Source organism: Pseudomonas cichorii (genome assembly GCF_015471405.1).
In the GTDB taxonomy this organism is placed as follows: Bacteria; Pseudomonadota; Gammaproteobacteria; order Pseudomonadales; family Pseudomonadaceae; genus Aquipseudomonas; species Aquipseudomonas serbiensis.
Genome location: NZ_BLVZ01000017.1, coordinates 57,672 through 115,342 on the forward strand (window position 1 = coordinate 57,672; position 57,671 = coordinate 115,342).

General features: G+C 55.7%; 48 protein-coding genes and 2 pseudogenes (2 of these 50 cut by a window edge). 25 read left to right on the forward strand and 25 right to left on the reverse strand.

Features of this window, described 5'->3' with window-relative positions; all coding sequences use genetic code 11:
• The 5 genes from JL015_RS23380 to garD form a co-directional block, all read left to right on the forward strand.
• Positions 1 to 524: the end of an ABC transporter ATP-binding protein/permease gene (locus JL015_RS23380; protein WP_201020124.1), read on the forward strand. 1,204 nt of this gene lie to the left of the window's left edge; only the last 524 of its 1,728 coding nucleotides appear in the window; its start codon lies beyond the left edge, outside the window; it ends in the stop codon at positions 522 to 524.
• A gap of 98 nt (positions 525 to 622) precedes the next feature.
• The gene (locus tag JL015_RS23385; RefSeq protein ID WP_201005606.1) at positions 623 to 1,372 is read left to right on the forward strand and encodes a FadR/GntR family transcriptional regulator; all 750 of its coding nucleotides are present in this window, start codon (positions 623 to 625) and stop codon (positions 1,370 to 1,372) included.
• A gap of 284 nt (positions 1,373 to 1,656) precedes the next feature.
• Positions 1,657 to 2,568: a 5-dehydro-4-deoxyglucarate dehydratase gene (gene kdgD, locus JL015_RS23390; protein ID WP_201005605.1), complete on the forward strand. Its 912-nt coding sequence runs from the start codon at positions 1,657 to 1,659 to the stop codon at positions 2,566 to 2,568.
• Positions 2,569 to 2,735: 167 nt separating this feature from the next.
• Entirely contained in the window at positions 2,736 to 4,115 is a 1,380-nt protein-coding gene (locus JL015_RS23395; protein ID WP_201005604.1) for an MFS transporter, read from the forward strand.
• Positions 4,116 to 4,125: 10 nt separating this feature from the next.
• A complete protein-coding gene (gene garD, locus JL015_RS23400; RefSeq protein WP_201020125.1) occupies positions 4,126 to 5,679 on the forward strand; it encodes a galactarate dehydratase in 1,554 nt (517 codons plus the stop codon).
• A 147-nt stretch (positions 5,680 to 5,826) separates the two neighbouring features.
• Here the strand turns inward: garD and JL015_RS23405 are convergent, their stop codons facing one another.
• Positions 5,827 to 6,453 carry a Yip1 family protein gene (locus JL015_RS23405; protein WP_201020126.1) on the reverse strand — a complete coding sequence of 209 codons (627 nt, stop codon included), beginning with the start codon at positions 6,451 to 6,453 and terminating at the stop codon, positions 5,827 to 5,829.
• A 222-nt stretch (positions 6,454 to 6,675) separates the two neighbouring features.
• Here JL015_RS23405 and JL015_RS23410 point away from each other — a divergent pair, with 222 nt between their 5' ends.
• Together JL015_RS23410 and JL015_RS23415 are read left to right on the forward strand one after the other, a co-directional pair.
• Positions 6,676 to 6,915: a PLDc N-terminal domain-containing protein gene (locus JL015_RS23410; RefSeq protein WP_201020127.1), complete on the forward strand. Its 240-nt coding sequence runs from the start codon at positions 6,676 to 6,678 to the stop codon at positions 6,913 to 6,915.
• A gap of 127 nt (positions 6,916 to 7,042) precedes the next feature.
• Positions 7,043 to 7,243 (forward strand): hypothetical protein, encoded by a 201-nt coding sequence (locus JL015_RS23415; RefSeq protein ID WP_201020191.1) that lies wholly within the window; start codon positions 7,043 to 7,045, stop codon positions 7,241 to 7,243.
• Between the two features lie 247 nt (positions 7,244 to 7,490).
• On the opposite strand, the gene JL015_RS27790 is transcribed toward JL015_RS23415, so the two are convergent.
• A complete protein-coding gene (locus JL015_RS27790; RefSeq protein ID WP_236124259.1) occupies positions 7,491 to 7,682 on the reverse strand; it encodes a hypothetical protein in 192 nt (63 codons plus the stop codon).
• Positions 7,683 to 7,925: 243 nt separating this feature from the next.
• Here JL015_RS27790 and cysC point away from each other — a divergent pair, with 243 nt between their 5' ends.
• Positions 7,926 to 8,534 carry an adenylyl-sulfate kinase gene (cysC, locus tag JL015_RS23420; protein ID WP_201020128.1) on the forward strand — a complete coding sequence of 203 codons (609 nt, stop codon included), beginning with the start codon at positions 7,926 to 7,928 and terminating at the stop codon, positions 8,532 to 8,534.
• Here cysC and JL015_RS23425 read toward each other — a convergent pair.
• From JL015_RS23425 to JL015_RS23445, 5 genes are all read right to left on the reverse strand, one after another.
• Complete coding sequence (locus tag JL015_RS23425; RefSeq protein WP_201020129.1) at positions 8,518 to 9,303, reverse strand: sulfite exporter TauE/SafE family protein; 786 nt, start codon at positions 9,301 to 9,303, stop codon at positions 8,518 to 8,520. The two genes, cysC and JL015_RS23425, sit on opposite strands and share 17 nt — an antisense overlap.
• 101 nt (positions 9,304 to 9,404) lie before the next feature.
• Positions 9,405 to 11,213 carry a putative bifunctional diguanylate cyclase/phosphodiesterase gene (locus JL015_RS23430; RefSeq protein ID WP_201020130.1) on the reverse strand — a complete coding sequence of 603 codons (1,809 nt, stop codon included), beginning with the start codon at positions 11,211 to 11,213 and terminating at the stop codon, positions 9,405 to 9,407.
• Positions 11,214 to 11,432: 219 nt separating this feature from the next.
• Complete coding sequence (locus JL015_RS23435) at positions 11,433 to 12,107, reverse strand: hypothetical protein (protein WP_201020131.1); 675 nt, start codon at positions 12,105 to 12,107, stop codon at positions 11,433 to 11,435.
• A 78-nt stretch (positions 12,108 to 12,185) separates the two neighbouring features.
• Complete coding sequence (locus tag JL015_RS23440) at positions 12,186 to 12,689, reverse strand: GAF domain-containing protein (RefSeq protein WP_201005589.1); 504 nt, start codon at positions 12,687 to 12,689, stop codon at positions 12,186 to 12,188.
• A gap of 190 nt (positions 12,690 to 12,879) precedes the next feature.
• A complete protein-coding gene (locus tag JL015_RS23445; RefSeq protein WP_201005588.1) occupies positions 12,880 to 13,524 on the reverse strand; it encodes a hydrolase in 645 nt (214 codons plus the stop codon).
• A 159-nt stretch (positions 13,525 to 13,683) separates the two neighbouring features.
• On the opposite strand from JL015_RS23445, the gene JL015_RS23450 reads away from it, so the two are divergent.
• From JL015_RS23450 to JL015_RS23460, 3 genes are all read left to right on the forward strand, one after another.
• Entirely contained in the window at positions 13,684 to 14,568 is an 885-nt protein-coding gene (locus JL015_RS23450; RefSeq protein WP_201020132.1) for a LysR family transcriptional regulator, read from the forward strand.
• A gap of 156 nt (positions 14,569 to 14,724) precedes the next feature.
• Positions 14,725 to 15,522 (forward strand): hypothetical protein, encoded by a 798-nt coding sequence (locus JL015_RS23455; protein WP_201020133.1) that lies wholly within the window; start codon positions 14,725 to 14,727, stop codon positions 15,520 to 15,522.
• A gap of 177 nt (positions 15,523 to 15,699) precedes the next feature.
• Complete coding sequence (locus JL015_RS23460) at positions 15,700 to 16,059, forward strand: I78 family peptidase inhibitor (RefSeq protein WP_201020134.1); 360 nt, start codon at positions 15,700 to 15,702, stop codon at positions 16,057 to 16,059.
• Positions 16,060 to 16,077: 18 nt separating this feature from the next.
• Here JL015_RS23460 and JL015_RS23465 read toward each other — a convergent pair whose 3' ends face one another.
• The 3 genes from JL015_RS23465 to JL015_RS23475 all read right to left on the reverse strand — a co-directional run bounded on the left by JL015_RS23465 (position 16,078) and on the right by JL015_RS23475 (position 18,551).
• Positions 16,078 to 16,824 (reverse strand): NADPH-dependent F420 reductase, encoded by a 747-nt coding sequence (locus JL015_RS23465; RefSeq protein WP_201020135.1) that lies wholly within the window; start codon positions 16,822 to 16,824, stop codon positions 16,078 to 16,080.
• Between the two features lie 39 nt (positions 16,825 to 16,863).
• Positions 16,864 to 17,307: a MarR family winged helix-turn-helix transcriptional regulator gene (locus JL015_RS23470; protein WP_201020136.1), complete on the reverse strand. Its 444-nt coding sequence runs from the start codon at positions 17,305 to 17,307 to the stop codon at positions 16,864 to 16,866.
• A gap of 152 nt (positions 17,308 to 17,459) precedes the next feature.
• Positions 17,460 to 18,551: a tartrate dehydrogenase gene (locus JL015_RS23475; RefSeq protein ID WP_201005584.1), complete on the reverse strand. Its 1,092-nt coding sequence runs from the start codon at positions 18,549 to 18,551 to the stop codon at positions 17,460 to 17,462.
• Between the two features lie 87 nt (positions 18,552 to 18,638).
• On the opposite strand from JL015_RS23475, the gene JL015_RS23480 reads away from it, so the two are divergent.
• Both JL015_RS23480 and JL015_RS27795 read left to right on the forward strand, forming a co-directional pair.
• Positions 18,639 to 19,556: a LysR family transcriptional regulator gene (locus tag JL015_RS23480; protein ID WP_201020137.1), complete on the forward strand. Its 918-nt coding sequence runs from the start codon at positions 18,639 to 18,641 to the stop codon at positions 19,554 to 19,556.
• A 182-nt stretch (positions 19,557 to 19,738) separates the two neighbouring features.
• Positions 19,739 to 19,843, forward strand: a pseudogene (locus JL015_RS27795) (PDDEXK nuclease domain-containing protein); the annotation flags it as partial.
• Here JL015_RS27795 and JL015_RS23490 read toward each other — a convergent pair.
• The 3 genes from JL015_RS23490 to JL015_RS23500 form a co-directional block, all read right to left on the reverse strand.
• Positions 19,844 to 20,419: a hypothetical protein gene (locus tag JL015_RS23490; protein ID WP_201020192.1), complete on the reverse strand. Its 576-nt coding sequence runs from the start codon at positions 20,417 to 20,419 to the stop codon at positions 19,844 to 19,846.
• Positions 20,400 to 21,668 carry a PAAR domain-containing protein gene (locus tag JL015_RS23495; RefSeq protein WP_201020138.1) on the reverse strand — a complete coding sequence of 423 codons (1,269 nt, stop codon included), beginning with the start codon at positions 21,666 to 21,668 and terminating at the stop codon, positions 20,400 to 20,402. Before JL015_RS23495 ends, JL015_RS23490 begins: the two co-directional genes overlap by 20 nt.
• A gap of 184 nt (positions 21,669 to 21,852) precedes the next feature.
• The gene (locus tag JL015_RS23500) at positions 21,853 to 22,080 is read right to left on the reverse strand and encodes a DUF6124 family protein (protein WP_371874974.1); all 228 of its coding nucleotides are present in this window, start codon (positions 22,078 to 22,080) and stop codon (positions 21,853 to 21,855) included.
• Between the two features lie 329 nt (positions 22,081 to 22,409).
• On the opposite strand from JL015_RS23500, the pseudogene JL015_RS27800 reads away from it, so the two are divergent.
• A pseudogene (locus tag JL015_RS27800) lies at positions 22,410 to 22,658 on the forward strand (DUF1016 N-terminal domain-containing protein); the annotation flags it as partial.
• Here JL015_RS27800 and JL015_RS23505 read toward each other — a convergent pair.
• Positions 22,639 to 23,430, reverse strand: coding sequence for a nuclease-related domain-containing protein (locus JL015_RS23505; RefSeq protein WP_201020139.1), 792 nt, complete (start codon positions 23,428 to 23,430; stop codon positions 22,639 to 22,641). The pseudogene JL015_RS27800 and the gene JL015_RS23505 sit on opposite strands and share 20 nt — an antisense overlap.
• A 1,081-nt stretch (positions 23,431 to 24,511) precedes the next feature.
• Here JL015_RS23505 and JL015_RS23510 point away from each other — a divergent pair.
• The 5 genes from JL015_RS23510 (at position 24,512) to JL015_RS23530 (ending at position 42,630) form a co-directional block, all read left to right on the forward strand.
• Positions 24,512 to 27,376: a DEAD/DEAH box helicase gene (locus JL015_RS23510; RefSeq protein ID WP_201020140.1), complete on the forward strand. Its 2,865-nt coding sequence runs from the start codon at positions 24,512 to 24,514 to the stop codon at positions 27,374 to 27,376.
• Positions 27,377 to 27,390: 14 nt separating this feature from the next.
• Complete coding sequence (locus tag JL015_RS23515; RefSeq protein ID WP_201020141.1) at positions 27,391 to 32,340, forward strand: class I SAM-dependent DNA methyltransferase; 4,950 nt, start codon at positions 27,391 to 27,393, stop codon at positions 32,338 to 32,340.
• 185 nt (positions 32,341 to 32,525) lie between these two features.
• Positions 32,526 to 34,199, forward strand: a complete 1,674-nt coding sequence (locus tag JL015_RS23520) for a DUF262 domain-containing protein (RefSeq protein WP_201020142.1) — start codon at positions 32,526 to 32,528, stop codon at positions 34,197 to 34,199.
• A 2-nt stretch (positions 34,200 to 34,201) separates the two neighbouring features.
• Positions 34,202 to 40,534: a DEAD/DEAH box helicase gene (locus tag JL015_RS23525; RefSeq protein WP_201020143.1), complete on the forward strand. Its 6,333-nt coding sequence runs from the start codon at positions 34,202 to 34,204 to the stop codon at positions 40,532 to 40,534.
• Positions 40,531 to 42,630, forward strand: a complete 2,100-nt coding sequence (locus tag JL015_RS23530) for a UvrD-helicase domain-containing protein (RefSeq protein ID WP_201020144.1) — start codon at positions 40,531 to 40,533, stop codon at positions 42,628 to 42,630. The genes JL015_RS23525 and JL015_RS23530 overlap by 4 nt, the downstream gene beginning before the upstream one ends.
• Before the next feature lie 49 nt (positions 42,631 to 42,679).
• Here the strand turns inward: JL015_RS23530 and JL015_RS23535 are convergent, their stop codons facing one another.
• Genes JL015_RS23535 through JL015_RS23550 form a run of 4 tightly spaced genes read right to left on the reverse strand, consistent with a single transcriptional unit; the run spans position 42,680 to position 46,401 of the window.
• Positions 42,680 to 43,318 carry a hypothetical protein gene (locus tag JL015_RS23535; protein ID WP_057711086.1) on the reverse strand — a complete coding sequence of 213 codons (639 nt, stop codon included), beginning with the start codon at positions 43,316 to 43,318 and terminating at the stop codon, positions 42,680 to 42,682.
• Positions 43,293 to 44,462, reverse strand: coding sequence for an XRE family transcriptional regulator (locus JL015_RS23540; RefSeq protein WP_169850665.1), 1,170 nt, complete (start codon positions 44,460 to 44,462; stop codon positions 43,293 to 43,295). Before JL015_RS23540 ends, JL015_RS23535 begins: the two co-directional genes overlap by 26 nt.
• Positions 44,459 to 45,832, reverse strand: coding sequence for a 7-cyano-7-deazaguanine synthase (locus JL015_RS23545; RefSeq protein WP_169850664.1), 1,374 nt, complete (start codon positions 45,830 to 45,832; stop codon positions 44,459 to 44,461). The genes JL015_RS23540 and JL015_RS23545 overlap by 4 nt, the downstream gene beginning before the upstream one ends.
• Positions 45,832 to 46,401, reverse strand: a complete 570-nt coding sequence (locus tag JL015_RS23550) for a hypothetical protein (RefSeq protein WP_169850663.1) — start codon at positions 46,399 to 46,401, stop codon at positions 45,832 to 45,834. Before JL015_RS23550 ends, JL015_RS23545 begins: the two co-directional genes overlap by 1 nt.
• Positions 46,402 to 47,461: 1,060 nt before the next feature.
• Between JL015_RS23550 and JL015_RS23555 the strand changes: the two genes are divergently transcribed.
• The 6 genes from JL015_RS23555 (at position 47,462) to JL015_RS27805 (ending at position 52,044) form a co-directional block, all read left to right on the forward strand.
• Positions 47,462 to 47,998: a LasR-specific antiactivator QslA gene (locus JL015_RS23555; protein ID WP_057711090.1), complete on the forward strand. Its 537-nt coding sequence runs from the start codon at positions 47,462 to 47,464 to the stop codon at positions 47,996 to 47,998.
• A 238-nt stretch (positions 47,999 to 48,236) separates the two neighbouring features.
• On the forward strand, positions 48,237 to 48,362 hold the full coding sequence (locus JL015_RS27925; RefSeq protein ID WP_268939681.1) for a hypothetical protein: 126 nt from the start codon (positions 48,237 to 48,239) through the stop codon (positions 48,360 to 48,362).
• 702 nt (positions 48,363 to 49,064) lie between these two features.
• Positions 49,065 to 50,471 carry a YfjI family protein gene (locus tag JL015_RS23560; protein WP_201020145.1) on the forward strand — a complete coding sequence of 469 codons (1,407 nt, stop codon included), beginning with the start codon at positions 49,065 to 49,067 and terminating at the stop codon, positions 50,469 to 50,471.
• Positions 50,458 to 50,811: a hypothetical protein gene (locus JL015_RS23565; protein WP_201020146.1), complete on the forward strand. Its 354-nt coding sequence runs from the start codon at positions 50,458 to 50,460 to the stop codon at positions 50,809 to 50,811. The genes JL015_RS23560 and JL015_RS23565 overlap by 14 nt, the downstream gene beginning before the upstream one ends.
• A complete protein-coding gene (locus JL015_RS23570; RefSeq protein WP_201020147.1) occupies positions 50,795 to 51,778 on the forward strand; it encodes an integrase domain-containing protein in 984 nt (327 codons plus the stop codon). Before JL015_RS23565 ends, JL015_RS23570 begins: the two co-directional genes overlap by 17 nt.
• A complete protein-coding gene (locus tag JL015_RS27805) occupies positions 51,775 to 52,044 on the forward strand; it encodes a hypothetical protein (protein WP_236250265.1) in 270 nt (89 codons plus the stop codon). The genes JL015_RS23570 and JL015_RS27805 overlap by 4 nt, the downstream gene beginning before the upstream one ends.
• Positions 52,045 to 52,163: 119 nt before the next feature.
• Here JL015_RS27805 and JL015_RS23575 read toward each other — a convergent pair whose 3' ends face one another.
• The 7 genes from JL015_RS23575 to JL015_RS23605 form a co-directional block, all read right to left on the reverse strand.
• Complete coding sequence (locus JL015_RS23575; RefSeq protein ID WP_201020148.1) at positions 52,164 to 53,420, reverse strand: integrase domain-containing protein; 1,257 nt, start codon at positions 53,418 to 53,420, stop codon at positions 52,164 to 52,166.
• Between the two features lie 266 nt (positions 53,421 to 53,686).
• The gene (locus JL015_RS23580) at positions 53,687 to 54,505 is read right to left on the reverse strand and encodes a DUF6602 domain-containing protein (protein ID WP_201020149.1); all 819 of its coding nucleotides are present in this window, start codon (positions 54,503 to 54,505) and stop codon (positions 53,687 to 53,689) included.
• Complete coding sequence (locus tag JL015_RS23585; protein WP_201020150.1) at positions 54,456 to 55,673, reverse strand: tyrosine-type recombinase/integrase; 1,218 nt, start codon at positions 55,671 to 55,673, stop codon at positions 54,456 to 54,458. Before JL015_RS23585 ends, JL015_RS23580 begins: the two co-directional genes overlap by 50 nt.
• 212 nt (positions 55,674 to 55,885) lie before the next feature.
• Positions 55,886 to 56,578, reverse strand: a complete 693-nt coding sequence (locus tag JL015_RS23590; protein WP_201020151.1) for a hypothetical protein — start codon at positions 56,576 to 56,578, stop codon at positions 55,886 to 55,888.
• Complete coding sequence (locus JL015_RS23595) at positions 56,575 to 56,964, reverse strand: hypothetical protein (RefSeq protein ID WP_201020152.1); 390 nt, start codon at positions 56,962 to 56,964, stop codon at positions 56,575 to 56,577. Before JL015_RS23595 ends, JL015_RS23590 begins: the two co-directional genes overlap by 4 nt.
• Positions 56,961 to 57,125 (reverse strand): hypothetical protein, encoded by a 165-nt coding sequence (locus JL015_RS23600; protein ID WP_201020153.1) that lies wholly within the window; start codon positions 57,123 to 57,125, stop codon positions 56,961 to 56,963. Before JL015_RS23600 ends, JL015_RS23595 begins: the two co-directional genes overlap by 4 nt.
• Positions 57,122 to 57,671, reverse strand: partial view of a hypothetical protein gene (locus JL015_RS23605; RefSeq protein WP_201020154.1) — the 3' portion only. It continues 191 nt past the right edge of the window; 550 of the gene's 741 nt are visible here — the last part of the coding sequence; the start codon falls outside the window, past its right edge — the gene reads right to left on this strand; the stop codon is at positions 57,122 to 57,124. Before JL015_RS23605 ends, JL015_RS23600 begins: the two co-directional genes overlap by 4 nt.

Below are 57,671 nucleotides of genomic sequence, written 5' to 3' on the forward strand. Positions count from 1 at the left end.
GCTCGGGGAGTGGTAAAAGCACATTGCTGCGGGCGTTGGGCGGTTTATGGCATCACGGGCAGGGGCAAATCCGCTTGCCGGACGAGCGTTATATGTTCCTGCCACAAAAGCCTTACCTGCCCATTGGTTCGTTGCGTGAGGCCTTGAGTTATCCACAGGTCCCCGAACAGTATCCGTCCCAGCGATTTGTCGAGGTATTGCGCACCTGCCGTCTGGAGCATCTGGTCGCAAGGCTGGATGAAAACAATCATTGGCAGCGCCTGTTGTCGCCCGGCGAGCAACAGCGTGTCGCCTTTGCCCGTGCTCTGCTGTTTGCGCCCAAGTGGCTGTATCTGGATGAAGCCACGTCGGCCATGGACGAAGAGGACGAAGCGACGTTGTATCAGGCGCTTATCGATGAGCAGCCTGACATGACCCTTCTCAGCATCGGGCACCGCAGCAGTCTCAAGCGTTTCCATGAACGATATTTACGGGTTGAAGGGGGAAAGTTGCTTGAGCAGCCGGCGCGGCAATACCTTGTCTAAATTCTGTCTGTCCCCGACCATTAGTTTTCAGGGTGTTATCGTATAACCGCTGAGCTATGATTGGTCTTTGTTTAACAGTGCCGAGATCGATGTTGGATATGGAAAAGCAAACCGCTGCGCCTCGCGCACGCAGAAAGCACCGCAGCCTTGCGCAGGAACTGGTGACTGAGCTGTCCGAGCGCATCAGCAGCGGGCAGCTCAAGCGCGGCGATAAATTACCGACCGAATCCGCCATCATGGAAGAGCAGGGCGTGAGTCGGACTGTGGTTCGCGAGGCCATTTCCCGCTTGCAGGCTTCCGGCCTGGTCGAGACGCGGCACGGTATCGGCACTTTTGTACTGGATATCCCGAGCCCCAGCGGTTTCCGGATCGATCCGGCCACCATCGTCACTCTGCGTGATGTGCTGGCGGTGCTGGAGTTGCGAATCAGCCTGGAAGTCGAGTCCGCCGGCCTGGCTGCGCAGCGTCGCAGCGATGAGCAACTGGCCGCCATGCGTGCAGCCCTCGATGCCCTGAACGAAAGTGCAGCCCATGCCAGCGATGCCGTGGCTTCGGACTTCCAGTTCCACCTGCAGATCGCGCTTTCCACCGGCAACCGTTACTTCACTGACATCATGACCCATCTGGGCACTAGCATCATTCCGCGCACACGCCTGAACTCGGCACGCCTGGCCCATGATGATCAGCAGCATTACATGAGTCGCCTGAGCCGCGAACACGAAGAAATCTACGAAGCCATCGCCCGCCAGGACTCCGACGCCGCCCGCGCCGCCATGCGCCTGCACCTCACCAACAGCCGCGAACGTCTGCGTCATGCGCATGAAGAGGCTGAGTCGCAGAGGGCGTAAAGGCAGGTTGCAAGCTGCATGCTTTAAGCTTCAAGTCAAAAGCTTGTAGCTTGTAGCTTGTAGCTTGTAGCTTGTAGCGTTCAGTGATCACATAACGCATCACTTCCCTCCAAAACTCCCCCAGCCCCGTCTTTAAAGGCCTGAAAGCCCTTTCATCGCTTTAGTTCCGAAAAACCTGCAAATCCCTGTTGAGACATTTTATTTTCAGTTGTACGATGACTTACGACATCGGATCTGCCCCCCGGTGATCCTCTAATAATTTTGTCCCACAGGGTGTTCGAATAATGAATCCACAAGAACTGAAGTCCATCCTCTCTTCCGGTCTGCTGTCTTTCCCGGTTACCGATTTCAATGCTCAGGGCGATTTCAACCGCGCTGGCTATATCAAACGCCTTGAGTGGCTGGCTCCTTACGGCGCAAGCGCGCTGTTCGCCGCCGGTGGTACTGGTGAGTTCTTCTCCCTGGCTGCCAGCGAATACTCGGAAATCATCAAGACTGCCGTCGACACCTGCGAAACCAGCGTGCCAATCCTGGCCGGTGTCGGTGGCCCGACTCGTCAAGCCATCGAATACGCTCAAGAAGCCGAGCGTCTGGGTGCCAAAGGTCTGTTGCTGCTGCCGCACTACCTGACTGAAGCCAGCCAGGACGGCGTTGCCGCTCACGTTGAAGCGGTCTGCAAATCGGTCAAGATCGGCGTTGTCGTCTACAACCGCAACGTATGCCGCCTGACCGCTCCGTTGCTGGAAAAACTGGCCGAGCGCAACCCGAACCTGATCGGCTACAAGGATGGCCTGGGTGATATCGAGCTGATGGTTTCGATCCGCCGTCGTCTGGGCGACCGCTTCTCGTACCTGGGTGGTCTGCCGACCGCTGAAGTCTATGCCGCTGCCTACAAGGCGCTGGGCGTGCCGGTTTATTCCTCGGCCGTATTCAACTTCGTGCCGAAACTGGCGATGGACTTCTACCACGCTATCGCTCGTGACGATCACGCAGCTGTCGGCAAGTACATCGACGATTTCTTCCTGCCATACCTGGATATCCGTAACCGTAAAGCCGGTTATGCCGTGAGCATCGTCAAGGCGGGCGCAAAAATCGCTGGCTACGATGCAGGTCCGGTCCGCGCACCGCTGACTGACCTGACTGGCGAAGAAGTCGAACTGCTGGCTGCGCTGATGGATAAACAAGGCAAGCAGTAACACCGCTACAGGCAAAGCCGCTGAGTGATCAGCGGTTTTGTCGTTAGACCGCAAGACCATGCAGGTAAAAGTTGTCGTCGCCGCTGACACTTTTAAGGGGCCTGCAGAGCTGGACCCAAAAAAATGTATTACCCGCGTAAAAAAATAATGAGTGGGAGTTCAAAAACATGCAAAAGTCCAAGCCGACTCACGTCCGCTATTTGATCCTGTTGATGCTGTTCCTTGTCACCACGATCAACTATGCCGACCGAGCCACCATCGCGATTGCCGGTTCAAGCATTCAGAAAGACCTCGGCATCAGTGCCGTAACCCTTGGCTACATCTTCTCTGCATTCGGCTGGGCCTATGTGGCCGGTCAGATTCCTGGCGGCTGGCTACTCGACCGTTTCGGCTCGAAGAAAGTCTATGCCCTGAGCATTTTCACCTGGTCCCTGTTCACCCTGCTGCAAGGCTATGTGGGTGAGTTCGGTGTCTCCACTGCCATCGTCGCGCTGTTCATGCTGCGCTTCCTGGTGGGCCTGGCTGAAGCGCCATCCTTTCCGGGTAACGCACGTATCGTGGCCTCCTGGTTCCCGACTGCCGAACGCGGCACTGCCTCGGCGATCTTCAACTCCGCGCAATACTTCGCCACGGTACTGTTCGCTCCGCTCATGGGCTGGATCGTCTACACCTTTGGCTGGGAGCATGTGTTCATCGTCATGGGTGCCGGTGGCATCGTGTTCTCGCTGCTGTGGATGAAAGTCATCTATAGCCCGCGTAACCACCCTCTGATCAATGAAGCCGAGATCGAGCATATCGCCAGCAACGGTGGCATGGTCGACCTGGATACTCAGGACAAGAGCAAGGACAAGAAAGGCGGCGGACCGCGCTGGGATTACATTCGCCAGTTGCTGACCAACCGCATGATGCTCGGTATCTATCTGAGCCAGTACTGCATCAACGGTATCACTTACTTCTTCCTGACCTGGTTCCCGGTGTATCTGGTTCAGGAACGCGGCATGACCATCCTCAAGGCGGGTTTCATTGCGTCCTTGCCGGCCATTTGCGGCTTCATCGGCGGCGTGCTTGGTGGTGTCATTTCCGACTACCTGCTGCGCAAAGGCCACTCGCTGACCTTCGCCCGCAAGGCACCGATCATCTGTGGCCTGCTGCTGTCGACGTCCATCGTCACCTGTAACTATGTCGATGTTGAATGGGTCGTCGTAGGCTTCATGGCGCTGGCGTTCTTCGGTAAGGGTGTGGGGGCGCTGGGCTGGGCTGTCATGTCCGATGTCTCGCCTAAACAGATCGCCGGTTTGAGCGGTGGCCTGTTCAACACTTTCGGTAATATTGCTTCGATCACTACCCCGATCGTGATTGGTTACATCATCAGCTCTACAGGTTCCTTCAAGTGGGCACTGGTGTTCGTCGGCGCGAATGCGCTGTTGGCAGTAATCAGCTACATCTTCATCGTGGGTGAGATCAAGCGCGTGGAATTGAAAGAGCCGCCAGCCAAGGGGCCTTTGCTGAACGACCAAGTCAGCGACCTTTCCCAAGTCAAACCTTGAGGTAACCGTGATGAACCTGATTCAACATGCCGATTCTCCACGGTATATCCGGCTGCATCCGCTGGATAACGTGGTGGTAGTGGTCAACGACCAGGGCGTTCCAGCCGGAACCGAGTTCGACAATGGGCTGGTGACTGTCGATAACGTACCGCAGAGCCACAAGGTCAGTACTGTGGATCTGGCCGAAGGGGAGACCGTGATTCGTTACGGCCACACCATTGGCTATGCATTGCAGCCTATCCCTCGTGGCAGTTGGGTCAGGGAAGACCAGTTGCGCATGCCTTCTGCGCCTGCGCTGGACAGTCTGCCGATGTCCGATGCGGTGCCGGAAAAAGAGGCTCCGCTGGAGGGGTACACGTTCGAGGGCTACCGTAACGCCGACGGCACCGTGGGCACACGCAACATCCTGGGCATCACCACCACCGTCCAGTGTGTAACGGGTGTCCTCGACTTTGCGGTCAAGCGTATCCGTGAGGAACTCTTGCCTCGTTATCCCAACGTCGATGACGTGGTGGCCCTGACCCATAGCTACGGCTGTGGCGTGGCCATCACGGCGACTGACGCTTACATTCCGATCCGCACCGTTCGTAACCTGGCCCGTAACCCGAACCTGGGTGGCGAGGCGCTGGTCATCAGCCTGGGCTGCGAGAAGTTGCAGGCCGGGCAGGTCATGCATGAAGACGACAGCTCCGTGGATCTCAGTGAGCCATGGCTGTACCGGCTTCAGGATTCCAGCCATGGCTTCAATGAAATGGTCGAACAGATCATGGAACTGGCTGAAGTCCGCTTGAAAAAACTGGACCAGCGTCGTCGCGAAACCGTACCGGCTTCGGAGCTGATCCTCGGCATGCAGTGCGGCGGCAGTGATGCGTTTTCCGGCATCACGGCCAACCCGGCGCTGGGTTACGCCTCGGACCTGCTGTTGCGTGCAGGCGCGACGGTGATGTTCTCCGAAGTGACTGAGGTACGCGATGCCATCTATCTGCTGACTTCCCGCGCACAAGACGAGACCGTCGCGAAGGAACTGGTGCGTGAGATGGACTGGTACGACCGTTATCTGGCCAAGGGCGAAGCGGATCGCAGCGCCAACACCACGCCGGGCAACAAGAAGGGCGGGTTGTCGAACATTGTCGAGAAATCCCTGGGATCGATCGTCAAATCCGGCAACAGCGCCATCAACGGCGTGCTTGGCCCTGGCGAGCGGTTCAAGAGCAAAGGGCTGATTTTCTGCGCTACACCAGCCAGTGATTTCGTGTGCGGTACCTTGCAGCTGGCTGCCGGGATGAACCTGCATGTGTTCACGACGGGTCGTGGTACGCCGTATGGCCTGGCCATGAGCCCGGTGGTCAAGGTTTCGACCCGTACGGAACTGGCCCAGCGCTGGCCCGACCTGATCGATATCGACGCCGGACGCATTGCAACCGGTCGCGCGACCATCGAAGACCTGGGTTGGGAGCTGTTCCACTTCTATCTGGATGTGGCCAGCGGCAAGAAAAAGACCTGGACCGAGCATTACCGTCTGCACAACGACATCACGCTGTTCAACCCGGCACCGATTACCTGATATCGGTGCTGTGCCCTGTTGCAGCCAAGGACCCTCTGGAGGGGCCTTGGCCGCGATAGCGGTATTTCAGGAAAACCTGCCTCGTTGCTTGCAAGCTCCTATGGAGTCATGCCGATCAGTCAAGGCATGAATCACTTTGGAGGCTGCTCAATCCTCCACTTCGCCCAGCGCACTCCGCACATACTCCGGCGTCAGGCCGTTGTACCAAAGCAGGATCGTCGACACCAGAATCGTGACCAGCACCAGAAGCCCTATCGCCCAGATCGCTGCGGCATAGAGCGGTGCCTTGCCTTCGGGCAGGCGCATGAAGGTGGCTATGCCCATAAACAGCAGCATGGTCGAATATACCGAAGCAAGCCCCAGCACCAGAAGCGCCAGCCAGCGGCCTGGATACAGCCCTGCAAGGCCCGCAAGGAAAAAGGGTGTGGCGGTGTAGGTGGCGAAGCCAATGCACTGATTGAGCGTCGCTCGGGCTTCAAAGGTGCGAGACATCCAGCGGATAAAGCCTCCCATCAGTATCGTCCCGAGCAGAAATGCCACATACAGCAAGGCACACAGCTGCAATGCGCTCCTGGTGCCGAGTTTCACGTTTTCACCTTCCGCCAGACTCCAGCCGACCTGAGTGGTGCCTATGTACAGGCAAATGACCGGTATCAGCGCCAGCAGTATCAAATGGGGCAGGTAGTGCCGTGGCTCCTGCTCCTCCTCATCCCGAATGTTTCGCCAGGCGTCTCTGGGTTGGGTGAAAAGTTTGACGATCAATGGCGTGTTCATGGCGTATCCCTCGGCTCAGTGTCTGCCCGCAACTCTCCCTGTCTACTGCGGGCTCCCATCGGGTTTGATGGCGGCTGACTGAATGGTTTCACCCACCAGGACCGTCGGTTCCATGAACCCATTGAGTTTTCCTACTTCTCTGAACTTTCCGGCTTCTCGTGACCTCTTCTATTCAAGGGCGCCTGCTCGGCGGCCTCAGCTCAAACAGGTGGGAGGTTTCAAATGCCTTGGATATCTGAAAGTGGTTTGTGGTTTTTTACGGCTCTGGTCGCACTCATTGTGCTGGCCGATATATGGGCAGTCCTGCGGGTGCGTAAAAGCGAAACGACATCCAGCAACAAATTGTTGTGGATTATCGTGATTGTCGCTGTGCCGGTGATTGGTGTGCTGTTGTGGGTGCTTACAGGCCCAAGGCATATCTCAAAGCCCGCAAACCCGGCTCAAGAGGCCAGCAAGTACTGATGCCAGACTTCAGGAGCACTTCGTCGGGTACGTGATGCGGGTGGATAAAACGTGATTTTCTGCAATTCTTCTGCAATGCAGGGATGCTTATATCCTCGCCATCACGAACCCGTTATGGAGAAAACACATGTCGATAATTGCAAAGTGGGCGTTGCAGGTTGTTGCTTTGTTTCTGTTTGGCTGGATGGCGACCGTGGCAGCGCAATGGAGCAGCACGATAGTCAGCGGCACCGGGAGTGATCGTCTGGCGCAACTGAACGTGAACGGCTCGGTCAGCGGCAAGCCTGCTGTCGCGCAGGAAACAGTATTTGCCAGTCAGGGCCAATAAGGGTTTTCAAAGGTCGTGCGCTTTTCGACAGGCAAAAAAATGGCCCACAACGCGGTGGGCCAAATGGGATTCATCAAAGGAGTGATGTGAATGTACACAGCCAGAAGTGAAGAGGATGTGAAATGAATGTTGGCAAATCGAGAACGGGTCTCAGGGGCTCAATACCCGGAAAATAACTGGCTCAATGCAGTAAAAGCATGCCCCCCGGAGTTTATCCGTCAAGCACCGGAGGGCGGGTGATGGGGTGTCAGGTTGCAGTGGCTCGTTCCGTTGCCGCTCGTCGGGCAGAGCGTGGCAGGGGATGAGGCGCATCTATTCGGGATTTCATTCGCTCTGCGAACTCTTTGGCTTCCTGCCAACTCCGGCAGGTCACTGGGTAATCGTCCAGCTTCACAACCCAGTTGGCCCCGTAATTACCTTCTTCAATTCGGATAAGCATGGTACGCATCTCCATTTTGTAAGGTGAGCAGATGCCGAGTCACCGGCACGGAAAGTTGACGCACGAAATCCTGCACCCAAAATCCCGATTGGGCTACAACAAATTACGTATCCCGATGAGCGTGTTTCATCTCCCTTGATCGGGATCAACGAGCCGTTCGTTTGTTGATAACATCCAGCGACCCGCACGCCAGAATCGGATTCTGTACGGGCAGTATTAAAACCAAAGGGACAAGGTCCGATAATGGCCGATCAAAGCCAGCCGCATTTGCAGAATATCCATCGCCAGGCACTCAGCATCACCCGCCCGGACAGGGAGCGCCTCAATGGCCACGCTGGGCAGGTCATCTGGTTTACCGGCTTGTCGGGCTCCGGCAAGTCAACGATTGCCAATGCGCTGGAGCAGGCGCTGCATGCCGAAGGCAAGCGCACTTATGTGCTTGATGGCGACAATGTTCGCCAAGGGTTGAGCAAGGATCTGGGATTCAGCGACGCAGACCGGGTGGAAAACATACGCCGCGTTGCGGAAGTGGCACGCTTGATGATGGATGCTGGCGTCATCGTGATCACGGCATTTATCTCGCCCTTTCGCCGGGAGCGAGAAGTGGCCCGCCATGTGATCGGTGAGAGTGACTTCACAGAGATTTACATGAGCACACCCATCCAGGTGTGCGAAGAGCGAGACCCCAAGGGGCTGTATGAAAAGGCCCGGCGTGGCCTGATTCCGAATATGACGGGCATCGATAGTGTTTACGAAGCACCCGAAAGTGCCGCAGTCATTCTCGATACCTCTGAACTCTCCGTGCCAGAAGCCGTCAGCCGGGTTCTGGCTTCGATCAGAACGCCAGCTTGAAGCCGATCATCCCCAGCATGATGGCCAGAAAGGGCCGTAGCAGCTCATCGGATATACGCCCGGCCATGTGGCTGCCCAGATAAATGCCGGGCAACGAGCCCATCAGCAGCCAGCCCAGCAATTCCCAGTTCATATTGCCCATGCTTGCATGCCCAAGGCCTGCGACCAGCGTGAGCGGCACGGCATGGGCTATTTCCGTACCGACCAGGCGCCGGGTGGCCAGCAGTGGGTAAAGAATGAACAGAGCCACCGTACCCAGTGCGCCAGCGCCGATGGAGGTCAGGGCCACCATGGTGCCCAGGATCAGGCCCGTCACTACCGTCAGAGCGTTCAGGCTTGAGCCATTGAAGAACGAAAGCCCGTCGCCGCGACGGTGAGCAAAGGCCAGCAGTTTTTTCTTGAACAGCACCGCCAGCGCCGTCAATAGAAGGACGATGCCCAGTGCCTGCTTGATGATGGCGTTCAGCGCATCGGGGGCTGAGTCCAGCGTGCTCAGAAACCACAGGGTCAGCAACACCGCTGGCACGCTGCCCAGCGTCAACCAGCCTGTAATCTTCCAGTCGATGTTGTCGTTCTTTTTATGGACCAGTACGCCACCGGACTTGGTGATTGCGGCGTAAAGCAGATCGGTACCCACGGCGGTCGCCGGATTGATACCAAACCAGAGCAGGATAGGGGTCATCAATGAGCCGCCCCCAACACCCGTCATACCCACGATAAAACCAACCACCAGCCCTGCTACTACGAAACCCAGACCGCCGACATCCATATATGACCCTGTAAGACCTGTTGTCAGGTAAAAACTGGCGGGCAGCATAACGATTTATGTTCTGAGCGGTTATGAATATGTAATCTAAGGTTATAACCGTTTTACAGGTTTTGCGCTTCGGGTGTCGTTTCTGTTGCGTTTAGCATGGTTTGATTGGGTTGCAGCCAACTCAACAAGGTATCGGCCTCCATGGGCCGGGCAATCAGATAGCCTTGCCCTTCATCACAACCCCACTGCCTGACCAGCTTGCGGATGGCATCGGTTTCGATGCCTTCGGCCACTACGCAATACCCCAGTTTCTTGGCCAGCCCGATCAAGGCCTTGACCAGGCGCTGGTCCGCTTCTTCAACCGTCAGGTTGCGCACCAGTGACTGGTCCAGTTTGACGGTGGTCGCGGGCAACTGTCGCAGGTAGTTCCAGTTGCTGTAACCCGTGCCGAAGTCATCGATCGCAATGTGCATACCCAGTTCGCGCAAGCGTTCAAGCTGGCTGCGGACCTCTGTCGGGTTCTGCATCAATGCGCTTTCGGTGAATTCAAGCTCGAAGTGCGCAGGTGAGATGTCATGTTTTTTCAGCAGCCAGATCACCCGATCAGTGAACACCGGCCCTGTCAGGTCGTCGGGCGTCACGTTGATGGCGACCCGGATATCGAAACCTTTTTGCTGCCAGCTTGCGGCCTGCTCAATGGCTGTCTGCAATACCCAAAGGCTCAAGGGCCGCATGAGGGCGGTCTTTTCTGCCAGTGGAATGAATTCGGCAGGGCCGATTGGCCCCAGCGTCGGATGGACCCAGCGCAGTAACGCCTCGACGGATGTACAGGTGCCCGAAGCCAGATCGATGCGAGGCTGATAAACCAGCCTCAGTTGATCGTGAGCATGCACGGCGCTGGTCAGTGAGCCGAGCAACTGGAATGACCGCTGCTGAGTCGCATCCATGTGAGGCTCGTACAAGGCCCAGCCCGTACGGCGGGCGCGAGCATCGTCAGCGGCGCTGATGACCAGGCGCACCCAGTCCTGCTCCGTAGCCTGGCTATCCAGAGGCACAATGCCCAGGCCGACCTGCATCTGCACCGGAATGCCGTGGCATATCACGGGAGATTGAAGGTCTTCGATGATGGCGCGATAGATCGACTCATCCGGCATGTCGCCAGGTAATTGAAAGCCGAAGCGTGTCGGGCTGATCTTATACAGAGGGCAGCTTGACGGCAGCATGGCTTGCAGACGATTTCTCATCGCCACGACAAGATCCTGAGCAAAGCTGTAGCCCAGCGCCTTGACGATATCGTTGAGGAATTCGGGGGTAATCATGTCGACGGCCACCAGGCGCATCTCTTTACCGGTTTTCAGCGCCAGAAGAATGTCTTCTTCAAGGCGCAGACGGTTGTAGAGCCCGGTGGTCTGGTCGACGAAGCAACTCAAGCGCAAGTCGACGATACGCTTCATGACCAGCGCGGCCAGACGCTTGAGCATCCGCGCCTCGCGCTCGCTCATGGGCGCACGGGGAACCGTGTCGATGACGCAGAGTGTGCCCAGCGCGATACCGTCCTCGGTAATCAGAGGCGAGCCCGCGTAGTAGCGAATGCCCGGTTCCCCCGTGACGAGGCCGTTATCCTTGAAACGATCATCAAGTGTTGCGTCGACAACCTCCAGCGAGCCATCGCTGAGAATCGCGTAGGCGCAGAACGAGACGTCCCGTGGCGTTTCCTGAGCTTGCAGGCCAAACCGGGCGCGGAACCACTGTCGATGTTCGTCGACGATGGAAATCAACACGATGGGAGCCTGAAAGAACTCGGCGGTCATCGCCACGATTTCTTCAAAGACATCATCCACCGTGTTTTCGAGCACGCACAGTTCGGTAATACGTAGCAAACGTTGCGTTTCGTTCAGCGGAATAGGGGCGCCGGTGCTCATAGAACTCAAGAATCCACAGGTAGTGACTATTTGCCACTATGCGTGGCACTTTATCAGACAACCGCAGATGTTGTTTTGATCGCACGGCAAGAAGGTTTTCCGGCAAAAAAATATTTTTACCTCCAGAAGCCCTCCAGGACTTGCGGGCCGTGGCCTGCACCAGGAGGAAGGCCGTCGGCGTGAGCCTTACCGTTCGTCGACGAAATCGGGTGCTGGTCTTCAGTCCTTGAAAGGCTGATTCTTGTCCTGCGTAGCGACGTGAACCTCCTCCAGGACCAGTACCACTCCGGGGAAGTGGTTGATGTCATTACTCCATGACTCCTTGCCTGTTCCTGAAAAGGTGCAGGCATAGGAGATATTTTGCTGCTTATCGCCGTTGAACTCATTCTGACTGTGCAGCCATTGCTTGAGTTGTCCCAGCAAATCATCGCCCGTCATACCTTGAACCTGTGCTTTCGGCAAGAACGGCACGATAAAGGTCGCCGCGAAATGACGGCTGGCTTCTCCCTTGAGTGCCAGCGCATCCCTTCTCGCCAATACCATTGCCGCCTTCACTACATCCGGCCCGCCGACCAATTGCCAGGCATGTTTGGCCTCGAATGCAAAATCCTCGTGCTTGTTGCTGATGTAAAGATCGCAACGCCCGCGTCCATCTGTTTCGGGTTTATCTATGTCCGAGTTCGCAGGGCGATGTTTGCGCGTAGGATATTCTTCAAGCGCCACCCAACCGAGCGACCAGGCCGCACCGGCCAGCGTACTGACATTGGCGCGCTCGTTATGCCACCAGCAGTTATCGTTATCGAGCATGTCGACATAGCGTTTGACTGCCTTCAGCCATGCGTCCAGTAATTCCTGAATGAAAGGGCAGTTGCTCTTGCGTGAAGTCCACTCCATGGATTTTCTCATCAGTTGAAGGGCAGGTTTATCGCCCCGAGAGCCGCGACCGCATAAGCGCAAAACGAAAGCAGCGGATTAACAACTCATCTCGCTCTGGCTTTCCAGCAACTGTTCATGCGCATACAGCGTGCTGCCCAGCAACGTGCAGAAAACCTTCAAGGTATCGACAGTCTCTGGATTGCCAAGCTTGGCCGGCAATGGATCAAGCCCGCATAACGTGCCGAAGAACACGCCATTCGGAAAAATGATCGGCATGGAGAAATAACTCTGGAAACCGTAAAGCTTCGGCACGGGATGGTTGGCATACAGAGGGTCTGTAGCCACCTCGTCGATCAATACGGTATGGCGGCTGGCGCGTATTTCATTGCAGATGGTGGTTTCAATCTCAAGCTCGTGACCGGGCTCGACACCGAACTGGATTTCATCGCAGACCGCGCAGGCGGTCCAGTTGGTTTCCGTCACTTTGGCGATGGCAGCAAATCTTAAACCGGTCAGCCGCGTCACCAGCTTCAAAAGGCTGGATGTCGCTTCTATTTCACTGATTACGGCCAGTTCTGCAGCCGTCAATTTGCTGTTCAAAATGCTGTACTCCAAGGCAACGATGTGGTCGAGCCTGATGATCTTTAGTGTGCCGTTTCGGCTGGGATTGATCGTGACATATTTACTCAAAGGCTTCATGGCTTATTGAGGCCATGCGACAGACTGCCATGGCAAAAACGGCAAATGCCGGCGGGTCATCAAGACGCGCCGGCAGGGTTGCAATCGAGTATCAGGAAACGGTCCGTTGCGGTGCCTTGTGAACCATGGTGTAGGCATAGTCGACGCCCATGCCGTAAGCACCGCTGTGCTCCAGAACCAGCGCCATGACGGCGTCGTAAGTTTCCTTGTGTGCCCAGTCACGCTGGTACTCAAGCAGCACTTGTTGCCAGGTCACCGGAATCGCGCCAGCCTGAATCATGCGCTGTACCGACATGTCATGAGCTTCCTTGGTCGTGCCGCCCGAGGCATCGGTGACGATGTACACCTCGTAGCCTTCAGCCATGGCTTCCAGAGCCGGGAAGGTCAGGCAGACCTCGGTCCACAGTGCCGCGATGATCAGTTTCTTGCGACCGGTCGCCTTGACCGCTTCCACCAGTTTCTTGTCTTCCCAGGAGTTCATCGAAGTGCGCTCGATGGGCTGCTGATCGGGGAACACACCCAGCAACTCTGGCCAGATGTAACCGCTGAAGCTTTCGGTTTCTACCGACGTCAGGATGGTTGGCACGTTGAACAGCTTGGCGGCCTTGGCCAGGCCTACGGTGTTGTTCTTCAGTGTCTGGCGGTCGATCGATTGTACGCCGAAAGCCATTTGTGGCTGGTGGTCGATCAGGATCAGAGCAGAGTTGGTCGGGTTCAGCAGTTCGAGTTTAGACATGATGATTTCCTTTCAAGTTGATTAGTGCGAATCGTTAATGAGTTAGCCGCTTTGCCTGTCTAGCGTTTGCTTGCTGGCTTGGGAGTAAATTTACGGGCTAGCGGTTATCGAGACAATTCCCTAAAATCGAGACTCATTGTTTCCAAATAAGGGACGTTCATGGATCGTATCGACTGCATGCGTACATTCGTTGCCACAGTGAACGCCAATGGCTTTGCAGCAGCGGCTCGTGTGCTGGATGTACCTCGCTCGAAAGTCAGCAAGCAGATCCAGGCTCTGGAAGAAAACCTGGGCGTGCAATTGCTGTTGCGGACGACGCGCAGCCTGCACCTGACCGAGGCGGGGGCCGAGTACTACGATGCCTGTCGTGAAGTGCTGGCGTCGCTGGATGAAGCCGAGCAGCGGGCGCGCAGTGGGCTGGGGGAAGTGCAGGGTGTACTGCGGGTCAACGCGCCCATGTCATTCGGGCTGTGCCGGCTGGGCCCATTGATTCCCAAATTCCATGAGCAACATCCCAAGGTGGAGTTGCAACTGGTGTTCAGCGACCAGCAGGTTGACCCGGTCAAGGGCGGCTTCGATGTGACCATCCGCATCGCCAGCCTCGCGGACTCTTCCATGGTCGCCCGCCATCTCGCCCCGGCGCCCCGCATGCTGGTGGCTTCACCCGCTTATCTGGCTCGTGAAGGAACCCCGCAAGTCCCCCGCGATCTGGCGGCGCATCAATGCCTGAACTATGGCTACCTGCAAAGCGGCGTCAGCCTGCAACTGAGCAATGGCAAGGAAACCCAGAAAGTCCATGTCACCGGCCCGCTGCATGCCAACAACGGCGACCTGTTGGCACAAGCGGCAGAAGCCGGCATGGGCATTGCCCTGCTTCCGACCTTCATTGTCGAAAAAGCCGTGGAGCAAGGACGACTGATCCCCGTGATGTGCGACTGGCAGGCCCCGCCGATCTCAATCAATGCGGTGTATCCGTCCGCCCGACGTGTGCCATTGAAGACACGGGCGTTCCTGGATTTTCTGGTGCATGAGTTGAGCGATTGAGTTCGCCCAGAGCAGATGCAAGAGACGGTGCAACACGTCGTTTTATTGAATCGACTTATCCCTGCATAAACAGCAACTAAAAACTTGCTTCTTCAAGGCTTGGAACTGAACATGGCGCGCCGGCATTAAGCCATTACTTAGAGAAGGGAGTTGTAAATGCGCACCGTTTCGCTGTTTCTGGGGTGGATATTTGGCGTACTGTTGATTTTTATTGGCCTCGTTTCGTTTGGCGGAAATGCGTTCGCAGCTTTGCTGATTCTGATCTCTGGCGTGATTTGCCTTCCTGTTGTCAGAGGGAAAGTCCAGGCCAAAACAGGAAAGGTAATAAATGGTTGGGCGGTGGTCAGCGTCGTTTTTGTTTTGGCGACCACAGGCGTGATATTGGCCTCGAAAACACTGGAAAAAAGCATTGCTGAGAAAGGCTTTGTTTCTGCGCAAGAGTACCGTGAGGCTAAGGAAAATGGAGCGACCACCAAGGAAGAGTGGGACAAGATAAAAGAAGGTGTCCATGCCCAAAAAGCGCTGCTAGAAGATGCCGCCAAAAAAGCAGCCCTGGCGAAAGAGCAGGCTGATAATGCCGTTGCTGAAAATGCGAAGAAAGAATCCGAAGCCAAAGAGCAGGCAGAAAAACAGGCGAAGGATAAAAGCGATGAGAAGTGCCGGCTTGATGTTACCTGCTGGGGTGAAAAGCATTTCGTGGCCGCATCCGTCTTCTGTAAGACCCCCATCGAGAAAATGGCGCAGTATGATTTCAAGTGGACCGACGGGGTGCTGGAGCCAAAGTTCACCCGCTATAAGTGGGCGGATAGAGACCGTGGCGTGATTACTTACTTCGGCGACAAAATCCAGTTCCAGAATGGTTTTGGCGCGTTTCAGAATCACATGTACTCCTGTGACTACAACACCCTCACAGAACAAATCGTGAAAGTTAATGCCCATCCGGGAAGGCTGTAATCTCGCTTCCTAGTGCAATAGCGGAAAACACAAAGCCTGCCGAGTGCAGGTTTTGTGAGTCCCACTCAACGAATCGAAGAATCATCCAGCGAATGTACTAGGGCGGTTGTGGCGGATATCAGCGGTGAACTGATCACTGAATACGATGTCTTATAGCCACTTCGGAGTTTTGCCCTTATGGAAAAAGTCATTCCTTTCAATATCGTGAATTCATTTGCCGCAGGAGCTGTTTGTCTGCTGTTGGCCATTCCGGGTGCGCACTCCTTCGCCAGCGAGCAGCCCATCGACCGTGGTTATGGGGCTTCTGAACCCTACAAGGGAAAGATGACTGTATACGGCTGCTACGCCGCACGAGCCTCCTCCATGCTGGGAGAGGAGTTCACCGCTGAAAACAGAAAAACCATAGAGAAACTCGCGCGCGCACGTGGCTCTCGTGTCGTTTCAAGTGGTGGACCCCGAGACCTGAGTTACAGCCCGCTCCGGCTGAATATCGAGGTCAACGGGCAGAACCGTATCGAGGATATTACCTGCGGATGACCCTGCAGCATTCGCGACCTAAAGCAAAACACTCCCCGTAATCGCTCTGTTTCGGGCCACTACATGCTCATGGCTGAGCGTGCTTGTGGCCGACATGAACTCTTTCAACAAAGCCTCGCGATTCTGCGCAGCACTTTCCTTTGCGGCTGCGTCGAGGGAAAGCTTCAACTCCTCGACCGTCAATTCAGTGCAGTAACCCGGAGTGCCCGGTTGCTGACGCCAGGAGTCGATCAGGTTGCCCGAATCCAGCGCGTCGAACCCCGTCGCTTCCACCAGCTCCAGCGCGATTGCCTTTGCCTTGGCCTCATCTCCTGCAACAGGAAGGGCCAGGCGCGACGAGGCTCCGGCTGGTTGACCTTTATCCGTCAGGGTTTGCGCCAGCAGTGCATTCCACGCTTTCACAACCGGGCGACCAATCTGCTCGCTGACCCAGACGCTTTCCGGTTTGCCGCCTTCGATTTCCTCTATCGCGTCGTCGCGAAATGGATAGTAATTGGACGTGTCGATGACCACGACATCGGCAGGCACCTGGCTGAAAAGGCTCGCAAGGCCTCGATACTTCGCAAAAGGGATCGAGACGATAACGACATCCACGCCCGCAACCGCGTCTTCCTTGCTGACAGCACTGACACCGGCCTCACGGGCGAGGTCCTGAATGGAGTCTGGTCCCTTTGAGTTGGCGAGCTTTATCTCATGCCCGCTGGCAGCCAGCTTTCTGGCAATGGTCGCGCCAATGTTGCCTGCGCCGATAATTCCAATCTTCATCTATTCATCCTCTTCACAAGGGGGAAGGCGGCTCACCCTTTATTCACAGGCGGGCCGTGCGAAGTCGTTGAGCGTGTCGCGAAGTGCTTCCAGCCCGTTGTCGGTCAACTGGCAGGCAGTCTTGATCTTGTCGGTGACGGCCCACAGCTCTTCGCGCAGCGCTTCCCCGGCATCGGTCAGGGCGATCAGTACGCGACGTTCATCGTTGCGGTCACGGGTGCGAGTCACCATTCCTGCGGCCTCAAGACGCTTGAGGAGCGGGGTGATCGTTCCTGTATCCATCGCGAGCCGGTTGCCAAGGTCACCCACGGTTCTGGGGGCGTCATTGAACAATTCCAGCATCACCAGATACTGGGGAAACGTCAGGCCCAATGGCTCAAGAAAGGGTTTGTGGAGACGGACCATTCGGTTGGCTGCGCCATACAAGGCGAAGGACAGTTGAGTCCCCACTTCGCGACGTGTTGCTGATGTGCTCGCGGTCATTACTTTATATAGCTCGCTACTATCTAGTGTGCTAGACAATATCATGATCGAATGAGCGAAGTAAGCTGCCGGATGGAAGAATTAAGGATGAAGAGGGAGATCCAAAAAATGATGTGCTCGCCAGCAATCTGCACTGGCGAGCACTTTCGCGCTTACTCTGCCCGGCGCACCTGCTCCTCGATGGCCTTGCCCAGCGTAACGGTCGAACCCGTACCGCCCAGATCCGGCGTCAATGGCGCATGCTCCGGCCCTTGCGCCAGCACGGCTTCAATCGCCGACAGTACGGCGGCCCCGGCCTCTGCATGGCCGAAATGCTCCAGCATCATGCCGCCGCACCAGATCTGCCCGATCGGGTTGGCGATGCCCTTGCCTGCAATGTCCGGCGCCGAACCATGCACCGGCTCGAAGAGGCTGGGGAACGTCCGGTCCGGGTTGATATTGGCCGAAGGCGCAATGCCGATGGTTCCGGTACAGGCCGGCCCCAGATCGGAAAGGATGTCACCGAACAGGTTGCTGGCCACCACCACATCGAAGCGGTCTGGATGCAGCACAAAATGCGCCGTGAGAATGTCGATGTGATATTTGTCGACCAGCACTTCGGGGTACTGCTTGCCCATCTCCACGACGCGGCCGTCCCAGTACGGCATGGTGATAGCGATGCCGTTGGACTTGGTGGCTGAAGTCAGATGCTTCTTGGGGCGACTCTGCGCCAGGTCGTAAGCGTACTTGAGGATGCGGTCGACGCCGACGCGCGTCATCACCGTCTCCTGGATTACGACCTCCCGCTCGGTGCCCGCAAACATGGTGCCGCCGACGCTGGAATATTCGCCCTCGGTATTTTCCCGCACCACATAAAAGTCGATATCCCCCGGCTTGCGACCGGCCAGTGGCGCTTTCACGCCGGGCATCAGGCGACATGGGCGCAGGTTCACGTATTGATCGAAATCGCGGCGAAACTTCAGCAAGGAATCCCACAGTGAGATGTGGTCCGGTACGACATCCGGCCAGCCGACTGCGCCAAAGTAAATCGCGTCGTATTGCTTGAGGGTTTCAAACCAGTCATCCGGCATCATCTTGCCGTGCTCAAGGTAATAGTCGGCGCTGGCGAAATCGAACCAGTCCCATTGCAGACCTATCCCGAATTTCTCTGCGACGGCGTCCATGACGCGGACGCCTTCGGGCATCACTTCCTTGCCAATACCGTCTCCGGGAATGACGGCGATCTTGTAATTGTATTGAGTCATGGCATCGGGTCTCGTGCTTGTCAGGTGGTACGCTCCAGTGTATTGATTCGTCCATCAAGCACAATTTGGCTTACGGGAAATCCATTCTTGAATTCAAGTAAAGAGTTGGCCACCAACACCGATGACCTCAGCTTCTTCAACCGCGTGGCAACCCACGGCAGCCTGACCGCCGTGGCCCGAGAGCTGGGCCTGTCGCTGCCCGCCGTCAGCAAGCGCCTGACCCAGCTTGAACAACGCCTGGGCGTGCAACTGATCCGCCGCACCACCCGCAGGCTGGACCTGACTCCTGAAGGCGTGATCTATCTGGAAGGTGCCCGGCCGATCCTGCGCCAACTGGAAGAACTGGAAAGCGCCCTCGACAACCGCCAGCCGGTGCTGCGAGGCAAGTTGAGCATCAATGCATCGTTCGGCTTTGGCCGACGCCATATCGCGCCCCTGCTGTCCGGGTTCGCCGCCCAGCACCCGCACCTGGAACTGTCGCTGCAACTCTCCAGCCTGCCGGTCAACCTGCTGGATGCGGGGATCGACATCGACATCCGCGTGGGCGAGCCGCCCGACTCACGCCTGATCGCCCACCACGTACTCGACAACCCCCGCATCCTCTGCGCCTCACCTGCTTACCTCGAACGCGCAGGCACACCCCAGGACGTCGCCGACCTCGCGCAACACAACTGCATCGTGCTCAAACAATACGGAAGCGACTACGCCATCTGGCGCTTCACCCGCGACGGCCGCGAATACAGCCAGAAAGTCACCGGCACCCTGTCCAGCAACGACGGCGAAGTCGCCATGCGCCTGGCCCTGGACGGCCACGGCCTGATCCTCCGCTCCCGCTGGGATGCCCAGCAACACCTCGCCCGGGGGGAACTGGTTGCAGTGCTGCCCGAGTACCACGCGCCGAGAGCGGATGTGTATGTGGTTTATCAGCATCGCCAGCACGTGCCGCAGCGGATATCGGCGTTTACGCGGTTTTTGGCGAAGAATCTGGGAGAAAGGTTTTTGTAGGACCGGATTTCACGGGCGCAAGCGATCGGGATTTTCTCGGAAACTTCGTTCAAGGGACAGAGACGGGGCTGGCTGGTGAGGAGGGCGGAGGCTGCTCCAATATGCTGGGCAGTGACTTCAGGCCATTCCGGTATGACTGCAAGCAGATGATGGAGTATTCGCACTGGTCTACAGCGCCAGGCAGCAGGCAATTTCGCATGCGTCAGTTCTACGATACCTATCGCGTCGAGGAAAAAGTCGCACCACTGGCGCGACAATTTTCTTGGTCGCATAACCTGATCATCTTCTTATTGCGCAGCCGTACAGCTCTTGGCTGCAGCCTGAAGCGCCTTGGCGTAATCTACGTAGATATCCGGATCATAGGGTTCAATCGTCACGGTGAATTCAGACTTTCCGCCGAGGCCGATTGCTTGGTCTACCTCTACAGCCCATGACCGGCCAGCGTGTTGGGCAACCAGATAGAAAGCATGGGCATTCAAGTCGCTGTTTTCATCCAGTGCGGAGTAGAGGTAACGGAGGTTTTTATACCAGCCGCGAGTACCCGTTATGGCTTTCAATGCTTCCTTGGCAGGCTGCTCGTCTGCTTCTTCCAGAAGTGCATTCCCAATGGTGAGTTTTCCGGCATTCTCCAGCTCGGAGAATGGCACCGGCAGCGGCTCACGACTGACCAGCCGTGAATACTCACAGTCGAACACCCATCGACCGGTCTTCACGTAATCGTCAGCATAAATCACGACACCGTTACCCAAATCCGTTTTGTATACGCTCATCATCACCTTGAACCCGTAGTAGCTCGCGACCAGTAGTAGCGGCAAGAAAATGGCTGTTGCAATCCAGAAGACCTTACTTCGGTAGAAACTCAAAGTAGCCTCCTGGTACGCCAATGGGGGTGTCGCCAGAAATCACTGGGTTAATTGCCCCCATGGTCTGGTAGGTGAACTTGAATTTTCGGTGATGCATACTTCTCTCATCCTTCAGTGTGTTCCACTTCCTGCACCACGGATTGTCCGACGTGCCAGTGCTAATGCCGCACAGCTTGCCTAACTGGCGCTCTTCAAACGAACCCCAGGTATTCTTGTAGTCCGAGCGCCGGATGAAAGCGCGTACCTTGATCTGTAAATGATCCGCCAGCAATTGCGCCAAACTCTCGTTGGTCTGCGGGAAAAACTGGATGCCATCTTCTATACGGTACTCGGAGAGGTTGCCCATGCCAGTTCGACAGGCATAGCTGTCAATTTGCGCCGCGCTGGAGAATGCCAGGACAGAAATATCTTTGTAATTCAGCACATCAAGAGACATCTGCGGGTCTTCGACGAGTTGATAGCCGAAGGCAATCCGTTGAGGCACGCCATGGCTAAACAGCGACAGGTGTTCGATGGGTGATTGATTCCGGTCTTTGCCGCGATTCAAGTATTCAATCAGCTCCTTGGCATTCGCCACGCTGACATAGCCCGCTCCATAGGCCTTGGCAGAGTTGCGTGCTGCGCTAAGCATCTCGGTGCTATATGACGGGGTGAACACTATCAGCGTCCGTGTCAGGTCGCTTTTGTTGCGTTTGAACCCGGCAAGTTCACTCACGGCCTGGCCGATAAACATCATCTTGTTGCCCGAGCCAGTGTCGTGCTGGCTGCCGGCAACGGCGATCAACTCTGGAGTCAAAGACTCCTTGGCGACTGTTGAGGATGATCTTCCCGGTTGTACCAGAGCGCCTGACAGCAAAGCACGCTGTTGTAGGTGCGGATCGGCCAGCAGTTCGGCCATTAGCTGATCATCCACAGAACCATCCGGGCGCACGGCTCCGAGCTTGGCAAAGTCAATGATGGCCTGAGCTGTCGTACCACCATACTGAAAGCCGCCGAAGGTATCTGAACTGCCTGAGATTATGGTGCCGCCATGGCTGGTGGGGCTGCCCAGATAAGCCAGCGGTCGATAGTCAACGATGATGGAGGCAAAGCCTGTAGTGATTACGGCACCGCAACCACAAACATCACCTACTCGGGCTGCACCCAGGAAGTTGATTCGGGTGTCGGGTGATGCAGAAACGATAGGCGATGTGCCGTGGCCCGGGATGGGACAGAGGTGCATATCGCCAAGACGAGCTGTTGGAGTCATACCATTCCTTGGTGACAGTCGAAGTGGGGCGAGACTATAACTGCTTTGAGTTGCGCAACTTTTTGCGCAGTCTGGCTGGAGGGCATGCCCCGCAAGGCGTAGAGGTCTTTTCAATAATAATGTGTTGGAGATTTTTCCAGCGAAATTACAAAACCTGCGCAATGCAGGTTTTGTAATCCACACATCAACGAACCGAAAGATCTTCCAGCGAACGATCAACCTCAGCCTTGGCCATCTCCACCAGATGGACGACAGACAAGGCCAGATGCCGATGCGAACCACTCAAGCGGTCGCCGCTCTCATAGGCTGTGGCAGCGGCACAACTCAATAGCTCGGAAGCACGCACGAGAGCATCTTCAAGGTAGCGAGGGGAGAGGTGACAGGGTGGATCTGGTGTGATCTTGAGCATCATGTAACTCCAGTCAGAAGTGGAGCTGAGCCCATTGCTGCTAAACGCCGGGCGGCAGCCATGCGCAGGTTAGCAGACCGGTGACTGGTACCCGGCGCACCCGAAGGTGCCCTGCGCACGACCACCATAAATGCAGGCCGTAAAAAAGCGCCTCGCAAAAGGTGGCGCATTGCGCCCAGTCGGGTCCGGGCTGCTAAACCCGTTCGCTGAATATGCAGCGAAGAAGGCAGAGTAGTGACCGGATTTCAGGGGCGCAAGCGGCTGGGATTTTCTCGGAAATTTCGCTCAAGGGAAAGGGAGGCGTCTTGCTATTGGGGCTTTGGAGGCTAATGGCCCAGACCCAGCCTGGACTGTGTGGGGTTGTTCGGTCGAATCTGTTACGTATGTGCCAGTTCTATGAGGTCTACCGCACCACGGAGAAAGTCGTGGCACTGCCGCGACAATTGTCTTGAACTTATAACCTGATCATTCTCGACCAAAGTAAACGCCCGGAATAGCTTGAGTTTTACCTACGCATATCGTTTCAGGAGCAATGGGCGAAGCGCGAGCAGGAGCGCCAGTTCAAAGCTGCGTTGTTCGAGCACAGAGAGCCTGCATGGTCCGGCACTTGGGAAAACCCGAGCATCCCCAAAACTGTTGGCCCGCTTTCGCACCTGATTTCACGGTACGAATCAGCAGCGCATTACCGCACTTCGGGCACTGTCGCTCGGCAGTCGGGTCACTTCGTTGTTTGAGGTTCTGCACATGCTCACGATGAGTCGCAAGAGTGGGAGCGCGGCGGCCTGTTTGCAGCGCTTGCAGCATGGCGTCTACTTCAGCCTCACTGAACACCGTCTGCTGGAACGACTTGATGTAAGGGATAAATCCAATGCCTTGTGTGACGTTGGCTGGCACTTCGGTTTTGAAGGTGCTGCCTCCAACAAAGGTAATGACCGAGTGCAGATGGTCAGGGCTAATGCCCAGCGTGGCCTCCAGAGCCTTGAGGTGTTTGTAGTTCTGCCGCAATGGGTTCTGGAATTTGAAAGTGCGCTTGAAGAGTTTCTGCGTCCACTGCGCCTGCTTCTCGCTTCCGAAAATCCAGCCGCTCATGTTCTTCGTTTCCAGCACGAAAATGCCGTAGACCGAGAGGAATACGTGATCGATCTGCGTGGTGCCGTCGGGCGTATTCAGGGTGACGTTATGCACGCGACGGTAGATTTGCTCGTCCAGATGCCGATGAGCAGCGAAGCGCACGAGAATCTCGCCGAGATGTCCTTTGGCCCATGGTGATTTGAGCAGGGCAAGCAGAAGTGAGGCCAGAATAAGCCAGCCCAACACGCCCGATACCTGGGCGATGACAGGGGGGAAGTCCATTTCTTAACCTTTTAGAGATCCTGTGTTCTGCGGATTTTATCGAAAATTGGCGTGGTGGCACGATAATGTTGCTGCAATTTGAGAGCGTGTTTGCATGAGATTCGGGTTGTTGTGATCTGATAGCGGGTGGTGATGCGCTGTTGGGTGTCTGGTCAGGAGCTCAATCAGTGTCAATCCGCTTCCTGCTGCCTGGATGCTGTAGAGTATTCAGTGCTTGAAGACATTGCTGGTTTGGTGGGCCGGGGTAATTTGAATCGATTTGGTAATTTATTGATTTATAGTTTAAAGAGCTATTTTGATTTTTAGTTGGAATACCAATAGGAATACCGCGCTCCACCTGACCACCCGTTTGCACTCGATCTGACCAGCACGCTTCGTAAACATGATTGACAGTGAACAGCCCATAGCTGCCGGTGGCGACAGGCAAAAAAAAGCCATAAACCGTTATCAACCCGTGGTACCCGGTGGCGCTCGGGAGCTCACCAGCATGCATTTGCCTTAGTGCTCGCTGTATTGGTTATGCAGCCTTCCGGCGTATTCGTCCTAGGAGGGTTCAGCTTGGAGCCCTTGAATAGAGCCTCTTACTCGCTGCGACTTTGAGCCAGTGGTAAATTCCATCCCTTGATCAGCCCAGTGGTCACTCGCCTAATGGTCGAGGTAGTGTCAGCTGGACCAGTGCTACCACATCGGATAATTGGGTCGGTCGAGGTATCAAGCATGTGCACTGGTGATTTTCTACCATGACCTTCTCTACGTCTTTCGCATGCCCGAATGTCCTCATGCCCTCAGGTAACCGTCCCGAAAATGGGGCGAGTGTCTTACCTGATTTTGAAACGTTGATTTTGCACTGCTGGACTCACCCCGTCCGTTCCAAAAAGCGCAAAGCTGGTAAAGTGCCACCCGCCAGATAGACGTGGTGGCGTCCTCGACGGACGTTATCGCTGCTGAGAATGCAACGGCTCATGCCGCGACTGAGCGGAGATGAATTGATCAGCAGAGTGCCGATCTGTCTGGGTTAATTAGGCGATTGAATTTTCTTGCAGTTTTCTGTGTACCTCATGTCCTGACAAGGATTGCACCAATGCAACTGACCCAAGCCCCAGCCCCCGGTGCCCGTGCACTGATCCGCGATGAAGAATGGATTATCCAGAGCGCCGACCAATGCAATCTTGGTGGCTGGCAGCTCTCCTGCATAGGCGTGTCGGAAACCGTGCGCAACCGTCATGCGCTTTTCCTCACTGAACTCGAAGGCGTCACCCTAATTGACCCAGCAAAGACTGAGCTGGTCTACGACGAGTCGCCCACATTTATTGCTTCGCGGCTGTTTATCGAGGCGCGTCTGCGTCAGTCGGCGCTGCAAAGCGAGTCGGTAGTGATTGGTCAGCATGGGGTCATGGATGCGTTGCCGTTTCAGTTGCAGCCTGCTCATCAAGTCTTGCAGCAGCTGCGCCCGCGCTTGCTCATTGCGGATACAGTAGGCCTTGGTAAAACCCTTGAGGCCGGCATCCTTACCGCCGAGTTGATGCGCAGAGGTAAAGCTCGCCGCATTTTGGTTGTTACTACCAAAAGTATGATGCGCCAGTTTCAGCAGGAGTTCTGGAACCGCTTTACCATCCCGCTCACCCGCCTGGACTCATCCGGTATTCAGCGCATTCGTCGCGATATCCCAGCCAATCACAATCCCTTCAACTACTTCGACCGCACCATAATCTCGGTCGATACCTTGAAGCGCGACAGCGAGTACCGGCACTACCTGGAAAGCGCCTGGTGGGATCTGATCATCATCGACGAAGCCCACAACGTTTCCTACAAGGGCAATCGTACCCAAAGTAATCGCTTGGCTGAGTTACTCTCGCAACGCTCCGATGCACTGATCTTGCTCACCGCCACGCCGCACAACGGCAAAAAAGACAGCTTCGCCAGCCTCGTGCGCATGCTCGACCCCACGGTGCTACCAGCAGGGGCCGACTACACCCGTGAGGATGTCGATCACCTCTTTGTTCGCCGTTTCAAGAAAGACGTGCGCGAGCAGATGAAGCAGGAGTTCCCAGAGCGAGAAGTGTTTCGTTTGGCCTGCGCCGCAAGCCCGGCGGAAAACCTCGCCTTCGATGCCCTAGCCGAGCTCAAACTTAATAGCGACGGGACCGGTGCGCGCGACGGTGCCATGTTGTTCCGCACCGTGCTGGAAAAGGCGCTGTTCTCTTCCCCGGCAGCCTGCCTACAAACGCTGAAAGAGCGCATCCGAAAGCTCGAGGTAAAAGACGCACGCCATCCTGATCTTGAGGGGCTGCGTGATCTTCAAGTTCTGGTGCAGGCCATCAGTGCCGACAAATTCAGCAAATTCCAGCACCTCATCAGCCAGCTCAAACAAGGTCAGCACTGGCGTTGGGATGGCAAAGATCCAAGTGACCGCCTGGTGATCTTCACCGAGCGAGTGGAAACACTGAAATTCCTCCAGCTAGAGCTGCCCAAGGCCTTGGGGTTAAAAGACAACGCCGTAGCCATCCTGCACGGCCAATTGCCTGACCAGGACATCCAGCAGGCGGTCGAAGATTTCGGCAAAACCCATTCGCCCCTGCGCCTGCTGATTGCCTCGGATGTGGCCTCCGAAGGTCTTAACCTGCACTACCAAGCTCATCGGCTGATCCACTTCGATATTTCCTGGTCACTGATGGTGTTCCAGCAGCGCAATGGTCGTGTGGATCGATATGGTCAACTGCATGCCCCGAAAATCGGCTACCTGCTGACAGAACCTCGCCACGAGAGAATTCGCGGTGACTTGCGCTACCTGGAAATCCTGATTGCTAAGGACGTGCAGGCGGCGAAGAATATCGGCGATCCATCAGCCTTTATGGGGCTGTATGACGAGGAGCTGGAAGCCTTTGAAGTGGCCAAGGCCATTGAAGGCAACCGCACTGTCGAGGAATTCGCCGCGCTACTGGCTGGGGATGATATCGACCCTTTCGAAGCCCTGTGGGGCGCGAACGTACCCGGCACTGATAGCGTTGCGCCCGCCAGCACAGCAGTGCTCATGGTGCCCACTGCTGAACTCACCAGTCTGTTTAACGACAGCTACATTTACCTTCGCGATGCCTTGCGCTGGCTGGCGCAACAGTCGCCGCGCGAACATGCTGCAATCAAAACGGATGATGCCAGCCGCACGCTGAGCTTCCAGCCCAGTCGCGACCTTGCCCAGGTGCTCAAGCGTGATCTGGCCAGCGAAATGTGGCCGAACGATAATACCTTTGCCTTGAGCGCCGATAAGGCTGTGGTTGAAGAGGCCATCAAACAGGCGCGCGACACCAATGCCTGGCCGCAGCTGCACTACCTCTGGGCGCTCAACCCAATTGCCCAGTGGCTCGACTACAAACTTATGGCACTGTTTCGTCGCCAGCGTGCGCCGCTGCTGCGCGTTGCGAAGGGGCTGACCGCAGGCGAAGCCATCGTGCTGGTGCTCGCCCAGGTGCCCAATCGCCGGGGTCAAGCCGTGCTAGCCGAGTGGCTCGGTGTACAGCTCGATGCTGCTGGGCAGGTGGTAGGCGTACTCAGCCTGGCGGAAACACTACAGCGCACAGGACTCACCAGCACCGCAAAAGCCCAGGCCAACGATGGTCAGGCGCCCGACAGCCGTGCCCTGCAAAGTGCACTACCGGCGGTTATTCAGGCAGCTGAAAAACACATCAAACCGATCAAGCAGGCCTTCGATGCCAACTGCCGCCAACGTCTGGAGCGCGAGTTGGCCAAACTGCAAACCCTGCAGCTCAAACACAACGAACAGCTGGAAATCGATTTCGCCAAGGGTATAGAACAGGTCATCGCAGCCAAACGTAAGCAGAAAGAAAGCGCCACCGCAGACCTGTTCAGCAACTACCAACAATGGATTCGCGACACCCTGCAACTGGATGACCGCGCTCAGTTCACCGTTGTCGCCGCACTGATGGCTTAAGGAAGGAATACAGCATGAGTTTTGCCATCACCGGCCTCACCAATGCCAACGAGTTCTACAGCCAGCACTACCTGGACGAGATCCTCGAAAAAGACCTCAAGCCGCTGTTTGACCAATGGAAAGAGCAGGGCGCGCAAAGCCCCGTCGCTCGTCTGCGCACTGCTGCGGGCGCTAATGGTTACTTCCGTGCCCGCGAGCGCTTTCTGAATGAGCGCAAAACTAGCGAGCGCGCCAGCCTGTTTATTGACTTAGTGCAGCCTCTGCTCGCTGCCCTAGGTTACGAGCTAGTGCCTCAGAACCTTACGTTGGCCGAAGGCGAATTGCCGGTGCTGGCAGTATATCGCGATGCCAAGCACCAGCCGCTGTTGGTTGTTGCGGCAGCTATTGCCAATGCGGAAGACGACGAGAACAGCCCACTGCAATTGCTTGCGCCGGCGGCCGGTGAACAAGGCAAAGGTAAATATGCCCATAGCGACTGGGAAGAAACCCTCAGCAAGCGTCTGTTAGCCGACGACCACCCACCACGCTGGGTGTTGCTGCTGCACCATGAAGAGTGGTTGCTGATCGAGCGCAGCAAATGGGGGCGCAAGGCACTGCTGCGCTTCAACCTGCCGGAGCTGTTCGGCCCGCGTGATGACAAACAGTTCCGTGCCATGGCCGCGCTGCTGGGCAGCCAGTCGGTGCTGCCAGTGGAAGGCGGAGTGGCACTGCTCGACAGCCTGGACGACAGCTCGCACAAGCATGCCTTCGAAGTATCCACTGATCTCAAGTACGCCCTGCGTGAATGCATCGAGCTGATTGCCAATGAGGCCATCTGGTACAAACGCACGGTGGCCAAGGAGAAGGTGTTCGAGCGTAACGATACCGACTTGGCCGACCAGCTCAGCCGTGAAAGCCTGCGCTACATGTACCGCCTACTGTTCATGTTTTATATCGAGGCGCGGCCCGAGCTGGGCTATGCGCCCATCGATGCCGAGGCTTACCTTAAGGGCTATAGCATCGAGCACCTGCGCGAGCTGGAACAAACCCCGCTGACCACCAGCGAAGCTCAGGAAGGTTTCTATTTTCACGATAGCCTCAAGCAATTGTTTGGCCTGATCTGGCAAGGCTATCCGCGCCGGGATGCTAGGGCGAGTCAGCTCGACCTGGGTGGCAGCCATGATGGCTTGCTCGACAACGGCTTCACCATCGCGCCGCTACAAGGCCACCTGTTTGACCCTGCGCGCACACCGCTACTGGGTAGCGTCAAGCTGCGTAACTCGGTGCTGCAGAAAGTCATCGAGCTAATGTCATTGTCCCGGGGCGGTGGCAAGAGCCGTCGTGGGCGTATCAGCTATGGCACCCTCGGTATCAACCAGTTGGGTGCTGTGTACGAATCGCTGCTGTCCTTCCGTGGTTTTTTCGCCGAAGAAAATCTCTACGAGGTACGCCCCGACCCCAAAGGTAAGAAGGCCCCTGCTGCTAATAGTGGCGGCGACGAGAGCGAAGAGGACGATTCGAGCGCAAGCGATACGGATAACGAGGATAGTTTCGATAGCCCCAGCGCTGCCGAGAAGAAAAAAGACGCCGAAGTCAACCCGCTGGATGCGGCCTACTTTGTACCAGCCAGTAGCATCGGCCAATACACCGACGCTGAACGCCTGTTTGGCGGAAATACCAAGATTCATCCCAAGGGTAGCTTTATCTACCGTCTGGCCGGTCGGGCACGCGAAAAGTCCGCCAGCTACTACACCCCTGAAGTGCTGACCAAGTGCCTGGTCGAGCATGCGCTAAAGGAAATCCTTCCCGGTAAAACGGCGGATGAAATTCTGCAGCTCACCGTGTGCGAGCCGGCCATGGGCAGCGCGGCGTTTTTGAACGAGGCCGTCAGCCAATTGGCCGAAGCCTATTTGCAGGCCAAACAGAAAGAGCTAGGGCGCACCATCCCGCACGAGCAGTACACTGAAGAAAAACAGCGGGTGAAGATGTACATCGCCGACAGCAATGTCTTCGGTGTGGACCTTAACCCAATCGCGGTGGAGCTGGCCGAAGTATCGCTTTGGCTTAACGCCATTTTCAAAGGCAGCCATGTGCCGTGGTTTGGCTTGCAGCTGTACAACGGTAACTCCCTGGTAGGCGCGCGGCGCGAGCTGTTCAGCACCGCCCAGCTCAGCCCGGGCAAAGGCGAAAATGGTCAGCCCGAACGCGATTGGCGCGCTGCCGCACCGCGTACCTTGCCACTCACACAAGTGCCGGCAGCTACCGATGTATTCCACTTTTTGCTGCCTGCTGAAGGCATGGGCATGGTCAGTGATAAGGTGGTCAAGGCGCTGGAGCCTGCCGCCTTCGAGCAATTCAAACAATGGCGCAAAGCCTTTGCTGCGCCGCTGAGTCTCGATGAAGTCAAGCGGGTGCAGGCGCTGAGTGCTGCCACCGAACAGCTATGGCAGCAACATGCCCAGGAGTTGGCCCGTGTGCGCGCCAGCACCTGCGATGAACTGCACGTATGGCCAGACCCGGCTGCCAACCGCGCTCCGACTAGCACCGCGCAAAAAGATGCTGTCTACCAGAGAGAAATGCTGAGCGAGGCACAAAAAAACGCTAGCCCATACCGCCGCCTCAAGCTAGTGATGGATGCCTGGTGCGCCCTGTGGTTCTGGCCGCTGAATAAAGCTAACGAGTTGCCTAGCCGCGAACACTGGTGGTTTGTGCTGGAAACCGTACTGCTCGGCAATGCCAGCCTCAGCCGAGCTCCGGCCGATGACCTGTTTCCGGAAACTCAGCCGCAGCAGGGGTTGGACTTTGCTCCCGAGCGCGACCGTTACGGCCATGTAGATATCGCTGCGCTGATTGCTGCACTTCCGCAATTACAGATCGCGCAGCAGGTCGCCAGTCAACAGCACTTTATGCACTGGGCACTGGAGTTTGCGGATGTGTTCGAGGCCCGTGGTGGCTTTGATGTGATCCTCGGTAATCCGCCTTGGATCAAGGTTGAATGGAACGAACAGGCGTTACTGTCGGACTTCGATCCGCGCTTTGCCATTCGCAAACTGAGCGCTAAGCAGACTGCTGATCAGCGTGAAGCCGTGTTCACCGCAATGCCGCAGGCGAAGGTGGACTACTTGGCTGAGGCTGGGGTCACCGAGGGAATGGGCGCTTTTTTAAACGCAACTCAGAACTACCCATTGCTCAGGGGGCAGCAAAGTAACCTGTACAAATGCTTTCTACCTCTGGTGTGGCAGTTGGGTAATGGCGTTCAAGCGTTGCTGCATCCAGAGGGGGTGTATGACGATCCGAAGGGTGGACAATTGCGCGAAGCGCTTTATCCACGTTTACGGGCGCATTATCAGTTTATAAACGAGCACAAGCTTTTCTCTGAGGTTCACAATCTCACGACCTACAGCATCAATGTGTATGCACCCATCGCAGGATCAGCAAACTTTGTAACGATTGCAAATCTATTCCATCCGTCCACAGTTCGGGCCAGTTTGGATCATTTCGGGGGAGGTGTAACTCCTGGTCTTAAATCTGATGGGGGCGGCTGGCATACGGCGGGTCATGTAAACCGCATTGTTAAGGTGAGCGAAACTCAGTTGGCCATCTTTGCAAAGCTGTATGACACACCGGGAACGCCCGCGTTACGAGCGCGGCTGCCTGCTATACACAGCCGTGAGCTGGTTTCGGTGCTGGAAAAATTTACCCGTGTACCGCGCCGTCTTGCCGATCTGCAGGGCGATTACTTAACAATGGAAATGTGGCACGAAACAGGTGCGCAAAGGGATGGCACTATCCGGCGGCGTAGCACCAGTGAACAAGGTTTTGTTGACGGTCCTGCTGAGTTTGTTCTATCCGGCCCACACTTTTTTGTTGGCACCCCTCTCAACAAGACCCCACGTAAGGTGTGTGACACGAACAAAGCGTACGATCAGCTTGACCTCGAAACCCTGCCTGACGACTATTTGCCGCGGAGCAATTATTTGCCCTCCTGCGATGCTGATGAATACGCCCGACGAGTGCCACGAGTGAGTTGGCTGGAAAAAAACGAAAGCGAGCCGAGAGCCGTTACAGAGTATTACCGCTTCGTTAATCGTCGTATGTTCGGTCCTTCTGCGGAGCGGTCCTTTATCTCGACAATTGCTCCGGCGGGCAGTGCGCACATTCATCCTGTGCTTTCGACAACATTTAGACGATCAACTGACCTAGTGGATTTTTCCGCAGGTAGCTATTCGTTACCCATTGATTTTTTACTTCGGTCGACGGGCAAGACAGATCTCTACGAGAGTACGCTTCGTAATTTCCCGTTATTGTCCTCAAGTCGCTTACGAGTGAGAGTGCTGTCACTTAATTGCTTAACCAGCCACTACGCCGACCTCTGGCGAGATTGCTGGCAGCCCGTCTTCCAGCGGGATCGTTGGGCCAGCACCGACCCGCGTCTGCCGAAGAGTTTTTACGGGCAGCTCACACCAGAATGGCAGCGCCAGTGCGCCCTGCGTAGCGAATATGCACGCCGCCAGTTGCTGGTTGAAATCGACGTGCTTGCAGCCCAGGCCCTTGGTCTGAGCCTGGACGAACTTCTAACGATCTACCGCGTGCAGTTTCCGGTAATGCGTCAATACGAGCGCGACACCTGGTACGACGCTAATGGTCGTATCATCTTCACCGCCAGTAAGGGGCTGGTCGGTGTCGGCCTGCCTCGCAAGGCTGGCAAGCGCGATGGAGAATGCACAGTTCGGCTGCCCAATGGCAGCACCAAAACTGGTCGCCTCGGCTGGGAAGATGTGCAACCCACTCTTGGCCACGACGACCGTGGCCAGCTCCAAGTTTCCGACGGCACCATCATCGAGCGTCCCATCCTCGACGACACCCAACCCGGCGGCCCGATACAACGCACCATCCAATACACCGCCCCCTTTACCTTAGCCGACCGCGAAGCCGACTACCGTGTGGCTTGGTCGAAGTTTGAATCGGAGCAGTTGAATGACTGAGGAATGTTCGATGAGGAATGGCGAGGGAGAGACGGCATGTCGTACAGCGCCGAAGAAGAGGTTAAAAAGCTGATCCCTGAGTACCGGGCAGTCCTGGTTATTCAATTGGTGTGAGGCTTTTATGGCTTTTCCCTACTCGGTGCTGAAAGCACGTTAACGTTACGACCCCTCAGGGAAGAAAAATTATGTCGTATGCAGGAATTTCCGTTCGTGAAGCGCTGGAGAAGCTGAATGCTCCCAATAACGGCTGGTATTTACCGCAGGTACAGCGCCAGTACGTGTGGGGCGCACGGCATGAGTCGGAAGATTACGTGTGCTTGCTGCTCGACTCACTGCTTAAACGCTACCCAATCGGTGGTGTAGTGCTGTGGGAAACTGAACAGAGAGTTCCTTATCGCTGCTTTGTTGGGGACTATGCCCCGGGTCATCACGCGCGGCAGGTGGATGAGGGGTTGTGGGGCGCCTCCAAGGCGCTGGTATATGACGGTCAGCAACGCTTGCAGACGCTTTATTCAGTGCTTCGTCATCGTTTCAATGGCAGGGCTTTGCACTTTGATTTGCTGTTCGATCCAACCACTGCGGAGTCGGATGAAACGGGCTTTCTGTTTCGTGATGCTAGTGCGGCAGCCGAGCCACGTTATTTACGCATGACGGAGTTGTCCTGTTTGCGATGCAGTGAGGACGAGAAGGTTGATCTTGAGGATCGCGCCCTCACGGCCGTCGGTGATGATAAAAGCGCCAAGCTTCGCGTGCGTAGAAATCTGAGCGCGTTGTGGGACATATTTGTCGACACCAATCATAAGTCGATAGCCTATTTTTCGGTCAAAGCCGATAGCCCTAACGAAGTAAATGAGGTTTTTCGACGGCTCAACACCGGCGGGGTGGCGTTGACTCAGTTGGAGCTGGTGCTCGGGAAGATCAAGGCGGTCCAGTCGGACTATGAGGAGAAACTCTGGGCCTTGTCTGATGAGATTGCAAAGCAGAGTGGCGGTATCGATTTTTCGTCTACATCGATCCTACAGTTCTTTCATTTGCTGGTTAAGAGCACCATCCGCATTGATGAGGGACGGCTGAATGGTAACGATATCCAAGCGTTCCAGAGCGCTTTGGAAAGTGATCGTGAGCCATTGTTAGAGCTATTTAGGGGGTATTTAAAGGGGTTGCTGAATATCAATCATGCCTCCATTGTGCCTCGCTGGTTGGCCGTCTTACCGATTGCAGCCTACCTGACGGAGCTCAAGCGCCACGGTCATGAATGGCGTATCCGCACATGGGATGAGTCAGAGGTACAGCTCATTCACCAGTACTTTTTACTTTCTCAGATGTGTGACTGGAATACCCAGACTATGGTCAATGTTTTCGCGCGCGAAGCTATGGAAGCAGGAAGGCAAAATGAGTCATTCCCGCTTGAAGCTATTCGCAAGATCGCGGTCGAGAAAAACCGAACTGGAGAGCTCAACGAATACCAGCTGTTGAGCCAGACTTGGTTGGCTACCAAGGTGCTTATGCCCAGTCGGAGTTACGTTTTTCATAACAGTAAGCCTCAGGTTGATCATATATTTCCGCTAAAATTGATTGGGGCGGATGAGGCTTATCAAGAGACTGTCGATGTGCTGTGGAACTTCCAGCCTATGCCAGCTGAGGTCAATAACTACAAGCGAGCACGTAACCCGAGTGAATTCTTTCAAAGTTCGGACGGCAGTAAGTATTGGAGTTCCTACGATTTCATTCCCGTTCCCAAAAATTTGCTTTGGAGTGATCCACTAGCATTTGTTGCTTGGAGAAGGCAGCAGATGTTGGCAGCATTGGAAAGCCTCTACGGGCTGACGGTAGTACCATCCGTGGATGAGGCGATCTGATCATGCAGCCATTGATCGTTTCCCAGCAGGTCACTCAAGGCGTCGCAGACTTTCTGCGTACCGCATTCCCGTCCACTACTTCTGGTTTTGAGGGTTTGCTAGAGCGCTTTTTGGCTGAGCGCAGTAATATCTTCAAAGGGCCGTATCTGACTTTGCCACTGCCATTTCGCAAGCAGCTAGTTGGTGGCCTGCCGGCTTTTCCCTGGTTACCTGCGAGTTTTGTGCCCCACGCCCATCAGGCCAAAGCTTTTGCGCGGTTGGTGGATTCAGAGGCTCAATCTACGTTGGTGGCAACGGGTACGGGGTCGGGTAAGACCGAGTGCTTCCTATACCCGATCCTTGAGCATTGTCGTGTGGCGCGTGCCGAGGGGCGGCGTGGCATCAAGGCGATAATCCTGTATCCCATGAATGCCTTGGCCAGCGACCAATCTGGGCGCGTGGCCAAGGAAATCGTTAAGGCCGCTGGCCTTAGTGGGATTCGTGCAGGCTTGTACGTGGGCGATGCACCGGCTATCGAGTCGCAAACGGTCGCCCAATTGAGCGACGGTAGTTATGCGGTGATCACTGACCGCAATGCCCTGCGTGAAAATCCGCCAGATATTCTGCTGACCAACTACAAAATGCTGGATTTTTTGCTGCTGCGTGCAGCTGATGCCCCTTTGTGGGCGCATCAGCTGCCAGACACGCTACGTTATTTGGTGGTGGATGAGCTGCATACGTTTGATGGTGCGCAGGGTACTGATCTGGCCTGTTTGATTCGCCGTCTCAAGGGACGTCTGAATGCGCCGCCGGGCCAGTTGGTGTGCGTCGGTACTTCGGCAACGTTGGGCGATGATGGCGTTAGCGATTTGCTGGACTTTGCCGGTGATGTGTTTGGTGAAGTGTTGGATGACAATGCGGTTATCTCCGAGGACCGCGAGTCGGTTGGGGATTATCTCGCTGAAGCCCTGGTTGAGTTCACCCAAAGCCCGCAGCCCAGTGATCTGCATACCTTGGCTCCCGAGAACTATGACGACCTGCATGCCTATCTGGCGGCCCAAGCACCCTTGTGGTTTGGTGAGCCTTGCTCGGTCACGCAGGCAGAGGATTTTGCTTGGCGCTGTGGCTTGGGTAAGGACCTGAAGAGCCACTTTGCCTTCCAGAATCTTTTGCGTGATTTGGAGCGTCTTGGCCCAAAGTCCGTGTTGCTGGATGACCTGTTAGTGCTGCTCAAGCGCCGTTTACCGAGCTGCGATGATGAGCGCTTTGCGTTACTTTGGTTGTCTAGCCTGCTGTCGTTGGTAGCGCATGCACGCCAGGATGCACATCAGAATTTTTTCTTGCAGGTGAAGGTGGAAATCTGGCTACGTGAGTTGCGCCGCATGGTGGCTGTGCTGGATGCTGAGCCGCAGCTTCGGCATCACGATGACTTACGTAAAGTCGATATGGAGCGGCTGCATCTGCCGGTGATCCATTGCCGCGAGTGCCACGCCACCGGCTGGGGTTCTACGCAACAAAAGATCAGTCCCAATCAACTGACCCATGACCTGCAGTCGTTTTACAGCGCGTTCTTCGCCGAGGATGTGAGCACCCGTTTTATTTTTCCTTCCAGTGCGGGGGCGAACCCAGCGGTGTTCGAGCGCAAGCAGGTATGCCCTGCCTGCGGCTCCTTGCATCAGGCATCACAAACCGAATGCTCACACTGTGAGGATCAGCCTTTGCTGGCTATAGATATTGCCAGCAACCTGCGTGAAGGTACGCGCAATGGCGCGAAGTACACCAAGTCGCACCATGATTGTCCTTTCTGTGCCGGTTATAAAACGCTGACAATTGTTGGTTCGCAAGCGGCCAGTCTGGCGGCGGTGATGGTGGGACAGTTGTTTGCAACGCGCTTCAATCCGGACAAGAAGCTGATTGCTTTCTCTGACTCGGTACAGGATGCGGCGCATCGTGCAGGGTTCCTTGCCGCGAGAACCTGGCGAATGAACTTACGCCCGGCGTTGGCGCAGGTAATTGCTGATGCCTATGCAGCTGGGCGACCTGTGACACTAGAAAATTTGCCAACAGCATTCGCGCAACGTTGGCGCACGGCGCTAGGTGATGGTCATTACATTGCTAACTTCCTGCCGCCGCAAATGCAGTGGCTACGTGATTATGAGACCCTGATGGAAGAGGGGGCGCTGCCTGAAAGCAGCAACCTACCTAGCGAGTTGGCGAGGGTGTTGCCTTGGGTCCTCAATGCAGAGTTTGGCCAGGATGCTCATATTGGTCGCACTCTGGTAGCGACGGGAACTGCATGCGTAGTGCCACTTGCAGGCAAGTTAGACGAAGCCGCTCAATGGCTGTTGCCACGTCTACGTGACACGCTTGAACCGTTAGCCGCCGCGCAGCTGGAAGAAGTTGTTGTTTTACTGCGCGGGCTACTGGAAAACATGCAGCGCATCGGGGCTTGGCGTGATCAGGAGCTAGGGTTTTATGCGCGAATGGGTAGCAGCCCTTGGGGGTATAAGAAGAATCCAAGCCAGTTCAAGCTTCTAACCAGCCCGCGGCCTCCGAGGTTTTTGACACTGGCAGAGTTTGGTCGCTGTGTCAGTATAACTAAGAGCCATGCCCGTTTGTTTAGCGACTGGGCGTTCAAGGCATTGCCTGCTTTGCATGATCTGGCGCTGGGTACGGATGCCTTGATTGCGCCGCTTTATCGGCTTGCTCTTGAGGCATTGGAAAGCGTTGGCTTAGCAGGTTTTGAGGAGGCTACCGAGAAGCCGGATATCCGTGTATGGGGGCTGGAGCCCTCTGCTTTCCACGTTATCTTGGGTGGCAAGGTGTGGCGGTGTGCCAGCTGCCACAGCACAACACTCTCTGGCCCAGAGGATGATTTTTCTGAGCAAGCGTGTCGCCGCGTCGATTGCCGGGGCGAGTTGCACGCACTAGATGTACCCGGTGATTTTTATCGCAAACTCTACCTGAATGCGGACATTCGGCGGGTAGTGGCGCACGAGCATACTGGTTTACTGCCGCGCGAAACCCGCGAGGCAGTAGAGCGCAACTTTAAATCCAACAGTGATCGCCCCGGGGGCATTAATGTGCTTTCCGCGACACCCACTCTTGAGATGGGTATCGATATTGGCGACTTGTCCAGCGTGCTGCAATGTTCGGTTCCTCCACAGCAGGCAAACTACATTCAGCGAGCCGGTCGGGCAGGGCGTAGCACTGGTAATGCGTTGCTGATGAGCATGGCGACCAGCAAGCCGCATGACCTGTATTTCTGGGATGACCCGAAAACCATGATTGCAGGTTCCGTGCAGGCACCTGGGGTTTTCCTTAACGCCTCGGCGGTACTTGAGCGTCAACTTACAGCGTTCACTCTAGATTGCTGGGTGCATGAGAACGGGCGGGCGGCGCAGATCCCTCAGGAAATTCGTGGGGTGTTCACTGCGATCAATAATCAGACCAACAGCAAGTTTCCTTACCCTTGGTTGAGTTATGTGGAGCAGCACCAAGCGTCGCTTTTTGAACGGTTCTTGCGCTTGTTCAATCAGGGAGATATGTGCCCTTTGAGCGACGGTACGTGCCAATGGCTGGCTAATTTCATTCAGGGCAACAACGGTGATAGCAGCCCGTTGGCGTATAAGATCGTCAACCGTTTGCAGAGCATTGCTAGTGATGTTGAAAGCATCAAGCGCAAGCGTGAGGCCGCAGTGAAGGAGATCGATAAGCTGCAGGCGTTGACGGTGCGTGGTGAGGATCAGGAGCTGGAGTTGGCACGACTGCTTCAGGATCGAACTGCGCTTTCGCGTTTGATTGGCAGCATTGAGGGTAAGGCTACGCTCAATGTGCTGACTGATGAGGGCTTGCTACCCAACTATGCGTTCCCGGAGCAAGGTGTGCTGTTGCGCTCGATCATTGTGCGCGATTCAAAGGCCGGGACATCCGCTCCTGATCCTCTGACCTTCGAATATGAGCGTCCTGGATCAACGGCCATCACTGAGTTGGCACCGAACAACACCTTTTATGCCGAAGGCAGGCGGGTGGTGATCAACCAGATCGACGTATCGAAGATCAAGCCGGAGCACTGGCGTTTCTGTAGGCAGTGCTCCTATACCGAGCCGCTATCCTCAGGTGATCAACACTCTAACTGCCCACGCTGTGGCGATACGCTGTGGCGCGACAGTGGCCGGGTGCACGAGATGTTGCGTTTGACCACGGTGTTTGCCCGAACGCTGGATCGCGATAGCCGTATTGCTGACGACTCAGACGAGCGTCAGCGCGGTTTTTATGTGCGCCAAGCTTTGGTGGATAGCCTGCCTGATGCGGTGCGCCAGGCCTTTGTGATTGACGAGCAAACATTTCCTTTCGGCTTCGAGTTTCTCGATCGGGTGACTTTTCGCGAGGTGAACTTTGGCGAGCAGTCAGCGGAAGGCATGCCGATGGAGATCGGCGGGAAGGAACTCAGCCGCCCTGGTTTTAGCATCTGCCCCGAGTGCGGCACCTTACAGCGCAAGCGCAAGGCCGAGGAGCTATATCGCAACCATTCGTCCTGGTGCGCGAAGCGCAAGAACCCCGAGGCGAGCACGCAGCAGTGCGTGTTCCTCTACCGCGAGTTCACTAGTGAGGGCATTCGTCTGTTTTTGCCCGAGGTGGGTTTTGCCGATACCAACGAGGCCCTGCTGAGCTTTGTGTCGGCTCTGGAGTTGGGGTTGGCGCGGCGGTTTAGGGGAGCAGTGGACCATCTGCGTATTGCTCTAGATATGCGTATGGCTGCGGGCTCAGATACGCCGCGTTGTTATCTGGTGATCTACGACAGCGTGCCAGGTGGCACCGGCTATCTCAAGGAATTGATGCGCGCGCCCGAACCGCTGTTGGAAGTATTCGACATTGCACTGCAAGCCCTCAATACCTGTACTTGCAACCAGAATGCGGACACCGATGGCTGTTATCGCTGCGTGTACCGCTATCACAACAGCCATGATCGTAAGTCTATCTCGCGACGTACAGCACAGAAATTGTTGGGTGAGGTGATGCAGTACAAGGGAGCACTGAAGCCAGTTACCCATCTGGCCGACGTCCAGCCAGCTAACCAGTTACTGGATAGCATGCTGGAGAGGCGGTTTGTCGAAGCGCTGCGCCGTGAGCATGAAGGTGAGAAGTTCAAGCTGAGTGAGCTATTGTTCAAGGGCAAGGCGGGCTATCAGATACAGGCTGGCTCGCGTCGCTGGCGGATGGAGTTGCAGGTCAATCTGGGAGCCAGCGAAGGTGTGTTGATTCCGTGCAAGCCTGACTTCGTATTCTGGCCAGACGATGCCGCCGACGACCTGCCCGTGGCGGTCTTTGTTGATGGTTGGCAGTACCACAAAGACATCATTACTACCGATATAGCCAAACGTATGGCGGTGGCCAGGAGCGGGAAGTTCTCAGTCTGGACGCTAACCTGGGATGATGTCGAATGCGCTTTGCAAAACCAGGTATTACCTACGCCATCGCCTTGGGCAACTTTGCTTAATGATGATCCACAGCAGGTAGTGCAGAAGCTGTGCGCGGCACAGGGCATCGCAACACTCTCCAATTTCAAATCGCTGCCGTCCTTTAGCCAGCTGCATCAGCGTTTAGCCCATGGGCAACACCAAGCGCTCGGCAAATTGGCCGTCTGCCTGGCTGCGGGAATGTTGATGCCACCGGGTGACACTAATGCGCTTCAAGTCCTGCGCGAAGGGGCTTTCTGGCAGCGTTTGGATGAGCTGGGTCTGCTACCTGACCTGCAACTGCATAGGTTGAGCCTGCGTCAGCTCGGTACAGTCTGGATGCTGGCCATTGCCATGCACCCGGAGCATCTGAAGCAAGTGATGACGGGCAATGGCTCTGCAGACTCTGAGCCTGTTCTGGTTGGCGAGTGGAAAGAAGATGGCCTGCCCGAAAGCGAGCTGCAGTTACGCTGGCAGCAACTTTGGCAGGCACTTAACTTATTGTTGCCGCTGAGTCAGATTTGGGTTGGCAACGCTGAAATGCCAGGGTTACCTGCGCTGCAGGATTGTTCTGCGCTCAAAGCAAAATCCGGCGGACTGTCTGAAGCCTGGCAGGAAGCGCTGAGTCTAGCTGCACATGAAGTACAGTCTTGGGGCTTGGCTCTGGCTGGTCTGGACGTAACCGCCCCAGAAGTGGGCTATGAGTTGATGGATGAGAAAGGCCGCGTAATAGCAGAAGCCGAATTGGCTTGGCCAGATGTTCGTACCGCCGTACTACTGCCAGATTCTGGAGCAGTGGCTGCGCTTTTTGCTGGCCAAGGTTGGCATTCTTTTGCCGCTGATGGCAGTGAGTTGCCTGATGAGCTGAGAACCCTTTTGATGGAGACACTGGCATGACGCTGGCACTCAAGATTGCAATGTCCGATGACTTTCTGAAGTCGTTTTCGGTAGTTCCACGTTCTCATCAGCAGGCGGTACTGACCTTCGTTGCAAAGTTTCGTCAGAACCCAATGGCGACCGGCATCAATTATGAGCGCATTCATGATGCCGCCGATCCGAACATGCGCTCGGTTCGGATCAACGACAATATGCGTGGAATCGTGCTTAAACCTGATGTGGGCAACGTTTACTGCCTGTTGTGGGTTGACCAACATGACGATGCCTATCAGTGGGCACGTCGCCATCGAGTCGCGATCCATCCGGATGTTGGCAGCATCCAGGTTTATGCAGTGCAGGAGGTGGCTAACACGAAAGCATCTGACGCCTCGGCCGAGGTGCGTGCAGTGGGACTGTTCGATGCCCTCAAGGATCGTGAAATTCGCCGGCTGGGCGTACCCGATGATCGGCTGGAAGCGGTGCGTGCCGTAACTAATGAAGGCGAACTTGAGGCGCTGGAAGCGCAATTGCCCGATGAGGCATTCGAGGCGTTGTATCTATTTGCTGCCGGCGAGCTTTTCGACAAGATCATCAGTGATCAGGCCGCGCCAGAGTCTGTCGACCCTGCAGACTTCGGGGCTGCGCTGGAGCGCGATAGCTCGCGTCGTCATTTCGTGGTACTGACTGATGACAGCGATCTGGAGGCCTTACTGGCTGCACCTCTAGAACGCTGGAGGGTCTTCCTGCACCCAACTCAGCGCAAGTTGGTGGAGCGTGACTGGAATGGTCCAGTGAAGGTGACCGGTGGTGCAGGTACTGGTAAAACTGTTGTCGCCATGCATCGCGCTGCAAGACTTGCTCGACAATATTCGGACTTGCCTGGTCGTCCGGTCTTGTTTACCACGTTCACCAAAACACTTGCCGAGGACATCCGCCAGCATTTGGCGCTGCTGTGCACCCCACAGGAATTGGAGAAAATTCAAGTGGTGAACCTGGATCAGTGGGCTTCCAGCCTTCTGCGTCGTTTTGGCTACCCACATAACCTGCTGTACAACGAAGGCGATCGTCGCCGTTTCTGGCAAGCAGCTCTGTCTGCGATGCCGACATCGGTTGATCTCAGCCTAACGTTCATGCGTGCGGAGTATGAGCGAGTGGTGCTGCCTCAAGCTTGTGAAACTGCTGAGGACTATATGCGTGCCAGTCGAGTCGGCCGTGGCGGTCAGCTCGGCCGTGCGATGCGTAAGTCTATTTGGCCGGTGTTTGCCGAATACCGTGCCCAGCTGCAAGCCGCCAATTTGCGCGAGCCTGAAGAGGCCTTCCGTGAAGCCTGTCAGTTGTTAAGGACAGAGCAGCCCGCACTCGGAATTCGGTCCATGGTGGTAGATGAAGCCCAGGACATCAGCAACGCAGGTTTTGAGCTTATTCGCACAGCCGTAGAGGAAGCTGAAAACGACCTGTTTATCGTTGGCGATGCTCACCAGCGTATCTACCGGCACAAAGTCGTACTGAGCCGGGTGGGCATTGAGGTTCGTGGCCGTAGCCGTAACCTTAAGGTGAACTACCGCACCACAGACGAAATCCGTCAATGGGCCTGTGCTCAGCTTGAAGGATGTGCTGTCGACGACCTGGACGGGAATGCGGATTCTCTGCGCGGTTACCGTTCGCTTACCCATGGTGATGTGCCGGATATCATTGAGTCGTCTTCCGTTAATGAGGATATGCCGCATATACAAACGATCCTTAAACAACTGCAGGACGATGGCATGGAGCCTCGACAGATTTGCATCACCGCACGTACTAACGAGGATCTGGAAAACATTGCTAGAGCTCTGCAGCAAGCCAATATTATTCACTTGAAACTAGATAACGCAACCTCGGACGATTCGGCACTATTGGGCGTCCGTCTAGCCACTATGCACCGCATCAAGGGGCTTGAATTTAGCGTAGTGATTGTTGCCGCCTACAAGGGAGCCACTACTTATGCAGGGCAATTTAGCCGTGATGAAGATGCCGGGGTAACCGAAGACACTGAAACTTCTGAAAGATGTCTGCTGCACGTTGCTGCTACTCGAGCAAAGAGAAATTTGTTTCTCCTGGTGCGGCCCTCTGTAGGCTGAAGTCTCAGACCTATACAGCTAAAAATTAGCTGTATAGGTCGGCCCAGCATTACTGGCTAACACTGCGACGCCCGGCCAGCTTAAGCTTTGCGAGCCTCCTAAGGCTTGGGCATAAACCTACGTTTTCGCGTCCGATCACCTTTTCAATCCAGTCGAATTGGCTGTCTCGGACTTGCATTCTGGCGTGTTTCAGCGCTTGAAGCGTTGCAACGGCTAAGGCTTTATCTCCGATTGAAATACGCACGGGCTCGTAAGCAAGAATATCGACTGTTGTAATGAGTCGCAGTGTTTCAAAACGTTGGGAGGAAATTTGAGTAGCTTTTTTTTCATCAATGACTGCGGTAAACCCGTTGCTATGTGCAAGCGCGAGTGTCGCGGCTTCTCCGTCTCCGAGCGAGGCCGCTGTGGATCCGGATACCAAGTCGAAGAAGTGCTCTAATGCAATGCCAGAAAGCTCTTCTGTCTTTAAAATTTGATTATGGATTAGCTCCAAAAGCTGTTTCGGCTCAGGCCGGCCGTTTACCGTTCCTAGCTCAATCTCCCGTATTACATTGTCAGTGACAACAATAGGAGTCGGAACTGCTTGCAGGATTGCGCTTGCATAGCCGGTCGCCAGCAAGTTTATGATGACACTGGCGTCGAGAACGAGAATGCTATCTCGATCAGTGAGACAGCTTGAAAAGGTCATCAACCTCATCCTCTTCTGCCTCATCAAGCAACTCGCGTACTTTCGCCCTATCTAGCTTAAGCAAATCCGACATTTGCCCTTCGCTGATTAGATCCTTTTTCCAGGCATCGATAGCTAACAAAAAAAGCCTAGTTGATTGCGCGCCTTCCATAGGCGTGGAATCTTGAGCTATCGTGCCTAGTACCTGCTGGGCTTGGTCGTCGGTTATACCGCCATTATCCATGAACCAATCCCACGTTCCCTTTTTCGTCAGATCTAATTCTTCAAGCCTCATCACCATTGCCTGGCGTGAAATGCCAAAGAAACTAGCGAGCAGGATGATGTGCCGACGAGTGAGGTGGGTTGATCCAATGGTCACTTCCTTGAACTTTTCCATGACAGTGCGGGCAGGCGTCAGAAAAGCACTACCGAAAGCATTCGCGTAACGTTCTTCACGCGAGTTCTCATGCTTTTCGGCTTGATAGATCTCGGGCTGACGTCGCGTCGCTATAAAGTGCCCGAGCTCGTGGGCGCCAGTCTGGGTTTGACGATCCTTCCGATGTACTGCATTTATTAGCATACAGGCGCCAACGGCGTCGTCATAGGCAAATAGCCCAGACACTTTCGATTCAAGTCTCCGGCTATAGACACGAATTCCAAGTTGCATCTCTATGAGTGAAAACAGATCTTGGATGGGGCTCTCGCCGAGCCCTAGCCAGCTTCGGAGGCTATGAGCATCGTGCTCTGCTTGTTTGCGTACATCGCCTGGTAAGATGCTTTTTTCGGTCGGATAATTCGAGGTTTTCCGAACACCTAAAATGTTTTCAAGTTCTACTTCCGCCCTGACGAGATCATTCAACATCCGAGCAGCTTGGTCGATGCCTGCATCACCAGTGTCTGGGAGTGAGCGGAAGCGAGGAACAAGGTCCACATGGACCGCTTCTCGGCGTAGCAAAGAGTTAGCAGATACTCCATAACAGCGGCTAAGCATCTGGATCTCGTCAAGCTTTGCAGAGCGCTGTCCTTTTTCAATAGCCACAAGAGTGGTTCGAGCAAAGCCAACTGCTTTGGCCGCTGCGTCTTGGGTCATGGCCGCGGTTTCGCGCGCGACCTTTAGTCGTTCACCCAGTTCACCTGGGTTCAGTTCATAGTTTGGTTTGGTCATGATGCGCCATCTATCCACTTCCTCACGAACGACTCTGATCTCATATCGCTCGTGAACGCTGACCATTCCTTGGCATGTTGCTGCAAGAGCCTGTCAAGGTTCTGCGCCACGGCATGTGGCGACTCGGCCAGAGCTCGAGCCAGTTCGCTCGTTCTGCGGCGTTTGATCAGTTCGTACTGCGAAGATTCCCGAATCGAAGAAAGGTGCTCGAAATGAAGTACCCCTGCGATAGCGTATTGTTGCAAGGCTTCGGTAAAACTGGTGAATTCTTTTGCTGCGCCTGACTTCCAGGTCGGACTATCTAGGGATTCCCACACATAATTCGTTGGTGGCTCTTCCAATCCTGCAGCGTGAACGCTAAGGCGGCGAAGCATACACGCGGCGCATATGCCGCACTGTCTTCTTGCGCCTGAAACGGCTACCTGCCGGGATTGCTGCCAGCACGACCTGGTCGTTATCCAATTCACGTTAGGGCCACAGGTTTCCACAAACTCGCGCAGGGTCTCGCCTTTCGTCATCCAAAGCCTGGGAAAGGTGTACTGGAATCGGTAACCAAGAAGTGCTTCGATAAAGCGCTCCATCAGCTTGGTGAAGACGGGGTGATTTCGATAGTCCTCATACCCATGTGCGACAGGAAGGAGCACAGGTGCAAGTGCACCTTGTCCGCTTTCGGGGATGATGGCCATTGGAGCATCAATTAGATACGCCGCAACTGCCGATATGATACTGAATTTGAATCCGCGGCTGCGTGCACTTCTCTCAGCGCTTCTTGCATCATCAAGCTTGACTGAATATGGGATGGCCGTGAATGGAATCCTTTGGCGTTCCTTTTTTGAAATGTCGTGTTGTTTGCTCCCTATTCGAAGACGAATCAGGCGTTTACCTAGGCGCTTGCTCTCAAGCTCAGAGACCGCACGTGAGTCCATTCCATCACTGAAGGCAATGACAGCCTCTGCATCGGAAGGAAAAGCTATTTGGCCTTGCGGCGGTCTCTGTGCAGCTTGTTTTCGAGGTCCAAAATTGAAATGCCAGTCGTCTCCGGTCAAAAGGTTCAGTGCGTTGACGAGCGCTCGGTTTACCTTGTTACTCGACCACCGCTCAACGTCGTGTACTGGAGCGTGAACGATGAATCGACGGCCCCAATTCATGGAACTGCGGACAAGGTAGCGATCACAGAACTCAACTGCAGCTGATATGAGTAGTGCGTCATACGTTACGGGCTCCCATTTGTCATGGGATGAGAAGGATGCGAGAGCCTCGAGGTCGAACTCGATGTTCTTCTCGATGTAACACGGGATTACGCCGTTTCTTTTGCGGGCGCCAGGTTCAAGTATATCTACAGCTATTTCCTTAGGCGGGAAGGTGTTCATCACAACGATACCCCGTCATCAAGACCTTCCATCTTCCTCGGTGGAGCGATTCGTACGGGCTCTGGGCCAACAAGATCCAGACCGAGCTGGGTGCTCGATAGAGTAGAAATGGCATTCTGTAGTCTCTTACTCACGTGCTCTGCTCTTCGCTCGTTTGAGTCGCGAAGGTAGTGTTCTTCAATCGACCGTATGTTCGCGTGGCAGCGGTCTTTGGCGGCGAGGCCTACTGCCTCATGGAATGCTTCAATTCCAAATTTCCCTTCATGGATAAGGGCGATGCTCCATTCCACAAGATTCGTTCCAAAAACGGAGGCTGCTGCAAATGCTTTCGCATCTTCAAGTTGCGTAAGCGCGATTTCTCGAATTTCCAGAGAGTTATCACAACCGGTAAACACTGCTTTCAGGGCTTCCATCAGGAGCCACGAGACCTCCATTTTGAAGTCACTGGCAACTGCATGCTTCGTAGCCTCAGCTATCTGGGAGGCATCGTAGGTGTCTTTGTCCGCACGCTTTGCCAGTTCTTTCCATGGCTTTCGCAGCTTCAAGCTTCTATGTGGCCCATCGCTCATTTCGTCCAGCCCCCAGTGAATACCGGTTTTGACATTGTCAGATATTAGTACTAAAAATCTGACAATGTCAAAGGCGCAATTGGAAACAAGGATGTGCCCGATGATTTCGGTTTCTCAATAGAGTAGAAGCTGATTTTCGTCAGCGCATAGGACATGCCATTTATGCGCGGGGGGTACGGATGAGTCGGTAGCCTTCAATGCAAAACCAGTCTGAGTCTCTGAGCCCTTCGTACAGGGCAGTTTTCCAAGAGCTGGTGTCACGGGCGTATCGCGAACGAAATTGACCATCAAGATGCTGGCGAACCCCATCGGGGCCTGAGCTAGCTCCGACCTCCTCAAGCGAATAAGAGATATCTGCCATTTCACTGGCAGCTTGTGCAGCGTAGAGCTCACCGAGGCCCATAACTCGAAAATGATGATGCACGCGTTTTGTGAGCACTTCCGTGTGTGTTAAATGCTGGCGCAGGGGGCTGAGAATCACCGAATAGCGCCCGGCGCATCTCTTCTTCCGTCAATTCTGTATTCATAACATTTCTCAGAAGGGCGTTATGTACAACCATGCAGATTCTATCAGCGTGGTCGGACTCTGCATTATTCGTCGCTAGGTCAGACCTGAAGCGGTGCAGGGCCACCAGTCAACGTCGAGCGTCATCATCTGGCTGGCAGCTTCATTCGATGTATAGCTTATTGGTACTGCATGCTTGTTTTATCACTGCTTCACATTTACGCTTTGTCCCGCCACGGTCAATCCCGTGGACGGGTGTCAGAACCTGAATTGTTCGAGGCGCATAGCGCCATAGCCAGCTATTAGGTGCTTACATAGGCTTAGCTGCTGCTTTTCTATGGCGGTCCGTGCGGGGCAGGCTTCGGCCTGGCCGGTTCCCTCGGACGCCGGTTTCTGACCCCCGTACGGTCCGCCACCCATTTCGTGTCAGAACGGCTGGGTGGACGGCTCCTTAACTGTCCGAGGAGATAAGGAAAATGACCTGTCCCCCTTTTAAGCTCGTGCGCCACCCCGGTCAAATGATTCAAGCTGCAAACCATCTCGGAGGATTCCGCGATGTTTGATCTTTCGCTTCTCATTGGCCTCCCCAAACCTAACAGCATCGATACTTCATCGCTTACCCCTGAAGATGCAGCGATTAAACTACGGCAGGCTGCAATACTTCGGCTTAATGGAGCACAGAGCGTCCTGCTTCATTTTCCACAGGATGTTGAGCTGGCGGTAGAGCTGTTGGACGACGCGGCTGTGTTGTTCGACAAGGCGTTTCGATGTTTGTCCGGTATCCCAGCTCAGCGCGTTCATCAACAGGTTGGTGAGTACGTCTCTGTCCCTTCAGCTGAAGGCTGTCCTGGTCTTCGAACACCATGGGGCAATGAATTCCGCCCGATGATTGAGGACGGCGTTCGGTGCGCTGAGACCTGGCTCGATGGTTCATCATTGCCGCTGTGGTGGGCACTGGCGCAAAATCGAAAGCATCATCGTCCAGGTGATCCCCAAGAAGCATTTGAAGCAGGTTTTCTGCTGCGGTTGCAGCAGACACTGATCATGCGACGTGAGGCCGTCACTTCTCAATCAACCCGCTTTGATGCCTGAGTCTGTAATTGACGTTTGAGATTTGCTTTTCCGCCAAACCCTCCGATCAAGCGATCTTTGATCGCGCCGATCGGAGGGTTCACTCGCTTTTCTCGAAGCTGCGGCGTTCCACCCTCCCATTTTCAATTTGACGAACGCCACACTTGCTTTCCCACGTCAGTAATTCCCTGCAACCTTTATCAAGCGCAGCGCCATTTCAGTGTATGTGCGGATCTCTTCGTTGGGCATGGATGTAGGAGTGGCGACAGCGGCGACGCTGGCGACAACCCACGTAGAACGTGGCCTGGAGCATGGCGACAATACTGGCGACAGTCGCCACTTTCTGAGCACTTCGGCAGTGACGCTTGACCGCTTTTTCGAGTGAGTATAAAAATTGGCGCACGGATCGCTGTCGTTGACAGCACCTGCCCAGTTAGCCAGAACCTTTAAGGCTACGCCACTTGTGTGGTGGTTCTCCCGAAGTGCGATTAGCGTCCGGCGGCTCGCACGGTCACTCCACAAGAGTGATGGATGCCTACTCGACTGATCTGCCCACTGCGGCAGACGATGGACCTTCCTCGCTGCACTGCAGCAACCTCACCTCTCGACGCACCTCGCTGCGCCAGACTGCGCCCGTCTCTTTCTTCTGGAAAGAGACGGGCGCTCGTATCACTGCTGCAATCCACGTCGTACAGGGCATTGCCGCAATTCTCCTCGTGACAATCGGCCTGACAAATCAGATTCGTCACCCTCCGCAACAGCACAGGCACTGGTGCTGCAGCCTATGGAAAGGCTGCACCTGACTGACAGTCAGGCATGCCCCAGGTGTCGATGTTGTTGCCTTCTCCCGCTCAGGATCTCCAGGTGCCGAACTCGTCAGTCGGCATAGCCTCTACCCGCCCGCATCTTCGGATGCGTCTAAGGAGGCCAGATTCATGGGGTCATGCCCTTGCTCCCGGTCGTAAGGAGCCGTTCGTTCCACGTCAGTGAACACCTCACAGGCCGCAGGGGCCTTGATCCCTGATAACACTCAACAGCCGTGGCGGGACTACGTGAGGACAACCAGCAATGAACGAGGAGACGGCCCATGCAGCAGTTAGATCCGAAGCTTGAACTACCACAACTACCTCGACCGCTGATTGAGTCGAATCCCGTGGCCCAGCCTTATCCGGTGCAGGCACTGGGTGGGATTCTTGGGCCTGCAGTCGAACGCATGGCTGAGGTCATCGGGGTGCCCCAGGCATTGGCTGCACAATCGGTGCTGGCTGCTTCGGCGCTGGCTACTCAAGGTCATGCGGGCTTACAGCTCGATGGGAGAAATTATCCGCTGTCGCTGTACCTGATCACCGTGGCCGCATCCGGCGATCGCAAAACGGCGGCAGATCGTTTTGCATTGCTGCCCGCACGGCAATGGGAGCGTGAGCAGTGGCAGCGCTATCGCGAACAACTCGCCCGGTACCGTGTCGCGCAGCGACAGGCGCAGCGTATCAACCCTGGCGATCCCAACCCCACAAACGGCGTACCGCTTGAAGCGGAGCCCTCAGCACCTAGGCTGATCACCACGGATCCGACTATCGAGGCCCTGATCAAGGGACTCTGCCATGACTTGCCGAGCATGGGCCTGTTCTGTGACGAGGGGGGACAATTCCTCGGTAGCAGCACCATGAGTCGGGATAACCGTTTGAAAGCGGTTACGACCTTGTCGTCACTCTGGGACGGCAGTCCGTTAGATCGCGCGCGGTCCATGGTGGGTGAAAGCTTGCGAGCTTACGATCGACGCCTGAGCCTGCACCTGATGCTGCAACCGTATCTAGCCATGCAGTTACTCAGTGACCCGTTGCTGCAGGGGCAAGGCATTCTCGGTCGCTGCCTCATGACCTGGCCCACCAGCCTGGCCGGACAACGCAGTTATCAGGCTGTCGACTTGTCAAAAGACCTCGCCCTAAAGCGATATCACCACCGTCTTTCGGCCCTGTTTCATCAGCCTTGGTCACTTTCCACTGACGGTGCCTTGCGGCTGTCACCGCTGAGCCTCAGTCCATTGGCTCGTCGTCGCTGGATTGATCTGCATGATGCCATCGAAGCCCAGTTGGGTGAGTTTGGCGAGTTGGCAAGCGTACGGCCTAGCGGATCGAAGGCCGCCGACAACCTGCTGCGCGTCGCCGGCAATCTGGCAGTAGTGGAGGAGAGCAGCGTCGTGGAGGTCGACCATATCCAACGGGCCTCCGCTTTAGTCGGCTACTACCTTACCGAGATCCAGCGCCTGACTGAGCAGGAGCCAGTGTGTCGGGTAAAGGAAGAAGCAGATCGGCTGCTGCGCTGGCTGCAGGTCAAGAATTGGAAACGCTTCAGTATTCGAGAGCTGAATCGCAACGGCCCCCGCTTTGCCCGTAAAAGCAGTCGCCATGCCACCAAGCTGTTAGTCGAGTTGCTTGATCATCAGTGGCTGATCACCGACGGCCACACCTTCGAGGTGCGCCATGTTCAATCTTGATGAAGCGCTGCGCAACCATCTGGCTCAGCGCCAAAAGGAGCCGAAAGCGCGGGTTGTCGCCGCGACTGTCGCCACTTTGTCGCCACGCTCAAAGCGAAGCAGGACAAGGGTTGTCGCCGCTGTCGCCGATGTCGCTACCACCCGTAAAGCTATCACCCCGACGACAGCCATCATCCAATGCTTGAAAGAGGAGGGCGCGCATCTCTACGTCACCGACAACACGCTATGTTTTCGCCCGACTGATTGGGCCCAGCTCGCCATCGTGAATGCGCATTGGCAAGCCCTCTTGCGTGTTCTCGCGGCAGTCGATCAGGAGCAGAAAAATGACTCGGGTCGGTAAGCGAGCGGGAAGAAATTTCGGCTTCGGTCGCCAGCTCAGCTATGCCGGACCGCAAGCACTGAAGGATCTGTTTGGCGACGGCCATTTCGCTACCGTCAAAGCCCATAGCGATCGTTGGCAGGCCTTCGTGAATTGGTGTCGATCCGAGGAAGGTCCGAGGCTCAATGACGCGCGGCAGATCGACCGTGACATCCTCATGCGGTACGCCACTTATGTGAGGGAGCAGGTTGATCAGGGCAACTTCGGCATTGCCACCGCGCAGAACCGCCTGTCCAGTGTGAACCGAACCATGGCCGCGCTGCGCGGTGATCAATACGTCAAAATCCCCAGTCCGAGCAAGGCGCTTGGCTTGCAGCGCTCAGGTGTGCGTAGTGAGGCCCCGCAAGGCCAAGACCGTGTCCAGATCGAGTTGATCGCACAGGCGTTGTCAGAGCGAGGCCAGCAATCGAGGGTCAGTGCCATTGTGCTTCTCGCCCGGGAGACCGGCATGCGCCTGCGTGAAGCGATTTTGGCGGACCTGCCCCGACTGCAACGTGAGGCCGGGCAACTGGGCAAGATCAACATCCAAGACGGCACCAAAGGTGGTCGATCAGGCGCGTCAGCACCGCGCTGGATCGCGGTCACTGATCAAATCCGTGGCGCCTTGGATAGGGCCTGGGAGGCTTCACCCAGTGGCAGTCGGAATTTGTTGGCGCCCGACGAAAGCTACAAAGACTTCATTCAGACAGTCGTGCGACCGGCGCGGGACCTTCTGCATGAGCATGGATTAAAAGGCTTTCATGAGCTGCGGGCGGCTTACGCTTGTGAGCGCTATGAGCAACTGACTGACTTCCCTGCACCCATCAATGGCGGTGGTAGGCATCGAGAAGATCGCCAGCTCGATCAGCGTGCACGACAGCAAATCAGCCACGAGTTGGGACATAACCGCATCGATGTGGTGAGTGCCTACATCGGAGGTCGGCGATGACGGCGGAGTTCGACATAGCGTTGTTCCTGCGCCCTGTGCTCAAAGGTGCTTATGCCACGCGGCAGCGGCATATTAGACAAGCAGAAAGGATGCACGAGGTGATTCGTGAGCGCTGGGGTTGCGCGACTCCCTGGTCCTGGAGAGAAAAGCACATGAGATGGTTTCTGGAGCACTATCTGCGATGCTCAGCTCCAGCTACCGTCTACTACTACGAATTAACAGCAGGGATGATCCGCCGGAGAAAAGCGAAATTCGGGGTTGTCTGATAGGCCTTTAGCGTGAGCCCCTGAGTATGGGAATGCGGAGCCTTCCCATACTCAGGGGCTTGGCCGAAGAAGCGCTGGCAAGCTCCACTACACGGATGGCATGAACTGTCGCCGTGATGTCAGCGTATCGGCACCACCTTGCGGTCCCTGGTTTGATTGATGGCCGACGCTGACAGGCTGCCGGTAGCCGCTTTCTGGATATGTTCACTCCACCAGGCCATCATCGGGCGCCGACGTTCGATGTAATCCGCCCGGTTGTAAGCGCTCCGAACTTCGTCCTTGTCGACATGCGCCAGCGCGACTTCGATTAGCTCCGGATCCCATCCATGCTCGTTGAGGATTGTGCTGGCCATGGAGCGCATGCCGTGGCTGACCAAGCGGTCCTGAAAGCCCATTCTTTTCAACGCCATATTGGCTGTCTGGCTATTCGCGTGGGTGCGCGGGTTTCTATCTGACGGGAACACATATTCCCTGTGGCCGCTATGGGGCTTAAGCGTATCCAATAACGAAAGTGCATGTTCGGTAAGCGGGATTATGTGCGGACGACGCTTTTTCATTCGCTCTGCAGGGATTGTCCAGATGCGTTTGTCGAAATCGATATCTGCCCATCGGGTGGTCGCCGCTTCGGAGGGGCGGGTCATGGTATGAAGCTGCCATTCGATCAGGCAGCGGGTCGTCCGCTTGATGCTAGCGTTCGCGATTTCCATCATGAGCTCCGGAAGCTCGTCAGGCGGTAGCGCGGCCATATTTTCTTTCTTGGGTTTCTTGAACACCGCTCGAATGCCGCTGAGAGGGTTGGCAAAGATCATTCCGGAGTTGACCCCGTAGGTCATGATCTCGTTAAGGCGCTGGCTCACTCGCTTAACTGTCTCGAGGCTGCCTTTAGCTTCAATCGGACGAAGCAGCTTGATGACCATCGGCGCGTTCACTTCCGATAACGGCGTTGATTTCATGCTTGGAAAAACATGCAGTGTTAGCGAGCGCCAGATGTCTTCGGCATACGCCGGGGTGACGGAGTCCTTCTTCAATTCGAACCATGCGGTGGCTACGTTCTCGAACGTATGTTCCGTTTCCGCTCGTTTGGCTTCCTGCAGCTCATTGCGCTGAGCTTTTGGGTCGATGCCCTGTGCAAGCAGCTCTCTCGCCTCAACGGTTTTCTTCCTTGCTTGTGCAAGAGAAACCTCGGGATAAGAGCCCAGTGCCATGTTGATTCGAATCTTGGTGACGGGATGCCGGTAGTTGAAATTCCACTGCATCGAGCGATTGACCCTGACTCGCAGCTGGAGCCCGTCGCCATCCGTGAGGACGTAATCCTTGTCTTTCGGTTTGACCGCCTTGAGCTGGCGGTCGGAGAGGCGGGTGGTTTGAGCGCACATGAGAAGTACTCCATGACACCTTTTGGTATTCCCAAGATTAGCGCCGGGTAGCCGGGAATACCATTGGGAATACCAAATCGTCTGGAACTCAAAAAGCCTCGAAAGCCCCCAATAGCCCTGAAATCCACGTATTTACTGGACTTCAGGCACAAAAAAAGACGTCCGTGGACGTCTTCAGATGATCAAATGGTGGAGCCGGGGGGATTTGAACCCGCAGCCAAGTCCCGAGCGGCGCGGGCTACAGGCTCAAGGCTGGCATAAGGCTGTCATTCTTGAGTGTCAAGGCTTTCCAGCGCAGTCAGCGCCTCATTTACTGGTACGCTCCACTCCATGATGCCTAAATCCTCTTTCACGATGTAGCCTACAATAACGCTCTCGTCCAGCCTGATGCGGGAGAGAGGTAATTGGTTCATCATAAAGATGGCAGCTGCGAATGTATTGAGTCCTGACTGAAGAATTAACATTCCTTCTGGCGCACCGTGCAGGGGATGTAAGTTATGTCCGTGCCTGCAGTTGACGATAACGCAACGTTTGTTCACGACCAGCAAGTCGAACTGATGGACCCGCTTTATGCGGTTCGCTGTGTAATACTCGGTAATTGAGTTAAGCAATAAATTCAAATCTATATATGTTGTGTTTGAGAATATTATGCCGTTTATTGTTGTTTCAGATGGGGTGTTAGGTTTTCCGACATGTAAGCGCTTAAGCTTTTTAACGCTCGCTATTTGTTTTAGCGCTCTTTCGATTTCGTCTCTTGAGGTTAGATCAGGTTTGATCTCAATGGCGTGGTCAGTACCATCAGCCAGCAGTACCGAGAAATGGTTTCCGTCGCTGACGGTATGAGGATGTTCCGGGTTAAGAACGACACAATCAATTGATGCGCTCCGCCCACCAAACGAATCTATAATATTCCCTTTCGCAATTCTGAAAGGAAACGGGAAATATTTTGCTATGAGAGCGTGGACCGCCGCCTCTCTGCGATCTGCTACTTCTTGTGGAGTGCCCCGTCCCTCGATGCTAGCTTTGGCGAATTTGTTACTGAGTTCTTCGGACTCCAACTGGAGCAGTTTCATTAGGTCGGACACTCGCAGATCCTTCTTTGGTATTGTCATTCCACATTAGCTCGGCACGATAGCCCGCGTCCACATCGGCGGCAGGCATCCACCTACCATATACTCTGGCAATCATTGTCCAGTCGCTATGGCCCATCTGCTTGGCTACCCACATAGGGTGTTCGCCGGCTGAAAGCAGCATCGATGCGTATGTATGCCTCGTCTGATATGGGCGTCGATATCTAACTCCGGCCCTTTTCATGGCCGGCACCCACATCGTCTTGCGGATCGGTCCGTCACCGGCCCAGCGCTGTAATGTGCGTGGGTTCTGGAACACTTCGATATCAGCCAGGAACGTGTGTGCCTTCTGTGCCTTCAACGCTTCCATGGCTGGTCTGAGTAGCTTCACGGCACGCTTACCTGATGCTGTCTTGGTGACTTCCGCTGCACCCTTGGAGGCTTGGGTCATCGCCCGGCTGACCATCACTTCCTCCCGCAGCCAATCAATATCTCCCCACTCCAGGGCAACCAGCTCGCTGGTCCGCAGCCCTGTCCATAAAGCGAATTGCACCAGGTTACGCGCTTGGCCGGTGAGCACCGCCAAGATTGCCTGCTGTTCTTCCGGACTGAACGGATCCACATCATCTTCCTTGGGTGGTGCCTCTTTCCTCGAGAACGTCCATCCGGCCAGCGGGTTAGTGCTGATCAACTCTTCATCGTCGACCGCGTCGCTCAGTGCCGAACGCAGGCAGCTCTGTATGTTGCTGAGCGTCTTGTTGCTTACTTCCAGCTTGGCCAGCCAGTCTTTCACGTCCTTGCGCTTCAGATCGACCATCATCATTTCACCCAAAGCGGGCTTCAGTCGTAGACGCACAATCTTCTCGTAGCCGTCGTATGAACTGCTCGACAGGTGGGGCTTTTTGCCTTCCAGCCACCGGGTCAGATACCCGGCCACCGTTTCCTGGCTTGCTTCGGGTGCAAACTTCGCCGCTCTGGGCGACCCGGGGAAAGTCACCGAGTAGTCGAACGTACCGATGGAGATCGCATGCTCAATAGCTGCCTTGTGCTGCTCGGCCTTTTTCAGGTTAGTGGGGGAGGGCTTGAGCGTGATGCGCTCGCGGCACCGGACGCCCCGATACATGAACGTGATTTCGATGCTCGTATCGGAGACCGCCCGAACTCCCCTCCCGCCTCTACCCATGACTCATATCCTTCCACGTCGATCAGCGTCCGGCCGTCCGGAGCCCTGTACCAAATTTCACCAAGCCGCCAGATTCCATCACGGATTTTCGAGCGGATAGCGTCCTCGCTGTAGCCAGACTCGCTGGCAAATTTCCTGATGGTCATGTAACGCATTGGCTCTACTCCTGACTCGTCAGGTTCTGGATTTCACGAAAATCTGTCACGGCAGGTTCAAGAGCCATTTCGGGGCACCTCGATCTTGCGTTTAACCACGCGACTGCCCTGGGCGTCATGCACGGTTAGCGGAGAGCTCTGGCGGGCCATGGTGCCGTCAGATTGCTGGTGGTAGACCGGGATGCCGTATAGAGGCCCGCCGGGCGCAGTTGGATCTGGCATCAGCTCTGGCTTGCGCCTGAACAGGTCCACCTGCATTTCCAGAAACACCTGGAAGAACGTGCCTTCCTTCCAATCGGCTGGGTGTCGGCCCGAGCGTTGGCGGGCGCTGTCCTCCATCCCGACGATGAAGGCTGCTGTCGAGATTGCTCGGCTCTTGTCCTCGGCCCACTTCAACACTTCAGGGCGATGCACGGGGTTGACCTCCAGAACGTCGCAGACGCCATCGAAGCCGTATTTCTCTGTCAGGGCTTCGTCGCTCTGGTACAACCACTTGCCGATCTCCAGCAGACCGGTGCGGAACCCATCGCGGGACTGTCTCTGGAGGTCTTTCGCTATTTCCAAGCGGCGTTGGGTGAAGGGCAGTCCGGCCTCAGCCTTCTTGACCTCTTCGCGGAAGAAGGCTTGGACGGCTTCCCGATCCTGTAGTGATTGGCGCACTAGCCGACGAGCCAGGATCAGTTGGCTGCGCAGGCTCAGGTGCTGGAGCTTGCTCAGGTCGTGCAGGCGTTGATAATGCTCAGGCTTCATGCGCATGGCAGAACCTCCAATTCTGTCCCGGGGACAGGTTTGGTTGACAGATCGCCTGATCCGCAAGGAACTTTGGTTGACAAAACACCGGATTCGCCATGAACGGCAGACGCCAGCACTTGGATCACCGACTGAACTCCCGCCACGTAGCTTGCTGGTTTTCCTGCCGCTGCACCTGCCAGGCGCTCGATCACCTTCGCGGCCGGTTCGGATTTCAGGGATGCGACCATATCGACGGTCCAAGCTCGGCCTTCCAGAAAAAGGTGTCGACTGATTGGGCCGGTGGGCGTGCTAATTTTTGGCACCGCCGACGTAGGCGTTTTTGGAGGCTGGCCAGCCTTGTGCAGGCGGGCGTGCTCCACTGCTTGTTCAGCGAGACTGCTCATCGCGCGCCTCCCTTGAAGTGATCAGCCAGCACCCGCCGCCCATCCAGGCCGCAAGTGGCAGAAAGGCTCAGCACTTCACCAAAGGTTGTTTCTCGGCGCTGCAACAGCTCGTACAGCGCGACCAATGCCTGCCCTACCTGGCCGTTACGGTGACGGTTCATGCACGATTCTCCCCGGCAATAGCCGCCAACTGGATCAGCAGATCCTGCGTGCGCCCGTAGAAGCGCCCGGTGTCCTCGTTGATGAACTGGCCAAGAACCTCGGCCACCGCCGGGCTCGCGGTGATTCCGCCCAGGCTGGTGACGGCTGCGCTCACAGCAGCATCGGTTGCTGGCTCATGCACGAAGCAGCTCGCCTTGATCGCCAGTGTCTTGACCGGGCGGACCATCTTCATGTCCTTGCCCCAGTTTGTAGTTGGCGTGCACCAAGGCCTCATGGTCAGATTCCATGCGGAGCCAGCGGAGTTAGCGGTGCTGGACCAGTAGCCGTGCATGCAGGCGAGAGATTGCTTGGCATCGGTATCGTGGCTGTAATCCCACTCTTTGAGCTGCAACAGCGTTGTGCGCATGGCTTCGAGCTGGCGAATCGACGGAATGTGCCAGCATCCGGTTCCGCGAATGATCATCCGCAGGACTTTCTGGGCAATCGCGCTACCCGCTTCAGCCATGGCGTGGGTATTCAAAAGCCCGTCATCGAAGGACTTTGCG

Coding starts and splice junctions, on each gene's coding strand:
- JL015_RS23430 (WP_201020130.1), bottom strand. CDS start 11,213: ATGAGCACCGGCGCCCCTATTCCGCTGAACGAAACGCAACGTTTGCTA.
- JL015_RS23550 (WP_169850663.1), bottom strand. CDS start 46,401: ATGAGCGATGGGCCACATAGAAGCTTGAAGCTGCGAAAGCCATGGAAA.
- JL015_RS23590 (WP_201020151.1), bottom strand. CDS start 56,578: ATGAAGCCTGAGCATTATCAACGCCTGCACGACCTGAGCAAGCTCCAG.
- JL015_RS23495 (WP_201020138.1), bottom strand. CDS start 21,668: ATGACTCCAACAGCTCGTCTTGGCGATATGCACCTCTGTCCCATCCCG.
- JL015_RS23500 (WP_371874974.1), bottom strand. CDS start 22,080: ATGATGCTCAAGATCACACCAGATCCACCCTGTCACCTCTCCCCTCGC.
- JL015_RS23545 (WP_169850664.1), bottom strand. CDS start 45,832: ATGAACACCTTCCCGCCTAAGGAAATAGCTGTAGATATACTTGAACCT.
- JL015_RS23560 (WP_201020145.1), top strand. CDS start 49,065: ATGCAGCAGTTAGATCCGAAGCTTGAACTACCACAACTACCTCGACCG.
- JL015_RS23505 (WP_201020139.1), bottom strand. CDS start 23,430: ATGGACTTCCCCCCTGTCATCGCCCAGGTATCGGGCGTGTTGGGCTGG.
- JL015_RS23415 (WP_201020191.1), top strand. CDS start 7,043: ATGTCGATAATTGCAAAGTGGGCGTTGCAGGTTGTTGCTTTGTTTCTG.
- JL015_RS27805 (WP_236250265.1), top strand. CDS start 51,775: ATGACGGCGGAGTTCGACATAGCGTTGTTCCTGCGCCCTGTGCTCAAA.
- JL015_RS23425 (WP_201020129.1), bottom strand. CDS start 9,303: ATGGATGTCGGCGGTCTGGGTTTCGTAGTAGCAGGGCTGGTGGTTGGT.
- JL015_RS23405 (WP_201020126.1), bottom strand. CDS start 6,453: ATGAACACGCCATTGATCGTCAAACTTTTCACCCAACCCAGAGACGCC.
- JL015_RS23445 (WP_201005588.1), bottom strand. CDS start 13,524: ATGTCTAAACTCGAACTGCTGAACCCGACCAACTCTGCTCTGATCCTG.
- JL015_RS23435 (WP_201020131.1), bottom strand. CDS start 12,107: ATGGAGTGGACTTCACGCAAGAGCAACTGCCCTTTCATTCAGGAATTA.
- JL015_RS23475 (WP_201005584.1), bottom strand. CDS start 18,551: ATGACTCAATACAATTACAAGATCGCCGTCATTCCCGGAGACGGTATT.
- JL015_RS23455 (WP_201020133.1), top strand. CDS start 14,725: ATGCGCACCGTTTCGCTGTTTCTGGGGTGGATATTTGGCGTACTGTTG.
- JL015_RS23510 (WP_201020140.1), top strand. CDS start 24,512: ATGCAACTGACCCAAGCCCCAGCCCCCGGTGCCCGTGCACTGATCCGC.
- JL015_RS23535 (WP_057711086.1), bottom strand. CDS start 43,318: ATGACCTTTTCAAGCTGTCTCACTGATCGAGATAGCATTCTCGTTCTC.
- JL015_RS23450 (WP_201020132.1), top strand. CDS start 13,684: ATGGATCGTATCGACTGCATGCGTACATTCGTTGCCACAGTGAACGCC.
- JL015_RS23465 (WP_201020135.1), bottom strand. CDS start 16,824: ATGAAGATTGGAATTATCGGCGCAGGCAACATTGGCGCGACCATTGCC.
- JL015_RS23410 (WP_201020127.1), top strand. CDS start 6,676: ATGCCTTGGATATCTGAAAGTGGTTTGTGGTTTTTTACGGCTCTGGTC.
- JL015_RS23520 (WP_201020142.1), top strand. CDS start 32,526: ATGTCGTATGCAGGAATTTCCGTTCGTGAAGCGCTGGAGAAGCTGAAT.
- JL015_RS23555 (WP_057711090.1), top strand. CDS start 47,462: ATGTTTGATCTTTCGCTTCTCATTGGCCTCCCCAAACCTAACAGCATC.
- JL015_RS23470 (WP_201020136.1), bottom strand. CDS start 17,307: ATGACCGCGAGCACATCAGCAACACGTCGCGAAGTGGGGACTCAACTG.
- JL015_RS23575 (WP_201020148.1), bottom strand. CDS start 53,420: ATGTGCGCTCAAACCACCCGCCTCTCCGACCGCCAGCTCAAGGCGGTC.
- cysC (WP_201020128.1), top strand. CDS start 7,926: ATGGCCGATCAAAGCCAGCCGCATTTGCAGAATATCCATCGCCAGGCA.
- kdgD (WP_201005605.1), top strand. CDS start 1,657: ATGAATCCACAAGAACTGAAGTCCATCCTCTCTTCCGGTCTGCTGTCT.
- JL015_RS23600 (WP_201020153.1), bottom strand. CDS start 57,125: ATGAACCGTCACCGTAACGGCCAGGTAGGGCAGGCATTGGTCGCGCTG.
- JL015_RS23385 (WP_201005606.1), top strand. CDS start 623: ATGGAAAAGCAAACCGCTGCGCCTCGCGCACGCAGAAAGCACCGCAGC.
- JL015_RS23595 (WP_201020152.1), bottom strand. CDS start 56,964: ATGAGCAGTCTCGCTGAACAAGCAGTGGAGCACGCCCGCCTGCACAAG.
- JL015_RS23540 (WP_169850665.1), bottom strand. CDS start 44,462: ATGACCAAACCAAACTATGAACTGAACCCAGGTGAACTGGGTGAACGA.
- JL015_RS23395 (WP_201005604.1), top strand. CDS start 2,736: ATGCAAAAGTCCAAGCCGACTCACGTCCGCTATTTGATCCTGTTGATG.
- JL015_RS23570 (WP_201020147.1), top strand. CDS start 50,795: ATGACTCGGGTCGGTAAGCGAGCGGGAAGAAATTTCGGCTTCGGTCGC.
- JL015_RS23585 (WP_201020150.1), bottom strand. CDS start 55,673: ATGGGTAGAGGCGGGAGGGGAGTTCGGGCGGTCTCCGATACGAGCATC.
- JL015_RS23515 (WP_201020141.1), top strand. CDS start 27,391: ATGAGTTTTGCCATCACCGGCCTCACCAATGCCAACGAGTTCTACAGC.
- JL015_RS23525 (WP_201020143.1), top strand. CDS start 34,202: ATGCAGCCATTGATCGTTTCCCAGCAGGTCACTCAAGGCGTCGCAGAC.
- JL015_RS23460 (WP_201020134.1), top strand. CDS start 15,700: ATGGAAAAAGTCATTCCTTTCAATATCGTGAATTCATTTGCCGCAGGA.
- garD (WP_201020125.1), top strand. CDS start 4,126: ATGAACCTGATTCAACATGCCGATTCTCCACGGTATATCCGGCTGCAT.
- JL015_RS23530 (WP_201020144.1), top strand. CDS start 40,531: ATGACGCTGGCACTCAAGATTGCAATGTCCGATGACTTTCTGAAGTCG.
- JL015_RS23565 (WP_201020146.1), top strand. CDS start 50,458: ATGTTCAATCTTGATGAAGCGCTGCGCAACCATCTGGCTCAGCGCCAA.
- JL015_RS27790 (WP_236124259.1), bottom strand. CDS start 7,682: ATGCTTATCCGAATTGAAGAAGGTAATTACGGGGCCAACTGGGTTGTG.